Consider the following 56,180-nt stretch of genomic DNA (forward strand, 5'->3'; position numbering starts at 1 on the left):
CTTGTCGATGATCGCGAGATCGCAGTTCAGCTGCTTCGCCAAGGCCCGCGCACGAACCACGCCGCCGACGTCCGGCGACACGACCATCAGGTCTTCGTAGTTCTTCTGGCGCAGATCGCCGAGCAGAACCGGCGTTGCGTAAATGTTGTCGACGGGAATGTCGAAGAAGCCCTGAATCTGGTCGGCGTGCAGATCCATCGTGATCATCCGCTCGACGCCGGCGATTTCCAGCATGTTCGCGATGACCTTCGCCGAGATCGCGACACGCGCGGAACGCGGACGGCGGTCCTGGCGCGCATAGCCGAAGTACGGGATGGCTGCGGTGATCCGGCCGGCGGATGCGCGCTTCAGCGCATCGACCATGATCATCAGTTCCATCAGGTTGTCGTTCGTCGGAGCGCACGTGGACTGGAGGACGAAGACGTCCTTGCCGCGCACGTTTTCCTGGATCTCGACCTGGATTTCACCGTCGGAGAAACGGCTGACCATCGCCTTGCCGAGGGGAATACCGAGGATTTTGACGACTTCCTGTGCAAGCGCGGGATTTGCGTTGCCAGTAAAAACCATCAGGCCGTCATGGCTACTCATCGTGCACCTGCTTCAGGCTGGAGGCGAGGGAAAGCGAGAATGTTTGGCAGGGGAGGAAGGACTCGAACCCTCGCATGCCGGAATCAAAATCCGGTGCCTTAACCAACTTGGCGACTCCCCTACACTTAACTTGAGCTTCGCCGGCCATGTAGGTGCAACCGGCGATGCAAAAACTATGTCGCGAAAGCGAAGAGTGGATGCTGATCCGAACTAGCCGTGACTGCGCTGTTCCAGCCGGCTGGCAGACGGGCTTGCACCGCTTCTGCTTCGCCCCGGTTCTGAAATGCCGCGAATACGCTGGCTCCAGATCCGGTCATCCGCGCTGGTGCGATGCTGGTTGATACGTCATCAAACCACTTCAGCACCTGCGCAACTTCCGCGTATTTTCCCACGACAACCTGCTGCATGTCATTCCGGCCAAAACTGTCAGGCCAACCTGCGCTGCAACTATGTTGTGCAAGAAAGTCCGTAATTGTGAGGGGTTTTGAATCTCTTGTCAACGATTGATCGGAAAAAATCGCTGCAGTTGGAACATGCACCCTCGGCGTCACCACAAGGAAATAACGCGGCGGCAATTGTACAGCCTGAAGTGCTTCGCCAACACCCTCGGCGTAGGCATTTTTTCCGAACACGAAGAACGGCACGTCCGCGCCCAGCCGCAGTGCGAGCGCCTGCAATTCGGCGCGCGGCACGTCGAGTCGCCACAGGCGGTTGAGCGCGAGCAGCGTGGTCGCGGCATCCGAACTGCCGCCGCCCAGACCCGCGCCCATCGGCAGGCGTTTTTCGATGTCGATCTCGACCCCTTCGCGGGTGCCTGTGTGCTCTTTCAGCAGCCGAGCCGCGCGCACGGTGAGGTCGTCGTCGGCGGGCACGCCGGGGATGTCGGTCGTGCGCGTGATGCGGCCGTCGCCGCGCCGCGTGAAGTGCAGCGTGTCGCCCCAGTCGAGCAGCTGGAACACCGTCTGCAGCGAGTGATAGCCGTTCGGCAACCGGCCGGTGATGTGCAGGAAGAGGTTCAGCTTCGCCGGCGCGAGACAGTCGCGCAGCGAATCGGTCGTTTCGTTCATGAGTCGGATGAGGCGAAAGCCGGCACATCGACGCGCGCCGCGCTAAAGCGGCCGCGCGCGACGTGTGGCCGGCAGGTCACTGGTCCAGCACGAGCTTGATATCGAGCGGCGGTTCCGAGCGGCTCAGGTTCAACCGCTTGACGCCAGTTGCGGGCGGATCGGCATAGGCCAGGTAGTCGATCGTCCAGCCGTCCTGCTGGATCTCTTTCAGATGGGTGCTGTTTGCCGGATCGGGCGTGGTTTTCGCGCGCGATGTGGGCGCAACCGAAGGCTGCAGCCAGTAGCGCAGGCCTTCCACCGGCAGCGCGAAACCGAGCGCGTTCTGCATCAGCGTGGACACGTTGTCCGCGGTGAGCGGCTGACGGTTCGGCAGTTCGAGCGTGGCCGACGCCGGCGACGACGTGACGATCGCGAGCGTCTGCCCCAGCGGATTACGCAGCTGGACCGTGACGGTATCGCCGGTTTCCTGCCAGTCGAAGTTGCCGTACGCGTTGCGCTGCTGACCGTTCTGGTCGTTGTACTGCACTGCGAAGCGCCCGTGATAGGCGCGCGACGTTTGCGCGGTGACCGCGGTGGCGGCGTTCGACGTGGTCGGTCCTTGCGGTTTGATGGACGCGCAACCGCTTAGCACAACGACGGCAGCGGCCGCGAACCCGAACGCCGCGCGGCGCAGCGTTCGGCTGAGACTGTGAGAGCTCGGAAAATGCATCAGAGATCGTTCACCTGAAAGCGTTTCAGCGTTTTGATGAGCGTGTCGTTGTCGGGTTCCAGTTTGCGTGCTTCGCGCCATGCGGCGCGCGCCTGCTCCTGGTCGCCGTTTTTCCACAGCACTTCGCCGAGATGCGCGCCGATTTCGGCGTTCGGCTGAAGGTCGTACGCGTGACGCAGGATCTTGATCGCGTCCGTCGTGTCGCCCATCCGATACTTCACCCAGCCGACGCTGTCCATGATGAACGCGTCGTTCGGTGCGAGCGACGAAGCCTTCTCGATCAGCTTGTCCGCTTCCGGCAGACGCTGGTTGCGGTCCGCGAGCGAATAGCCGAGCGCGTTGTACGCCTGCGGATTGTCGGGCTGCGTGCGGATCAGCTTGCGCAGTTGCGTCTCCATCAGATCGTAGTGGCCGTTCTTTTCCGCGGCCATCGCGTAGTCGTACGTGAGATCGGGGTCGTCCGGGAAGTCTTTCACCGCGTCCGCCAGCCGCGATTCCGCTTCCGGATAGCGCTTCGCATCGAACAGGATCGACGCGTCGGTGCGGGCGATCAGCGCCTGGTCGTGTGGATCCGGCGATTGCAGGCCCGCGAGCAGCTTGCGCGCGTCGTCCACCTTGCCCTGCTTCGCGAGCAGTTGCGCGCGCGTGATCTGCGCCGGCAGGTATTGCTGGCTGCCCGGAGGAATCTTGTCGAGCCAGCTGAGCGCACCGTTGGTGTCGTTCTGTTCGACCGAGATCTGCGCGAGATAGAGATACGCCTGGCTCGGATCGGCGCCCGGCGTCTTCTGCGCCTGCGACGCGTACTGCGTCAGAAACGACTGCGCATCGCTGAATTTCCTCTGCTGGATCTTGATCAGCGCGAGCGCCATCAGCGGCGTGAGATCGCTGCTGTTGTTGCTGTGCATGACCTCGAACTGTTTCTGCGCGTCGTCCAGACGATCGCTTGCGAGATAGAGCTGCGCGAGCGCGAGCCGACCGTCACGCGACTTCGGGTTCTGCTGCACGAATTTTTCGACCGACGCAATGCCTTCCGCGCGCGCTTCCGGGCCCATCTGCGACAGCATCAGCGCTGCCGGCAGGTAGTCGGGCTTGAGCTTCAGCGCCTGTTCCAGCGACTTGCGCGCGCCCGCCGCATCGTCTGCCACGAGCTGCTGACGGGCCATCGCAAGCTGCGCTTCCGGGCGGTTCATGTCGTCTTTCAGCAGGTCCTGCAGGACCTTCTGGCCGCCCGCATGGTTCGGCCCGCGCGATAGCAGCACCTGCAGCGCGAGGATCGCGCTGCCGCGGTTGTCCGCCGGCACCTTCGCGAGTTCGCGGCCGAGCAGCGCTTCGGCGTCTTCCGGCTTGCCGGACAGCACGAGCAGCGACGCATCGAGCTGCGAAGCGCGCTCCGACGACGGCGCGTACTGCTGCCACAACTGCGCGGCGGTGAGCGCATCGCTCGGGCTTTGCGCGGCGAGCGCAATTTCGGTGGCGCGCTGGGCCATGCGCGGGTCATGCGTATCGCGCGCGAGCGCGAGATAAGTCTGATACGCTGGCGCCGGCTGATCGCGCTGCAGCGCGACTTCGGCGGCGAGGACCTGGAACACGATCTGGCTCGTCAGGTCGACGTTCGGCAGGTCTTTGGCTTCGTCGGGGCTCATCGGGCCGAAAGCGTCCGGCATTGAAACCGACGTGTCGTCCGTGTCCGGGGACTGGTCCTGCGCGTAGGCTGGAGCGAGCGCGAACGCCCATGCCGCGATGACGGCGGCGCCGAGTGCACGGCGGGCGGAAACGGCGCGCGGAACGACCGACGCCTGGGTTGCGCGCTTGAAAAGCTGCTTCACGAAGGACACGTTCATGGAAATCCGTTGGAGGTTTCGGACGATTGTAACGCGGTCGCTACAATAAGCGCACCAACCGTCCCCGCAAGTAACAGACCAGTTAGACATGCCTGAGTTGCCAGAAGTCGAGGTTACCCGAAGAGGGATCGAGCCGTACGTAGCGGGACGTCGCGTCGAGCGCGTGGACGTGCGCACGGCCGCATTGCGCTGGCCCGTGCCGGCCGATCTGCCGCAGCTTCTGCGCGGCCGCGTGGTGCGCCATGTCGCCAGACGCGGCAAGTATCTATTGTTCGAAGTGGAGGCAGGCTGGTTCATCGTCCACCTCGGCATGACGGGTACGCTTCGCGTACTGCGCAATGTTCCGCACCCGCCGGCGGCCGCGAAGCACGACCACGTCGACTGGATCTTCGACGATTTCATTCTGCGCTTTCGCGATCCGCGCCGCTTCGGCGCGATCCTCTGGCATCCGCGCGAAGCGGGAGACGTGCTCGGTCATCCGCTGCTCGCGAGTCTCGGCATCGAGCCATTCACGCAGGCGTTCTCGGGCCTCCTGATGCACCGCAAGACGCGCGGCCGAAAGGTCTCCGTCAAGCAGGCGCTGCTCGCGGGCGACATCGTTGTGGGCGTGGGCAACATTTACGCATCCGAAAGCCTGTTTCGCGCGGGCATCCGGCCGACCACGCCGGCCGGCCGCGTGTCGCTCGCGCGTTACGAACTGCTCGCGGAGGCCGTGCGCGCCACGCTCGCCGCGGCGATCGACAAAGGCGGCAGCACGCTGCGGGATTTCGTCGGCAGCGACGGCGAGAGCGGCTACTTCCAGCTCGACTATTTCGTCTATGATCGCGCGGGCCTGCCTTGCCGCGTCTGCAACACGCCGATCCGCCAGATCGTGCAGGGGCAGCGCTCCACCTACTATTGCCCGACCTGCCAGCGCTGAATCGCCAACCGCCATGTACGTCACTCCGAAAGCCGCGCGCGCGTTGCGCGAGGCCGCAGTCGAAGCCCCCGTTTCACCCGCGCCGCTGCCGGAGTTTTCCGTGCGCCTGATCGCGTGGCAGCGCCAGCATGGCCGTCATGACCTGCCGTGGCAAAAGACCCGCGACCCGTACCGGATCTGGCTGTCGGAAATCATGCTGCAGCAGACCCAGGTCTCGACGGCGACGCCGTACTACCTGCGTTTTCTCGCGCGTTTTCCGGACGTCGCCGCGCTCGCGGCCGCGCCGCTCGACGACGTGATGGCGCTTTGGGCCGGCCTCGGCTACTACACGCGCGCGCGCAATCTGCATCGCTGCGCGCAGGTGGTCGTCGAGCAGCACGGTGGCGCGTTCCCTTCGACGGTAGATGGGCTCGCCGAACTGCCCGGTATCGGGCGCTCCACCGCGGCGGCGATCGCGTCGTTCGCATTCGGTGCGCGCGCGACGATTCTCGACGGCAATGTAAAGCGCGTGCTGGCGCGCGTGTTCGGCGTCGAAGGTTTTCCCGGCGACAAGAAGATCGAGAACGCGATGTGGACGCTCGCCGAATCGCTGGTGCCGGCCGACGGCAGCGACGACGACGTCAGCGCCTATACGCAGGGCTTGATGGATCTGGGCGCGACGCTCTGCACGCGCGGCCGGCCCGATTGCGCGCATTGTCCGTTCGCGGACGATTGCGTCGCGAATCTCACCGGCCGTCAGCGCGAGTTGCCGGCGGCCCGTCCGAAGAAGGCCGTGCCGACGCGCCGCACCTGGATGCTGGTGCTGCGCGACGGCGAGCGCGTGATGCTGGAAAAGCGTCCGCCGTCGGGCATCTGGGGCGGTCTGTGGAGCTTGCCGGAAGCGGGCGGCGAAGCGGCGCTCGCGGAGCGCGCGCGTAATCTGGGCGCGCGTGACGAACCGTCGCCGCTGGCGCCGTTCAGTCATACGTTCACGCATTTCCGGCTGGATATCGAGCCGCGGCTCGTCGAAGTCGATCGCGCGGTTGCGCCGCGCGAGATCGGCGACGTTGAAACCGCGTGGGTCGAACCGAAGGAACTCGACGCGTACGGTGTGCCGGCGCCGGTGCGCAAGCTGCTTGACGGCTTGCGCGGGTCGCTGCTGTGAGGTGAGCGGCTACAGCAGCTGATGCTGCTGCATGTAGTGATGCACGACGTCGATGCGCGCGCCCGCGTCTTCGAGTTCCATCAGCTTTTGCCGCGCGCGCAACGCGATCGGCAGCACTTCGGCGAGACGGTTCGACACCCATGCCGGATCGTCGAGCCGGAACGGTTCCGCAAACGGCAGGTTGTCTGCATCGCGTTCGCGGATCGTCGAGATGATGCGTTCGAGCACCTCGGCACACGCGCCGAATTTCGCGAGGCGGTCGCTGCCTTCGAGCGGGATGTCGTCGGGAATCGGCTCGGCCATGCCGACCAGCAGCCCGCTCGCCTCGACGCGATGCGACAGCAGCCGGAAGCGCCGCGTGCCACGCGCGCGGATCAGCAGCATGCCGAACGTTTCCACGTCGCACTGATCGATTTCAGCGAGACATCCCACGTTTTCCGGCACCGACGGCTCGTCGGGCGATGCGACCTCGCCGCCGCTTTTCAACATCAGGACCCCGAACGGTACCTCTTCGCGCAGACACTCTCGCACCATGTCGAGATAGCGCGCTTCAAAAATCTTCAGCGGCAGGAGACCATCGGGAAACAGCACCGTATGCAGCGGAAACAGCGGCAGATCGGCAAGCACGGAGGACGTGGGCATGGCGCAACGCTTCGGTTAAAGGCCGCGCGATGCGGCCGGTTAAGCGACGAGCTTCGATGATTCGCCGACGTCGATCGGCGCATCGCGATGCCGCACAATCACGTTCGCCTGACCAGCCAGACGTGCGGCGAGCGTCTGGGCGATGAACACCGAACGGTGTTGTCCACCGGTGCAGCCGATCGCGACGGTCAGATAACTGCGGTTATCGTCGCGGAAGTGCGGCAACCATTTGGTGAGGAATGCTTCGATATCGTCGATCATCTGATGCACGACCGGCAACGCGTCGAGAAAATCGATGACCGGCTGATCGAGACCGGTGAGCGGGCGCAGCTCGCGGTCGTAATACGGATTCGGCAGCGTGCGGACGTCGAACACGAAGTCCGCATCGAGCGGCACGCCGCGCTTGAAGCCGAACGATTCGAACATCAGCGCGAGCCCGCTGTGCTCCTGCTCGATGAAGCGCTTGACCCACGCGCGCAGCACGTTCGCGCGCAGGTTGCTGGTGTCGATCTGATGGCCGAACTCGGCGAGACCGGCAACGAGTTCGCGCTCGCGCTCAATCGCTTCTTCCAGCGAGGTCAGCACGCCGACGTCGGCATCGTGCGCCGGCGTGCCCGACAGCGGATGGCGGCGGCGCGTTTCCGAGAAGCGCTGGATCAGCGACTGCGTGCTCGCGTTGAGGAACAGCACGCGCACGTCGTGCTGCGTGGACAGATCACGGATCATCGCGGGCATTTCGTCGAGCGAGCCGCTCGAACGGGCGTCGATGGCGACGGCAAGGCGCTCCTGGCCACCGTCGGCGAGATAGGCTGCGAGTTGCGGCAGGAACCGCGGCGGCAGGTTGTCGACGCAGTAGTAGCCTGCGTCTTCAATCGCGTTCAACGCGACCGACTTGCCGGAACCGGAGATGCCGGTGATCAGGACAATGCGCATGGAAATCGTCGGAATCCGTTCGTTTCATCATAGCATCCAGACCGCGCGGCTGCGCCCACGCATCGATGCTTATCGACGGATGGTGCGGGCTGGCGGTCTGGTCCGGCGCGCCGTGGACGGGCGCGTGCGGCCACGTTAGCGCCGCGAAGTGACAGCTGGGTGTGCCGGCGGCTAACGCTGCGCAGCGGCGGCGCACTGCTAGATGAGCTTGCCGGGGAACTGGCTGTCCGGGTCCTGCATCGCGAGGCGCTGGCGATCCATGAAATCGCGCAGGGTATCGATGCCGCGCAGCTGCAGGATCGTGTTGCGCACGGCGGCCTCGACCAGCACCGCGAGGTTTCGGCCGGCCGCCACCTGGATCGTGACCTTGCTGATGGGCAGGCCGAGCACGTCGACCGTCTGGCTTTCGAGCGGCAGTCGCTGGAATTCGCCGTCCGGGCGGCGCACGAGCTGGACGATCAGCTTCAGCTTCATTTTCCGGCGCACGGCCGTTTCACCGAAGATCGTCTTGATGTCGAGCAGGCCGAGGCCGCGCACTTCGAGCAGGTTCTGCAGCAGCGGCGGGCAGCGTCCTTCGACGAAATCCGGGCCGAGCCGCACGAAATCCACCGCGTCGTCCGCAACCAGGCCGTGGCCGCGGCTGATCAGTTCGAGGCCGAGTTCGCTCTTGCCGAGACCCGAGTCGCCGGTCAGCAGCACGCCCATGCCGAGGATGTCGAGGAATACGCCGTGCAGCGTCGCGCGCGGCGCGAGAATGCGCGACATGTAGAGCCGCAGGCTGTCGATCACCGCCGCTGGCGACATCGGCGTCGTGAAGAGCGGCGTGGACGAGCGGGTGCAGCGCAGCACCAGTTCCGGCGGCGCGGCGACGCCGCCCGCCACGACGAGGAACGGCGGCTCGAGTGCGATCAGCTCGGCCATGTGACGCGAGCGGTCTTCTTCGCTCTGCCGCTGGTAGTAGTTGGTTTCAGCGTCGCCCAGCACCTGGATCCGGTTCGGGTGGATCAGGTTCAGGTGGCCGACCAGGTCGGCGCTGGATGTTGCCGTGGCGACGGTTTCGGCCGAGAAACCGCGTTCCCAGCCCTCATGACCGGTCAGCCAGCTGAGCTTCAGCGCCGCAGCGTTGTCGTCGAAAATGCTCTGGGCGTTGATGCTGGACGTATCCATGAATCCCTGGCTCCAATGTGGGACGTCGGTCCCGCCGGCTAGATGTGCTTTCGCGTTTCGCCGCGCCGCGTGGCGCTCGCCCGTGCCGCGGCTGGCCGCCGATGCGTCAAGGTTGCCACTGGGTCAGCAGACGATGCAATGCTTCGCGGTCCTCTTCCGTGTGCAGACGCTCGCGGGCGTCGCGGTCGGACAGCAGCTGGGCGATTTCGGACAGGATTTCGAGGTGCTGCTGGGTGGCCTGCTCAGGCACGAGCAGGAAGATCAGGAGCGACACCGGCTGGCCGTCCGGCGCTTCGAACGGGATGGCTTCCGCGAGGCGCACGAACGCGGCGAGCGGCTGCTTCAGGCCCTTGATCCGGCCATGCGGAATGGCGACGCCTTCGCCGAGTCCTGTCGAACCGAGGCGTTCACGCGCGAAGAGATTGTCGGTAACCGTGCTGCGGGCGACGCCGTTCTGGTTTTCGAAAATCAGGCCCGCTTGCTCGAAGACGCGTTTCTTGCTAGTGACGGAAAGCCCGAGAACCACGTTTTCGAGCGGAAGAAATTTGGCTAAACGATTCATGTTGGCAGGCTTAAGCGTGGCCTGAAATTCCTTCGCCGTGGCGGCAGGGCGGCGTTTGATACCCCATTCGATACCTTATCCGGTACTCGCCACGCAGCACACGGTGACTGGCTGCGAAGCCCGCATGCGCGCGACTTCCGCAAAATGACCCCGAAACAGACCGAAACATTATAGAACAGCGCGAAACAGGATGGTGCGGCGCGCCATCGCATTGTTTAGAGCACCTGTTTAGCTGCTGTGCCAGACCGCGCCAGGTGCCTGGGACGCCATAACGAAAAACCGCCCTCGGCGGGCGGTTTCGTCAGGCTGGAACCTGCTCGTGCGTCACTGCGGCGGCACTTCTGCCTGCGGCGCGATCGGCTGGTACTTGATCGCTTCGTGCTGGTGACCCTGGAGACGGTCCTTGTGACGCAGCACCTGTCTGTCCAGCTTGTCGATCATGAGATCGATCGCGGCGTACAGGTCGCTGTCGCAGCTTTCCACGAAGATGTCCTTACCCTTCAGATGCAGGTTGATTTCAACCTTTTGTCTCTTTTCCTTTTCCTTGTGGTTGTCGACCGAGAGGACCACATTGCCATCGATCACCTGATCGAAATGTCTTAGCACCCTGTCCAGTTTGGTGATCACGTATTCTCGCAACGCTGGCGTGACTTCGAGATGGTGTCCACTGATCTTCAAGTTCATAGTGCTTCTCCAGGCTGGTGGCCACGTGCTCCGCGCGCAGCGAAGGCGGTCGAACCACACCTGCCTGAGCCGACCCCCGTTGGGCTGCCTGGCAGATCATGTCGGCCAGCCTGTCCGCTGATTGCGGCGCGGCCGGAACACACCCGCCGCGATCAACGGCGGGCTAAAGAGACTTGCGCAAATTGACTGCCGGGATCTTGAGCGCTTCGCGGTATTTGGCGACGGTGCGCCGCGCGACCACGAAACCCTGTTCCGCCAGCAGTTCGGCAATGCGGCTGTCTGAAAGGGGAGATTTCGGGTTTTCCGCTCCTATCAGTTGCTTGATGAGGGCGCGAATGGCCGTGGAAGAGGCCGCGCCACCCGTGTCGGTCGATACGTGGGAGCCGAAGAAGTACTTGAACTCAAGCGTCCCGAAGGGTGTGAGCATGTACTTGCCGGTTGTCACACGCGAGACAGTCGACTCGTGTAGGCCCAGCGTATCAGCTATTTCCCGCAAAACCAAGGGGCGCATGGCAATTTCGCCGTGCACAAAAAAGCTCTTCTGGCGCTCGACGATGGCCTGCGCGACGCGCAGGATCGTTTCAAACCGCTGCTGGATATTTTTGATCAGCCAGCGCGCTTCCTGCAGCTGCTGGCGCAGCGAGCCGCTGCCCGGATCGCCGCGGTTATTGCGCAGGATGTTCGCGTACAGATGGTTGATGCGCAGCTTCGGGACCACGTCCGGATTCAGCTCGGCCTGCCAGCCCTGGCCGGTTTTTTTGACCATGATGTCGGGCACGACGTAGTCCGCTTCGGCCTTGCCGTACGCAGCGCCGGGGAACGGTTCGAGCGAACGGATCAGCGTGTGGGCATCGCGCAGGTCGTCGTCGTTGGCCTTCAGCTGTTTGCGCAGACGCGTGAAATCGCGGGCGGCGAGCAGTTCCAGATGATGGGCGACGATGTCGAGCGCGAGCGTGCGCGTGGGCGACGAAGGCAGTCGCAGCAACTGCAGCTTCAGGCACTCGGACGCGGAGCGCCCGCCTACGCCAGCGGGATCGAAGCTGTGCAGCAATGCGAGCGCGGCATTGAGTTCGTCGAGATCGACTTCGAGCTCGTCAGGCAGATCGGCAAGGATTTCGTCCAGCGTTGCGGTGAGATAGCCGTCGTCGTCGAGCGATTCGATGAGGAACGTGATGAGCGCCCGGTCGCGCGCGCTTGCCGAGGTTTCACGCAACTGCGCGGTGAGGTGATCGCGAAGACTGGTGGAGGATTCGTGGATCTGCAGCGGCGGCAGATCGTCATCGTCCGATGCGGCGCCGGAGCGGCCGTAATCGTCGAGGTTCCATTGGCTCCCGTCGCCGTTGCTGTCCGCGCCGAGCGAGTTGTATTCGTCGACGCCCGCCGGTTCGCCGGACTCCGCACCGTCGCCGCTCGAGGAGGCGGACGACGTGGACGATGCGCCGCTCATCGGCTCGTGCACGGTGGTGTTCGGTGTCTGCGCGATCACCGAGCCGTCCGCTGCGACACGCAGCGGGCTCGCGATCCAGTCGTCTTCGTTCTCGAGCAGCGGATTCTGCGAGATCGCCATCGCGACTTCCTGCTGCAGTTCGAGCGTAGACAGCTGCAGCAGCCGGATGGACTGTTGTAGTTGGGGTGTCAGCGCAAGATGCTGCGACAGGCGGAGTTGAAGGCTGGCTTTCATGGCGGGTTCAGAAACATTGTAGAGAGTTTGCCATGAGTTCGATACGTTGCAACATTCGCAAAAACGTGCGTACCGCCCGGACAGGCGCGACGGCGCCACGCGCGGACCTCGCCGCGCATGACGCAATCGCCTGTGTAATGGCGCTGTGCGCGACGGTGCGTCGCGCACATTGCCGGCCTGTTACATCCGGAAGTGTTCGCCTAGATAGACGCGCCGGACGTTCTCGTTTTCGATGATTTCCGAGGGCGCGCCCGCGGCGAGCACGGAGCCGTCGCTGATAATGTACGCGTGATCGCAGATGCCGAGCGTCTCGCGAACGTTGTGGTCGGTGATGAGCACACCGATGTTGCGCTGCTTGAGGAACTTGACGATCTTCTGGATTTCCAGCACCGCGATCGGATCGACGCCCGCGAATGGTTCGTCGAGCAGAATGAAGCTCGGGTTCGTGGCGAGCGCGCGGCAGATTTCCACACGCCGCCGTTCGCCGCCCGACAGCGACAGCGCCGGGTTATCACGCAGATGCGCAACCTGCAGTTCGTCGAGCAACGCTTGGGTACGTGACGCAATCGCATCTTTCGACAGGCGCTTGCCGTTATCGTCGACCTGCAGCTCCAGCACCGCGCGGATGTTTTCCTCGACGGTGAGCTTGCGGAACACCGACGCTTCCTGCGGCAGATACGACAGACCGAGCGACGCGCGCTTGTGAATGGGCAGCAGGCTGATCGACTTGCCGTCGAGATCGATCTCGCCGGCATCCAGCGCGACGAGCCCGACGATCATGTAGAACGACGTGGTCTTGCCCGCGCCGTTCGGTCCGAGCAGACCGACGACTTCGCCGCTCTTCACGTCGAGCGACACGTCCTTGACGACGGTGCGCGAGCCGTAGCGTTTCTTCAGGTTGCGCACGACGAGCGAACTGGTGGTACCCGCGGGCTTGCGGTTGGGGAGGACCTGCGTGCTCACGGCGCTTTGCCTCCCGGGAACGACGTGGCCGGCGCGAGCGTGGCGGAGGCGCCGGTCAGCGGCGCCGCGCCGCCGTTCTTCGGCGTGAGCATCGCGCGCACGCGGCCGCTCGGATTGCCCGGACCCGCGACGTCGGGACCTGACTTCGCGGTATAGAAATCGTTCTGACCGTCGTACGTGATCACGCTGCCGTGGACTTCATCCATCAGCGTTGTCAGGCCCTGCAGGCGACGTACGGTGGCGCGCGTGGTGAGCGTGGTCAGGTCCTGCTTGCCGTCGTAGTCGATACGCACGGCCGTGCCTTCGATGTATTCGTTCACGCCTTCGCGCTTCTGGCGGAAGTACGACAGGTTGTCGCCGTTCGACGTGCCGGTTGCGTACTGGTAGCCCTGCGGGTCCTGATGCACCTCGACCCGGTCGGCCTTGATCACGATCGTGCCTTTGGTCGCGACCACGTGGCCGGTGAAGATGTTGACCTGCTTCAGATCGTCGTACGTCATGTTGTCCGCTTCGATGTTGAGCGGCTTGTCCTTGTCGGCGCGCTCGGCGTGCGCGAGCGGCGCGACACCGGCGAGCGGCAGCGCGACCAGGAGCGCCGCGAGCCCCGCGCGCAGCACGGCGAGCGCGCGCACACGATGGGCGACAAAACGGGGGAACGATTCGTTCATGCAGTCACGCCAAGAGTGGATTACCCGGGTTGCCTGAGCGAGCCGCCCGACGAGTCGGCGGGAGTGATGGCGCCGCGGACATTGCCGAAGAGCTGTATGACCCGGGTGACGTTGTTGTAGTTCATGCCGCTGGCCGTCATGACTGACTGGCCGCGTTGCAGTTTAACCGGCTTTTCCGTCCAGATGACGTCGTCGTTCACGAGCACCTGGAAATGTTCTGAATCGGCCTGCATCTGTGGGTCGCCGTCGCCCGGCGCACGCACGATGCGGGCATGATCATACAGGTCGACGATCGATGCGTCCGAATTCACCTTGCCGCGCAGCGCGGTGGCGGTGACGATCGGCTTGCCCGGCTGGAACGCGCGCACGGCCGGGTTCGTGAGGTCGCTGTTCGCGTCGTCCTCGTAGTGAACCATGTGCGTCGCGGTCAGCCGGTATTGCGTGGAGCCAGACTGGTCGAGCTCGGACACCGAGAAATTGTCTGCGAAATAGTCCGGCGTATGCGCGAGCGGACGCTGCACGTTCTCGTTCGCAGGCGGCTTCGTTGCCTGCAGCAGCCACCACGTGACGCCCGCGAGCGCCGCCATCGCGACGACCGGAATCAGCGAAGTCCAGCGAAAGCGGTTCATCCGGTCACGCTCCGCACGCGGCCGCGAGGAGCGCGTCATAGCGATGCTGCGCGCGCAGCAGCGCATCGCAGACTTCGCGCACGGCGCCATGGCCGCCGCGCGCTTCGCTCACCCAGTGGGCGCGCGCGATCACGTCCGGATGCGCGTTCGCGGGCGCGGCCGCGAAGCCCGCCTTCAGCATCACGCCGAGATCCGGCCAGTCGTCGCCCATGTAGCCGCATTCGTCTGCGCTGAGGCCGGTTTCCTTCAGCAGTTCGCCGAACGCGGCGACCTTGTTCTCCACGCCCTGATAAAGATGCGCGATCTTCATTTCCTGCGCCCGCCGCGCGACGATCTCGGACTGGCGGCCCGTGATGATCGCGGTGGAGACGCCCGCTTCGCGCAGCAGCTTGACGCCGTGGCCGTCGAGCGAGTTGAACGACTTCATCGTGTCTCCGGTCGCGGTGAACAGCAGGCCGCCGTCCGTCAGCACGCCGTCGACGTCGAAAATCATCAGCTTCACGCGCGCCGCGCGGTCGGTCGCGGTCAAGGCAGCCGCCATCAGATCACCTTCTTCGAAAACAGGTCGTGCATGTTGAGTGCACCGATCAGCTTGCCCGCGTCATCGACGACGAGCATCTGGTTGATGCGATGGCGCTCCATCAGTTCGACCGCTTCCACGGCGAGCTGGTCGGGCCCGATGGCGCGCGGCCGATGCGTCATGACCGCGGTGATCGGCAGATTGCGGAAATCGCCGTCGCGCTCGAGCACGCGGCGCAGATCGCCATCGGTGAAGATGCCTTCCACGCAGCCCGCGTCGTCGACGATCGCGGTCATGCCCATGCGCTTCGCGGTGATCTGGAACAGCGCCTCGCTCACCGTCGCGTTGCGGGTGACGAACGGCACCTGGTCGCCGGTGCGCATCACGTCGTGCACGTACGTGAGCAGGCGCCGGCCGAGCGCGCCGCCCGGATGCGAGCGCGCGAAATCGTCGGGGCCGAAGCCGCGGGCATCGAGCACCGCGACCGCGAGCGCATCGCCAAGCGCGAGCGCGGCCGTCGTGCTGGCGGTGGGCGCGAGGTTCATCGGACACGCTTCCTTCGACACCGCCGAGTTCAGATGCACATCCGAGAGCTGCGCGAGACTCGATGCGGGACGTCCCGTCATCGCGATCAGTTTCGAGCCGAGCCGCTTGACCGTGGGCAGGATCGCCATCAGTTCGTCGGATTCGCCGGAGTAAGAAATCGCAATGAAAACGTCGTCCGCGGTGACCATGCCGAGGTCGCCGTGGCTCGCTTCGGCCGGATGCACGAAAAACGCCGGCGTGCCCGTGCTGGCCAGCGTGGCGGCCAGTTTGCGGGCGATATGGCCGGATTTGCCGATGCCGGAGACGACCACGCGCCCGCGGCAACCCAGGATGAAATCGATCGCCTCGACGAAGTGGTCGTCGAGCTGATCGCGAAGGGCACGCACGGCGTCCGCTTCGATGTCCAGCACTTCGCGCGCGAGCCCGAGTGCCCGGTCGCCATTGATTTTCGCTATCATTCGCGGAGTATAGCAAAGGCGTGTTGTTCGCCGCGCCTGGCCAGACGGCCGGGTAAGTGCCTTCGCCGGCCCCATTCTTCCGTCGCGCGCGCTGTTGTCCGGCCGCCGCACATATCGGTCTGCTGACGAACGAGGACGTTTTTGCAATGCGGTTCCGCCCATGATTTCCCCCCTCGAAATGACGCTGTTCCTGCTGCTCGCTTCGGTGGCGGGGGTGGTCGTCTTTCGCTATCTGAATCTGCCGCCGATGCTCGGCTATCTGACCGTGGGCATCATCGTCGGGCCGCATGCGCTGCGCATCGTGCCCGATTCGAGCGGCGCGCAGAATCTCGCGGAATTCGGCGTCGTGTTCCTGATGTTCTCGATCGGCCTCGAGTTTTCGCTCGCGAAGCTGCGCTCGATGCGCCGCGCGGTGTTCGGTCTCGGCCTCTTGCAGGTGCTCGGCACGGTGATCGTCGCGGTCGCGCTCGGTCTTGTGCTTGAGCGCTGGGTGCACATCACGTGGCAGGCGAGCGTCGCGCTGGGCGGCGCGCTCGCGATGTCGTCGACGGCAATCGTCAGCAAGATGCTCGCGGAACGGCTTGAGCTCGAAACCGCGCACGGCCGCAACATCCTCGGCGTATTGCTGTTCCAGGACCTCGCGGTGGTGCCGCTGCTGATCGTGATCTCGGCGTTCGGCGGTGATTCCGGCGACCTGATGCGCGCGCTCGGGCTCGCCGCGGTGAAGATCGTCGTTGCGCTGTCGCTGCTCCTGATAGTCGGGCAGAAGTTCATGACGCGCTGGTTCAACGTCGTCGCGCGGCGCCGCTCGCAGGAGCTGTTTGTGCTGAACCTGCTGCTCGTCACGCTGGGCGCGGCGTTCGTCACCGACAAGTTCGGGCTGTCACTCGCGCTCGGTGCGTTCATCGCGGGCATGCTGATTTCGGAAACGCCGTACCGGCATCAGGTGGAAGAGGACATCAAGCCGTTTCGCGACGTGCTGCTCGGGCTCTTCTTCGTGACCACGGGCATGCTGCTCAACCCGCACGTGATCTGGCAGCACCCGTTCATCGTCGCGGGCTTCCTGATCGGGCCGGTGTTGCTGAAGGCGGTGCTGATCACCGCGCTGTCGCGCGTGTTCGGCGCGACGCCCGGCGTGGCGATGCGAACCGGTCTCGGCCTCGCGCAGGCGGGCGAATTCGGGTTCGTGCTGATCAACCTGATTCTCGACAAGCATCTCGTCGACGCGACGCTCCTGCAGGCCATTCTCGCCGCGATGCTGCTGTCGATGCTCGCGGCGCCATTCCTGATCCAGAACGCGGACCGGATCGTGCTGCGGCTGTCCGCATCCGAATGGATGATGCAGTCGTTGCAGATGACGCGCATCGCGACGCAGAGCATCAAGCAGAGCGGTCACGTGATCATCTGCGGATACGGTCGCGCGGGGCAGAATCTCGCGCGCATGCTGGAGCACGAAGGCCTGTCGTACGTCGCGCTCGACCTCGATCCCGATCGCGTGAGCGCCGCGGCGGCCGCGGGCGAATCGGTGGTGTTCGGCGATGCCGCGCGGCGCGAATCGCTGCTCGCGGCTGGTATCCACCGCGCCGCGACGCTCGCGGTCACGTATGCGAACACGCCGTCGGCGTTGCGCGTGCTGCACAACGTGCACGAGCTCGAACCGACCTTACCGGTGATCGTGCGTACCGTCGATGATGCCGATCTCGAGAAGCTGCTCGCCGCTGGCGCGACCGAGGTGATTCCTGAGATCGTCGAGGGCAGCCTGATGCTCGCGTCGCACACGCTCGTCGTGATGGGCGTGCCGATGCGTCGTGTGGTGCGGCGGGTCGAAGAGATGCGTGACGAGCGCTACAGCCTGCTGCGCGGCTACTTCCACGGCGCCGACGACGTCGAGGACGACGATGGCCACGAGCAGGTACGGCTACAATCGGTGCCGGTCGATGCGAGTGCCGACGCCGTCGGCCGCACGCTGGCGGAGCTGGGCCTCTTCGATATCGGCGTCGAGGTGACGGCGATCCGCCGGCACGGCATTCGCGGTGTCGAGCCCGATCCGTCGACGAAGCTGCGCGCGAACGACATCGTCGTGCTGCGCGGCTTGCCGGAAGCGCTGGCCGAAGCCGAAGAGCGGCTCTCGCGCCATCGGCGCCAGGGCGCCGCGGCCGCCTGATTCCCCAGCAACACCTGAGTTTTCACGGGAGACATTCATGTCCAACGCGCCTACAAGTGCGCCTACGCCTGGACCCACTGAGGCACCGGTCAATGCGGCCGCGTTCATTCACAGCCAGATCCGCACCGTGCCCGACTGGCCGCAGCCGGGCGTGCAGTTCCGCGACATCACGCCGCTGCTGCAGCATCCGAAGGCGTTTCGCGTGCTGATCGACCTGTTCGTCGAACGGTACGTGGATGCGAAGCTCGATTTCGTCGCGGGCCTGGATGCACGCGGTTTCATCATCGCGCCGATCGTCGCGTACGAGCTGAACGTCGGCTTCATTCCGATCCGCAAGGTTGGCAAGCTGCCGTACAGGACCGTTTCCGAGTCGTACCAGCTGGAGTACGGCGAAGCGACCGTCGAGATTCACGAAGACGCCTGCAGGCCCGGCGATCGCGTCGTGATCATGGACGACCTGATCGCGACCGGCGGCACGATGATGGCCGGCCGCAATCTGCTGGGCAAACTCGGCGCGGTGGTCGTGGAAGGCGCGGCAATTGTCGACCTGCCCGACCTCGGCGGTTCGGCGCTGCTGCGCAAGGCCGGCCTGCCGCTCTACACGGTCACGGCGTTCGGCGGACATTGAGCGCTTGCGGCGCTGCCGCTACGTTTCAACATCGAAGGCAACAACCACGAGGTTCACGCGATGCCCAATTTCCTGCTGTTTCTCGCGACGTCGCTCGCGATCACGTTCGCGCCCGGCCCCGACAACATGCAGGTGCTCGCGCGCGGCATCTCGCAGGGGCGCGCCGCCGGCTTCGTGTCCGCGCTCGGCTTCGCGGCCGGCATCACGTTCCACACGACGCTTGCCGCGCTCGGCGTCGCGGCCGTGCTGCGCTCGTCGCCGGTCGCGTTCCAGGTCATCAAGCTCGCCGGTGCCGCGTACCTGATCTGGATCGGCATCAAGGCATTGCGCAGCCGCGGGCTTGCCACCGCACACGAACGTCCGCCGCAACCGCTGGCGTCGATCTTCCGCCAGAGCGTGCTCGGCAACATGATGAACCCGAAGGTGACGCTGTTCTTCGTCGTGTTCCTGCCGCAGTTCGTCGATCCACATGGCGCGCAGAGCGTCACGCTGCAGATGCTCGAACTGGGCGTGTTGTTCATGCTGCAGACGGTGGTCGTGTTTTCGCTGTTCGGCGTGTGCGCCGGCATGATCGGCGGCTGGCTGAAGCGCAAGCCGCGCGTTGGCGTGTGGCTCGATCGTCTTGCTGGTGCGACGTTTATTGCTATCGGCATCCGCGTTGCGTTGCGCGACTGAGCGTGCCGCGCGATGCGCCCGTGTCCGTGACACGCGCATCGTCGCTTGCCATGAATAGCTGCTGAAGAGGAATTGCCGATGACGTTGCCCTGTATTTCGCTTGCGCGCCGTTTCGATCCGGCCGCGCATCGTCCGTTCGTGATCGGCGCGGAACAGGTCGGCTGGATTCGCGCGTCGGACGTTGCGCTGCTCGCGCGCTGGCCCGACGTGTTCGCGTGCAACGGCGAGCGCGTCGTGCTGTCGCCGCGCTTCGATACCGTCGATCTGCGCAGTGCGGCGCTCGGCGCCGTGATCGGCGCGCTCGCGGCGGACGGTCGGATTCCCGGCTGGCGCGACGAGACTTACGCGATCCGCAACGCGTTCGATGCATCGCCGCTCGCGTTCATCGAACGTGCGGCGTCGCGTTTCTTCGGCACGATGACGTACGCGGTGCACCTGAACGGCATCGTAGAATACGGGGATCGCGCGCCGCAGCTGTGGATCGCGCGTCGCAGCGACACCAAGGCGACCGATCCGGGCATGCTCGACAACGTCGTCGCGGGCGGTATCGGCTGGGGTTTCGGCGTGGCCGAGACGATCGTCAAGGAGTGCTGGGAAGAAGCGGGCATTCCGGCGGACATCGCCGGGCGCGCTGCACCTGGGCGCACGGTGCACGTGCTGCAGTCGCTGCCCGAAGGCACGCAGGCCGAGCAGATCTTCGTCTACGACCTCGCGCTGCCCGACGATTTCGCGCCGCGCAACCAGGACGGCGAGGTCGGCGAGCACCGGCTTGCGAGCGTCGAAAAAACGGCGCGCTGGATCGAGGAGGGCGCGATGACGGTCGACGCGAGTCTCGCGACGCTGGACTGCCTCTTGCGGCGCAACTGGATCGACCACGACGCGTGCGAAGGCATCGATACACTGTTCGAGCCGCCGTACTGACCCGCGTTTATGCAGCGGCGCGCACCACCCGCATCACGCATTGAAGCATTGAAGAAGGGAGTATTCGAGGTCATGTCGACCGATCACAGCTTTATCCTCAAGCTCGCCTGCGCAGACCGCCCGGGCATCGTCCACGCGGTGTCGGGCTTTCTGTTCGAGCGTGGCAGCAACATTCTGGACTCCGCGCAATTCGGCGACAGCCACACCGGCGAGTTCTTCATGCGCGTGCACTTCCAGCAGGTGGGCGGCGATCCCGGCCTCGACGTGCTGCGCACCGACTTCGCGGCGCTCGCCGAACAGTTCGGCATGCGCTGGGAACTGCACGACGCGTCGGTGAAGCCGCGCGTGGTGATCATGGTGTCGAAGATCGGCCATTGCCTGAACGATCTGCTGTTCCGCTACCGCACCGGCCAGCTCGCGATCGACATTCCGGCGATCATCTCGAACCACAAGGAGTTCTATCAGCTCGCCGCGAGCTACGACATTCCGTTCCATCATTTCCCGCTGACGTCGTCCGCGCCGGACGCGAAGGCCGCACAGGAAGCGCGCGTGCTGGAAGTGATCGACGAACATCAGGCGGATCTCGTGGTGCTCGCGCGCTACATGCAGATCCTGTCGCCGCAGCTGTGCGAACGGCTGACGGGCCGTGCGATCAACATCCATCATTCGTTCCTGCCGAGCTTCAAGGGTGCGAAGCCGTACTACCAGGCGTTCGACCGCGGTGTGAAGCTGATCGGCGCTACCGCGCACTACGTGACGACGGATCTCGACGAAGGTCCGATCATCGAGCAGGAAGTGGAGCGGGTCGATCACAGCATGACGCCGGACCAGCTCACGGCGATCGGCCGCGACGTGGAGTGCGTGACGCTCGCGCGGGCGGTGAAGTGGCACGTCGAGCACCGCATCGTGCTGAACGGCAGCAAGACGGTGGTGTTTCGCTGAGGTTCGTTTACGCCTGGTGCAGGGAAACTCCGCAGGCGCGAATTGCGGACAAAAAAGCCGGCTGCGAGCCGGCCTTTTTGCGCTTTGCTGCCCAGGCACGTGCGCTTGTGCTTTCAGCAGCCTCACACCAGTCTCACACCAGCCGCAGATAAATCAGCTCGCGCTTCACGTACGCATAAAAAATCGGCGCGGCGATCACCCCGGGCACGCCGAACGCGGCCTCCATCACGAGCATCGCGACGAGCAGCTCCCACGCGCGCGCCTCGATCTGCCCGCCGACGATCTTCGCGTTCAGGAAATACTCGAGCTTGTGGATCAGGATCAGGAAGCCGAGCGCCGTGACGGCCGCGGGGAAGCTCACCGACAGCGCAACCGCGACGATCAGCGTGTTCGAGATCAGGTTGCCGATCACCGGCAGCAGGCCGACGATGAACGTGACGAGCACGAGCGTCTTCGAGAGCGGCAGCCTTGCGTGGAACAGCGGCAGGAACACGAGCAGGAACAGGCCCGTGAAGGTGGCGTTGATCGCGGAAATCTTGATCTGCGCGAACACGATGCGGCGGAACGCGTCCGAGAAGCGGCTGACGCGCGCGACGAACGCGGTGGAGAGCGGCAGCCGCTGCGTATGCTTCTGCGCGCCGACCGCGATGATCGCGCCGATGATCATGCCGATCACCACGTGCGTGACGCCGCGCGCGAGATTCTTGCCGCCTTGCTGCAGCATGTTCGCGTGCTCGTGCATCATCGACGCGGCGCGCTGTTTGATCTCGTCGGCATCCACCGGCAGGCTGTTCGCGATCGACTGCGGCACGCGTGTGCGGAACTGGTCGATCAGCGCCATCGCCTGGTCGAGCAGGTTCTGCACGCTCGGCACGTCGTGTTCGAAGTGCTCGATGATGCCGAGCGTGAGGCCCGTCAGCGCGCCGACAATCAGCGTGGCCAGCAGCACGACCGACAGCCAGCGCGCGCGCTTGCCGGACATGTGCCGCTCGATGCGCGGCGCGATCATGTGCACCAGCTGAAACACGAGCATGCCGGCGAGCAGCGCGCCCAGCAGGTCGAGACGCAGCACCGCCCACATCGCGAGGAGCGCGACCACATAGCTGCCGATCTCGACCGCCGACAGCTTCGGCAGGCTCATATCGCTCGTGAGCCTGACCGGGCGTGGGCGCAGATCCTGGACCTGGCCGTCGTCGGATGCCTCGTTTCGCTTAACCATGACTTTAGGATCTCCGGCCCGCCCGTTCTTGTGTGTGGGGGCCTACTTCTGTTCGACTGCCGCGCCGCGCTTGAGGAGCGGCGCCAGGTATCTTCCGGTGAAACTCGATTTCGACTTCGCAATCTGTTCGGGTGTCCCCTGGGCGATGATCTGCCCACCTCCCGCGCCGCCTTCCGGACCGAGGTCGATGACCCAGTCGGCGGTTTTGATCACGTCGAGATTATGCTCGATGATAACGACCGTATTGCCCTGATCCCTTAGCCTGTGAATCACTTCCAGCAGCAGCGCGATGTCGTGGAAGTGCAAACCCGTGGTCGGCTCGTCGAGAATGTATAGCGTGCGACCGGTATCGCGCTTGCTGAGTTCCAGCGAGAGCTTGACCCGCTGGGCTTCCCCGCCCGACAGCGTTGTAGCCGACTGGCCAAGCCGGATATACCCGAGGCCGACGTCGAGCAGCGTCTTCAGCTTGCGCGACACCACCGGCACTGCCTTGAAAAATTCATGCGCGTGTTCGACGGTCATGTCGAGCACTTCGCTGATGTTCTTGCCTTTGTACTGGATGTCGAGCGTTTCGCGGTTGTAGCGCTTGCCGTGGCAGACGTCGCACGGCACGTAGACGTCCGGCAGGAAGTGCATCTCCACCTTGATCACGCCGTCGCCCTGGCAGGCTTCGCAGCGGCCGCCCTTCACGTTGAACGAGAAACGGCCCGGGTCGTAGCCGCGTTCCTTCGCGGACGGCACGCCCGCGAACAGCTCGCGGATCGGCGTGAACACGCCCGTGTAGGTGGCCGGGTTCGAGCGCGGCGTGCGGCCGATCGGCGACTGGTCGACGTTGATCACCTTGTCGAAATGTTCGAGGCCTTCGATGGCCTCGTGCGCTGCGGGTTCCGTGGATGAGCCGTACAGATGCTGCGCGACCGCGTGATACAGCGTGTCGTTGATGAGCGTCGACTTGCCCGAGCCGGAGACGCCCGTCACGCAGGTCAACAGCCCGACGGGCAGGTCGAGCGTCACGTGCTTCAGGTTGTTGCCGTACGCCTCGATGATGCGCAGGCGCCGCTCGTTCGGCTCGATGCGCTCGTCGGGGTATTCGATGGTGCGCGCACCGGCTAGGTACTGGCCGGTCATCGACGCCGGATCGTTTTCCACTTCCTTCGGCGTGCCCTGCGCGATCACCATGCCGCCGTGCTCGCCGGCGCCCGGGCCCATGTCGACCACGTAATCCGCCATGCGGATCATGTCCTCGTCGTGCTCGACGACGACGACCGAATTGCCGAGATCACGCAGGTGCTTGAGCGTGGAGATCAGACGGTCGTTGTCGCGCTGATGCAGGCCGATCGACGGCTCGTCGAGCACGTACATCACGCCGGTCAGGCCGGAGCCGATCTGCGACGCGAGCCGGATACGCTGCGCCTCGCCGCCGGAGAGCGTCTCCGCGCTGCGTTCCAGCGACAGGTAATCGAGCCCGACGTTGTTCAGGAACATCAGCCGCGCGACGATTTCCTTGATGACCTTGTCGGCGATTTCGCGCTTCGAGCCTTCGAGCCGCAGCGTCTGGAAATAGCCGAGCGTGTCGCGCAGCGGCCAGCCGCTCACTTCGTAGATGGCGCGCGCCTGGTCTTCCATGCCGATGCGCACGAAGCGCGCTTCGCGCCGCAGGCGACTGCCGGCGCATGCGGGGCAGGCCTGGTTGTTCTGGTATTTCGCGAGTTCCTCGCGCACGGCGACCGAATCGGTTTCCTTGTAGCGCCGCTCGAGGTTCGGGATGATGCCCTCGAACACGTGCTCGCGCACCGATGCGCGGCCGCGTTCGTTGATGTACGAGAACGGGATTTCCTCCTTGCCCGAACCGTACAGCAGGATCTTGCGCACCTTCTCCGGCAGGTCCTCGAACGGCGTGTCGATGTCGAACTCGTAGTACGCCGCGAGGCTCTGCAGCATCTGGAAGTAGAACTGGTTGCGCCGGTCCCAGCCTTTCACCGCGCCCGCCGCGAGCGACAGCGACGGGTGTGCGACCACCCGCTTCGGATCGAAGAACGTGATCTGGCCGAGGCCGTCACATTCCGGACACGCGCCCATCGGGTTGTTGAACGAGAAGAGACGCGGCTCCAGTTCCTGCAGCGAGTACGAGCAGATCGGGCAGGCGAACTTCGAGCTGAACAGATGCTCGGCGTCGGTGTCCATTTCGAGCGCGATCGCGCGGCCGTCGGCGAGCCGCAGCGCGGTTTCGAACGACTCGGCAAGGCGCTGCTTCATGTCGGCGCGCACCTTCAGCCGGTCGACGACGACGTCGATCGAGTGTTTGTCGTTCTTCTTCAGCTTCGGCAGCGAGTCGACGTCGTAGATTTTCGCGACGCCCTCGTTCGCCGTGCCGCCGCCCGAGCGGATCCGGAAGCGGATGAAGCCCTGCGCCTGCATCTCCTCGAACAGCTCCGCGTGCTCGCCCTTGCGGTTCGACACGACGGGCGCGAGGATCATCAGCTTGGTTTCCTCCGGCAGCGCGAGCGCAGCGTCCACCATCTGCGAGACGCTTTGCGCCTCGAGTGGAATCTCGTGGTCCGGGCAGTACGGCGTGCCGACGCGAGCGTAGAGCAGGCGCAGGTAGTCGTGAATCTCGGTGACGGTGCCGACCGTCGAGCGCGGGTTGTGCGACGTCGCCTTCTGCTCGATCGAAATGGCGGGAGACAGCCCCTCGATCAGGTCGACGTCCGGCTTTTCCATCAGCTGCAGGAACTGGCGCGCATACGCGGACAGGCTCTCGACGTAGCGGCGCTGCCCTTCGGCGTACAAGGTATCGAAGGCGAGCGACGATTTGCCGGAGCCCGACAGGCCCGTAATCACGACGAGCTTGTGCCGCGGCAGGTCGAGATTGACGTTCTTCAGGTTGTGGGTGCGGGCCCCACGGATACGGATTTGTTCCATGAACCTGGCGGGAGGGGAGAAGGGCTAAACCTGCTACTATAACGACTTTTCCAGACCGCCGTTACGGTTGCCTGACAGGCCGCGCAAGCGCCTCGGGCGGCTCGCGACCGGCCGGTCGCAGGCGGGCAGCACGCGCCGCGGGAGCAGCCTCGCAGCGGTTGGGCCACCGCGGTTGCCACGGCGGGCCGCGTCTCGCGAAAGCCCCGTGAATCGCGTTCCGGCGCGACGAAAATATGACGGTAGCCGTGGCGTCCGCGCCGGCAGTTTCGGGTGCCGGCGGTGCGCGTTGGGTTACGATGCGCGTGCCTGGTGCGTCGTCGCGTGTTTCGCGTTCTGCGTGCCGCATTCTCATTCGAAAAATCGCTCCCGATTCCCGATGTCCAATCCGTCCGCCACATCCTCACGCATGAGCGCGTCCGAAATGCGCGCAACCGTGTCGCTCGCCGCGATTTTCGCGCTGCGCATGCTGGGCCTCTTCATGATCATGCCGGTTTTCTCGGTGTACGCGAAAACCATTCCCGGCGGCGACAACGTGCTGCTGGTCGGCATTGCGCTGGGCGCGTACGGCGTCACGCAGTCGCTGCTCTACATCTTCTACGGCTGGATCTCGGACAAGGTCGGGCGCAAGCCCGTCATCGCGACGGGCCTCCTGATCTTCGCGATCGGCAGCTTCGTCGCGGCGGTGGGGCACGACATCGGCTGGATCATCGCCGGCCGCGTGATCCAGGGGATGGGCGCGGTGTCGTCGGCGGTGCTCGCGTTCATCGCAGACCTGACCTCGGAAGAACATCGTACGAAGGCGATGGCGATGGTGGGCGGGAGCATCGGCCTCTCGTTCGCGGTGGCGATCGTCGGCGCGCCGATCGTGTTCCACTGGATCGGTATGAACGGGCTGTTCGCGGTGGTCGGCGTGCTGTCCGTGCTGGCGGTCGGTGTCGTGCTGTGGATCGTGCCGGACGCGCCGAAGCCGGTGCACGTTCGCGCGCCGTTCGCGGAAGTGCTGCACAACGTCGAACTGCTGCGCCTCAACTTCGGCGTGCTGGTGCTGCACGCTACGCAGACGGCGCTCTTCCTGGTCGTGCCGCGCATTCTGGTGGCGGGCGGCCTGCCGGTCGCATCGCACTGGATGGTCTATCTGCCGGTGATGGGCATCAGCTTCGTGCTGATGGTGCCGGCCATCATCGCCGCCGAAAAGCGCGGGCATATGAAATCCGTGCTGGTGAGCGCAGTCGCTCTTATCCTTATTGGCCAGTTACTTCTCGGCGCGGGTCCGCATACCATACTGATGGTGGCGGGCGTCCTCCTGATCTACTTCCTCGGCTTCAATATCCTGGAAGCGTCGCAGCCGTCGCTGGTATCGAAACTCGCGCCGGGCACCCGCAAGGGCGCGGCCGTTGGCGTCTACAACACCACGCAATCGATCGGCCTCGCGCTGGGTGGTATGCTCGGCGGATGGCTTCTGAAGTTCGCCGGTCAGAGCGCGGTGTTCTTCGCGTGTTCGGCACTCGTGTTCTGCTGGCTGATCGTGGCGGCGAACATGAAGGCGCCGCCCGTGCGACACCGGGCCTGACGTCCGGGCACGGCGCGGCTGGCTCGCCGCCACGCCTGAGCGCCGGCGGCATGCGAATCGAAGGGCAAACGGGCGCGCCGGGGTCGCGTCACCCGTAATGGAATCAACTGGAGAAATCATGGCATCAGTGAACAAGGTCATCCTCGTGGGCAATCTGGGCGCCGACCCGGAAGTGCGCTATCTGCCGAGCGGCGACGCCGTCGCGAACATTCGCCTTGCGACCACCGATCGCTACAAGGACAAGAGCTCCGGCGAGATGAAGGAAATGACCGAATGGCACCGTGTGTCGTTCTTTGGACGGCTCGCGGAAATCGTGTCGGAATACCTGAAGAAGGGCTCATCGGTCTATATCGAAGGCCGTATCCGTACGCGCAAGTATCAGGCGCAGGACGGCACGGACCGCTACTCGACCGAAATCGTCGCGGACCAGATGCAGATGCTGGGCGGCCGCGGCTCGATGGGCAGCGGCGGCGGTGATGACGCGGGCTACAGCCGCGAGCCGGCTGAGCGTAGCGGCGGCCGCACGGGCGGCGGTGGCGGTGGTGCACGCAGCGGTGGCGGCGGCGGTGGCGGTGGCGGTGGCGGTGGCGCGAGCCGTCCGCAGGCGCCGGCCGGTGGCGGCTTCGACGAGATGGACGACGACATTCCGTTCTGATTTCCCGGCCTCGGAACATCAGTACCGAAACCCCGCCTTGTGCGGGGTTTTGTTTTTCCGCGACTTGTCCCGCGCGCCGCACGCCGTGCGGCTTCAGGCATCAGGCGAACAGCCGCGTGAGCGCGTCGCGCGCGTTCGATACGAGCTGCGTTTCGCCGAGCCGGCCCGGCAGCAGGTGAAACTCGACCGCGGGTAGCGGTGGCAACTGCACGCTGGGCGCACACGGCACAAGCCCGCCGCCAACCGACGATTCGTTGAGACACGACACGCCCAACCCCGCCTTCAACGCCAGCTGCAACCCCGCCACGCCCGACGCCGAGTGCGAAATCAGATACGGCACCTGACGCTCATCGAGCAGCTTCACGACGAAGCGCTGCAGCTGGCAGCTCGTGGGCAGCAGCACCAGGTGATAGGGCGGCTGCGGGCGCGCTTCGCCGTCGGCGGACGTCACCCAGACGAGCTTTTCCCGCCTGATCACGGTGCCCTTCGTTGCGGTTTCCGCCGCGATCCTGCCGCTGCCTTTCCGGGCCGGCGTCACAATGCGCAGCGACAGACCGATGTCGAACGTGGCGTCATCGCCAGCGCTGCTGTCGATCACCGCGCTTGGCAGGACCGTGACGTGCAGCCGCAGCCGCGGGTGCTGCTCCGAGAACGTCTTCAGGACGCGAGCGACGTCGTGCGGGCGGTAATAGTCCGTGATCGCGATGCGCAGTTCGCCGTCGAGCGAACGCCCTTGCAGATCCTCGAATGCCGCTTCGCTCATCGCGATGATCCGTCGCGCGTGATCGAGCAGACGCGCGCCTGCGGGTGTCGCCGTGACGCCATGCTTGCCGCGCACGAAGAGCGGCTGGCCGGCGCGTTCCTCGAGCTTTTTCAGCTGTTCGCTGACCGACGACTGCGACAGAAAGACACGCTCAGCCGCCGCCGAAACGCTGCCTGCCTCCGCCACCGCGACGAACGTCCTCAGCTGGGTGAAATCGAAACCGCGTGTGCTCATGATGATTCGGAATATCCGATGGATTCCATCAAATAATCCTGCTTTTCCGATGGTGTGTCCAGTCTTACGATGGCCGCAAGACTTCTCTTTCGGAACGGATCGACATGGACAATGCACTGAACACGCGCGATACGCGCACACAGCAATCCGCTTCGCGCGGCAGCAGGCATCGGTGGAAAGTACTCGGTGTCGGGTTCTCGGCGAACGCGAGCTTTGCAGCCGCGTTTTCGGGTATTCCGACTACGGCCGTTTTCATCCGCTCGGGCTATCACGTCGGCAACAGCGGCCTTGGGCTGGTGCTCGGCATGCTCGGTCTCGGCATCGCGCTGAGCGAATTGCCGTGGGGTTTGCTGACCGATCGCTGGGGCGACAGGAAGGTCTTGCTGCTCGGCCTCAGCGCGACGGCCGCGGCGCTCGCCGCTCTCGCGCTATTCGTCGTGCCACGGCAGGCGTACGTGCCCGGGCTCGCGTCGCTCGCGCTCGGTCTGCTGCTGGTCGGCTTGCTGGGTGGCAGCGTGAACGGATCAAGCGGGCGCGCCGTGATGGCGTGGTTCAAGGAAGGCGAGCGTGGTCTTGCGATGAGCATCCGCCAGACGGCAGTGCCCGCTGGTGGCGGCATCGGAGCGCTGATGCTGCCTGCACTCGCGTTGCACTTCGGTTTTTCGGCGGTGTACGGCGTGCTCGCCGTGCTGTGCGCGGTGACGGCTGCGTTCGCGTGGCGCTGGCTCGTCGAACCGCCGGACGAAGTGTCGGACGAAGCGCCGGCCGCGAACGAAGTGGCCATGGCGCGCGGCCAGGCGCGATCCTCGGTGGCCGGCCGCAATCCGCTCGCCGACATCAGCGCGTGGCGCGTCGCGTTCGGCATTGGCGCGTTGTGCGTGCCCCAGCTGGCTGTGATTACGTTCGCGACGGTGTTTCTGCATGACTTCGGCCACGCCGGCGTCGTGACGCTGAGCGCGACGATGGCGGCCGTGCAGACGGGCGCGGCCATCGCGCGGGTCTGGAGCGGACACTGGACCGACCGGCGCGGTAACCGGCGTGCCTACATGCGAGCATGCAGTCTCACGACAGCGGTGCTGTTCGCCGTGCTGGCGCTGATGGTTGCGATCGCGGACGCCGACCACCTCGCGATGACCGCAGTGCTCGTCGCGTTGATCGTGCTGGGCGGCGTGTCGGCTTCGGCATGGCACGGTGTCGCGTTCACCGAACTCGCGACGCTCGCTGGAACCCAGAGAGCCGGAACCGCGCTTGCGATGGGCAACACCTTCGCGTTCGCAACGTTGTTCGTGACGCCGCTGATGATTCCTCCGCTGCTTGCGCTCGGCGCGTGGCCAGCTGTGTGGGTGACGACCAGTGTATGTGCGCTGATCGCGCTGCCCGTGTTTCCACGTGCGGTCGCAAGCGCGGTGACCAGGTCTGCGCGAGCCTGAGACCGCCCCTGAGCCGGGGTTCGGCATCATCGCGGCCGGCATGTCGACGTGCCGGCGCTTTCCTTTTTCGCGATGTCGATGACCGGCCGGGCAGATATCTGTCTGCCCGAGGCGCTTTCCGGTTGTGTGTGCAGACGTTTCTGCGTTGTGATGTCACGAGGCCCTGTCGCCATTCGTGAAATTGATGCGTGGTCCGGATTTGTTGACCAGCGTTCCGGCGGACAATCACCCGTTCCTCATTCTGGGGCTGTCACGCCCGGTGCGCACCGGCACGCCGGTGCGCGTGGCAGGGATGAAACCGCATGGCTTCCCCCTTTGCCGGTTCTTCCCCCGGCGCCACTGACAACCGGACCCGGCATGTCGCGGCACCCACCTGCTGCCGCTTTTCCCATTCGCGCCGCCATCTCAAAATTGATCTAGTATGTGTTTCGACCATACCTATGGCCCTGGCTAGCTTCGTCGAGGCAGACCAGTCGGCCGTGCGAGATCGGGAGACCGACAATGTCTGCGGTGCGGAAGTTCAAGCTTGGGGTGCTGTCGTTGTTATTGATGTCGGGCGTCACGTTTGCCGACACGGTTGCGTTGAAGGCTGATCTTGAGCCGTCCAGCGAAGTACCGCCGCGCGTGAGCCACGGGCACGGGATGCTCGATGCGACGTTCGATACGTCGACGAAAATCCTGCAGTGGTCCATCACGTACGAGGACCTGTCAGGCCCGGCGACCATGGCGCATTTCCATGGCCCCGCGCCGGTGGGCCAGAATGCGAAAGTGCAGGTGCCGATCGAGAGGGGCGCCCTGTCGAGCCCGATCAAGGGTTCGGCCGTACTGAGCGATCCGCAGGTGACGGACCTGATGGCTGGCCAGTGGTACTTCAACATTCATACGGCGCAGAATCCGACCGGCGAGATTCGCGGCCAGATATTACCCGCCAACTAGAACCCGCCGTCCACCGCTCAGGCGCCAAAGCAACGTACCATCGCGCGATATGCGATTGATGGAGTACGTCCGATGAGTTGGCAAGCCGCGCTCGCGTGCTGGTTCCTGCGCCGGCAATTTCGTCCCGAAACCGCGCGCCCACGGATCAGTGTCGAACGCGCTCGCGCAATGACGTCGAAGCGCGCCTATACGCCGCGCGTGCCATCGGGCTGGCGTCTGCACGAATGCTACGGAGTACGGGACTATCCCTTGCGAGGCGAGTGGCTGCAACCGCCATCAGCATCGACCGGCCATCCAGAGCGGCCGAAGCAACAGCAGCACGCAACGCCGACCATCCTCTACCTGCACGGCGGCGGCTACTACTTCTGCTCGCCACGCAGCCACCGCACGCTGACCTTCGGCTTCGCAGCCAGAACGAACGCGCGCCTGTTCTCGCTCGACTACCGGCTCGCGCCTGAACACCGTTTTCCTGCCGCCCTTGACGATGCCGTCGCCGCGTATCGCCGGTTGCTGTCCGATGGAACGCCAGCGCAGTCGATCGTGATCGCGGGCGATTCGGCAGGCGGCGGCCTCGCGCTCGCAACGCTCATTGCATTGCGCGATGCGGGCGACGAACTGCCCGCCAGCGCGGTGCTGTTCTCGCCGTGGACCGATCTCGCCGCGACGGGCGCATCGATTCGCGCTAACGATGGGCTCGATCCGATGTTCGCGGGGCCGTCGGTTGGACGCGCTGCCGCGGTCTATCTCGGCGACACGCCCACCACGCATCCGTACGCTTCGCCGCTTTACGCGGACCTGCGCGGCTTGCCGCCGATGTTGATCCAGGTGTCCAGCACTGAGGTTCTGCTGGACGACTCGACGCGCGTCGCAAAGAAGATCGAAGCGGCCGGCGGTCGTGTGCAGCTCGAAGTCTGGCCGAAGCTGCCGCACGTGTGGCAGATGTTCGTGCCATTCATTCCTGAAGCACGGCGCGCGCTGGATCGCGCCGCGGCCTTCGTGCGCGCGACCGTGTCGATGGACAGCGCTCACTCGTCGAGTGCAATCTCGAGCGCCTGATACGCGCGCTTTACCGCATCTCCACCGTATAGCCGCTCGAGGCGGCGCACGGTGAAGTGCCCGTGCGCAACCTGCTGGAAGTGATCGATGAATACGGTGTTGACCATCGCGCCGAGCACTGCGCCGATCGCGGGAATTGACTTCGCAGCGATCTGTTCGCTGACCTGCACCGAGAAGCGCGCTGCGATCGTGTTCAACAGGCGCAGCAGCGCCGCGGAGCCGTGCGTCGTGAATCCCTTCGACGCAATTTCGGACGACGCCTTCGACACCGCCTGCGCGAGCGTCCCGCGGACGATGAAATAGCCGATATCGGCGTCCTCGTCGGCGCTGGACGTGCCACCCATGCCCAGCACCGTCAGGCACTGAAGCTGGGTTTCGACGTCGGAGAGATCTTCGCCCTCGCTACGCGCGACGTCGCAGATCGAGCGGAACATCAGCGTCGTCGTGACCGGAAGTTCGACCGGCAGCGCCAGCAGCCCGAATGCGCCGCCCGCCGCGCCGGTCGTCGCGACCGCGAACTTGTGCAGCAGATTGTTCGGCCGGTCGGGCAGCGCGCGCGTCGCCGGATCGCTGTGGCCGAGCGTGCGCAGCGCGATCTTCAGGCACTTGCGCAACGCCAGTTGCGTCGCTTCCGAGACTTTCTCGTTCGCCATCGCCGGCATCTTCGCGAGCAGCTTTTCGAGCGGTGCGCCGACCATGCTTGCAAGTTTCATCGCAAGACGCGGATTTTCCAGCTCGTGTTTCGCGCGCCGCAGCGCCTCGATGTCTTCACTCGACAGCGCCGCGGCACCGTAGATCGGAGTGTTGGGCGAAACCTCTTGCATAAGCCTCCCCGGCGAGCATTCCAGTAAAAAGGGCGCCATCGGATCATGCCTGCAATCAGGCGACTGGCAGGCAACAGGCGAACAGACGGCGCAGTAGATGTCCCGTTAGAACACTTAGACATGCTATGATTCCCTTTTGCTTGACGCGTCAACTGTTGCAAGATCAAAAATGGCTGTCCATACCGCCGCCCATCATTCGAGTGGGCAAGTTTTACCGTTCCGCGAGTCGCTGCTCGCCATGCTCGGCATCTCGTTCGTGACGATGCTGGTCGCGCTCGACCAGACCGTCGTCGGTACCGCGTTGCCGACCATCGTTGCCGAGTTGCGAGGCTTCGAACTGTACGCGTGGGTCGCTACGTCCTATCTGCTGACTTCCGTGATCACCGTGCCGATCTTCGGCCGGCTCGGCGACTACTATGGCCGCAAGCCTTTCGTGATCGCGTCGATCGTCGTGTTCACGGGCGCCTCGGTGCTGTGCGGGATGGCGCACGACATGCTGTTTCTCGTGCTCGCGCGTGGCCTGCAGGGCATCGGCGGCGGCATGCTGGTGGGCACCGCGTTCGCGTGCATCCCCGACCTGTTTCCGGACTCCGTGATCCGCCTGCGCTGGCAGGTGCTGATGAGCTCGGCATTCGGCATCGCGAATGCGATCGGGCCGTCGCTCGGTGGCTTTCTCACGCAGTACTACGGCTGGCGTTCGGTGTTCTACGTCAATCTGCCGGTGGGCCTGCTGTCGCTGGTGTTCGTGATGCGCTATCTGCCGCATCTGCGGCACGTCGAGCACACCGGCAAGATGCGGCTCGACTGGCCCGGCGCGGTGTTGATTGCAGCTTCGCTCGGCTGTCTTCAGCTCTTCGTCGAAATGCTGCCGAAGCATGGCCTGTCCGCGTCCGCGATCGCGCTGTTCGTGGTCAGCGTCGCGTCCGCGTACGTGCTGTGGCAGTGGGAAAAGCGCTTCCCGCAGGCCATCCTGCCGATCGACATGTTCCGCAACAAGAGCCTGTCCGCGCTCTTCACGCTGTCGGTGCTCGGCGGCTTTTCGATGTTTTCGCTGCTGTTCTACGCGCCGCTGCTGTTCCAGGGCGGCTTCGGCATGTCGCCGAAGGAAGCGGGTCTCGTGATCACGCCGCTCGTCGTGTTCATCACGATCGGCAGTATCGCGAACGGCCGGATCGTGTCGCGCATCCGCAATCCGAACGCGATGCTGTATGTCGGCTTTACGCTGCTCGCAATCTCATGCGCGGGTATCGTGGTCACGACGCGCTCGATGCCGACGTCGATCCTGATGACGCTGATGGTGCTGGGCGGTCTCGGCCTCGGCTTCGTGATGCCGAACCTGACGGTGTTTGCGCAGCAGACCGCGGGCCGCGAGCACCTCGGCATCGCGACCGCGCTGCTGCAGTCGCTGCGGATGATCGGCGGGATGATCGGCACGGCGCTGACCGGCACGCTCGTCACGGACCTGTACGTGGGCGGTGTGCGCGACACGCTGTCGCGCAACGGCGCGACCGCATGGCTGCACGATCTCGGCGACCCGCAGATCCTGATCAATCACGACGAACAGACCACGGTGCTCGGCCAGCTCGCGCACGCCGGTCACAATGGCGCGCTGTTGCTCGAAGCGGCGCGCGAGTCGCTCGTCAGTGCGATCCATCTGGGTCTGGCGCTGGCCGCGGTGATTGCCGTGGTGTCGATCTGGCAGAGCCGCCGCGTGCCGCCTGTCAAGCTGACGCGCCAGGTCGAACCGGCCATTCTCGCGGACTGACCGCGCTCCTCCCGTCTACTTTCGCAACAGGTTCATCATGGAAGAACAGGATCGCGTCGCCGTTGTCCAGCAGTTCGGCCGGACGTATCGCGCGTTCATGAGCGCGTTCGAAGCGCAGGTTGGACATCCGATGCCGCGCTGGCGGATTCTGCTCGCGCTGCACAACCGCGCGGGCGAATCGTCGCAGAAGCAGCTGGTCGAGCAGTTGCGCGTCGACCCGGGCGCGCTGACGCGTCAGCTGAAAGCACTCGAGGCGCTCGGCTGGATCGTGCGCAGTACCGACACGCGCGACAACCGCATCACCAACGTCAAGCTTACGCCGGATGGGCAGGCCGCAACGGAGGCCAGCATGCCGCGCCGCAACGCGTTCCTGCACGACACGATGGCCTCGTTGCCGGACGACGCGTTGTCCGCATTGTCGGATGCGCTGTCGATGCTCGAGTCGCGCATCGGCGAAGTGACCGCGCAGCAGGGGCGTGTCGCGGTCGAGGGCTGAGCGGCGCGCGCTCAGTCATCACGCGGGCGACGGCACGCACCGTCGCCGCGCCCCGTCGCCGCGCCCCAGATCCAAAATCAGAAAAACGTCTCGATCACCTCGGTCACCCGATACGACGGATCGACGACCAGCAGTTGCCGCCATTTGTCGAACGTGAGGCACGGGTGCGAGATGTCGAACGCGATCATGTCGCCCACCTTCAGATCGGCGCCCGCCGGAATGCGCAGATACGCATGCTGGTCCATCAGCCCGAACACTTCCCAGCCTTCGCTCGTTGCGATCTCGCGTGGCGCGTCAGTGCCCGGACGGTAGTGCTTCGCTGGCTCGGGCAGGCCTGCATCGAACGCCGAATCGCGCTTGCCGAAGCCGACGATCGCGCGGTCCGGCTCCGGGATCGACTGCACGTAGGCCCATAGCTGCAGCGCTGGCAGCAGTCCTTCGCCCATCTTTTTCGCAACCGGGTTGCGCGCGAAGATGTCGGTCTGCGCTTTCCGGTAGATACCGACGTCATGCGTCAGGTAGCAGCCGGGCCGCAGCACCACGTCGATCCGACCTTGCTCCTGCACTTTCGCGAACTCTTCCGCGACCACGTCGTACCACGCGGACCCTGCGCCGGTCAGCAGCGCCGGCGTGCGCGCGAAGCGTCCCGAATCGGCGAGTTGCCGCACGGTTGCCACCGCGCGTTGCAGGAACGCGCGAATTTCCGCTTCCTCTTTCAGCACGCCTTCGTACAGTTCGATGCCCGCGAGTTTCAGCGCATCCGGATAGCGCGCGATCGCGGCGAGCACCGCATCTCGCTGCGCGTCGTCGCGCACGCCGGTGCGTCCGCCCGGCACGCCGAGTTCGATCAGCACCTGCAGCGGCTTCTTCGCCGCGCCGAAGAACTCGCCCAGCTGTTCGACGCCCTCGACCGAATCGACGAGGCAGAGGAACTCGAACTCAGGATCGGACAACAGTTCCGCGATGATCGCCATGTTCCGGCGCCCGACGAGCTGGTTCGCCAGCAGCACGCGCTTGACACCACCGTGCCACGCGGCGCGCGTCTGATGAGCGGTAGCGAGTGTGATGCCCCACGCGCCGGTTTCGAGCTGGCGGCGGAACAGCTGCGGCGCCATCGTGGTCTTGCCGTGCGGCGCGAGCTTCACGCCGTACTCGGCGACGAACGCCTGCATCCATTTCAGGTTGTGCTCGATGCGGTCCGCGTACAGAACGGCGGCGGGCAGACTCACGTCTTCGTCGAGCAGGTTCCATTCGAGCCGCGCCGCGTCGCCCAGCTGGATGCCGCTGCCCGGCACGTTGCCGAGGCCCTTGCTGAACGGATCGATCGTCGCGCTTTGATAGTTTGTAACTTTCATGTTTCTCCGCTCCATCTACCGGATAAATCGTGCGCAGGTTGACTCGCTCATGGTACAGAAAGTACGATGACCGCGTAAATGTTATTTAGTACCAAAGCTGTCCCTCGTGCATCGTCCTCGAGTCGTCCATGAAGGCGGTGCAACGCGGGAAGCCGGAGCCCCATGAACGTCAGTGCCGAACCCGCCGCATTCGATATCGTTGCGCGCATCGCGGAGCGCGCGCCGGAATTGCGCTCGGCCGAGCGCAAGGTCGCGGCGCAGATCCTCGATGACCTGACCGCCGCGTCGCGCGCGAGCATCGGCGCGCTTGCGCAGCAGGCGCAGGTGAGCGTCGCCACTGTCACGCGCTTCGCGAAGGCAGTCGGCTGCCGCGACGTGCGCGAACTGAAGCTGCGGCTCGCGCAGGCGGCCGCGGTCGGACAGCGTTTTCTCGCCAGCGGTGCGGCCCCGCAGAACCCCGAGCTGCTCGCCACGCGCGTGTTCGACGAACTGCAGACCGCGCTCGCGCATAATCACCAGCTGCTGTGCCATGCGCCAATCGCCGAGGCCGCGACGGCGTTACGCGACGCGCGCATGATCTACGTGTTCGGCATGGGCGGCGGTTCCACGGCGCTCGCCGACGAGATGCGCTTTCGCCTCGTGCGCCTGGGCCGCCCGGTGGCGTCGTATCAGGATGGCCTCTTGCAACGCATGGTCGCGAGCACGCTGTCGCGCGATAGCGTGGTGGTGGCGCTTTCCGTCACGGGGCGCGTGCCGGAGATGGTCGAGAACTGCCGCATCGCGCGCAGCTACGGCGCCACCGTGATCGCGCTCACCGCGCCCGCGTCGCCGCTCGCGAAGCTCGCGGATCAGGTGATCCCGATTGTCGCGTTCGAAACCGATTTCATCTACAAGCCGTCGTCGTCGCGGTACGCGATGATGATGGCACTCGATGTGCTCGTCACCGAACTCGCGCTGAGCCAGGGCGACGAGAGCCGTGAACTGCTGCGCCGCATGAAGCATGCGCTCGACGCGCATCGCGGCGGCGGCGACCGTCAACCGATCGGAGACTAGGAGATACCATGCACTCGCATCCGGAAGCGGCCGATACGCTGATCATGGGCGCGCAGCTGTACGACGGTACCGGCGCGCCGCCGCTCGAACGCGACGTCGCGTTGCGCAACGGCAAGATCGCGGCGATCGGCAACCTGTCGAACTGGCTCGCGGAAGAGGTGATCGAGGCGAACGGGCGCGCGCTTGCGCCCGGTTTCATCGACGTGCACACGCACGACGACACGCACGTGATCCGCGCGCCGCAGATGCTGCCGAAGATCTCGCAGGGCGTGACGACCGTGATCGTCGGCAACTGCGGCATCAGTGCTTCTCCGGTTGCGCTGAAGGGCGATCCGCCCGATCCGATGAACCTGCTCGGCGAGCGCGACGCGTTCCAGTACCCAACCTTTGCCGCATACATCGAAGCGGTGAATGCCGCGCGTCCGGCCGTAAACGTCGGCGTGCTGATCGGCCACACGGCGCTGCGCAACAACCACATGGACCGGCTCGACCGTACCGCGACGACCGCGGAAATAGACGGCATGCGCGCGCAGCTCGAAGACGCGCTGTCGCACGGCGCGCTGGGCTTGAGCACGGGCCTCGCATACGGCTCGGCGAACGCGGCATCGACCGAGGAAGTGATGGCGCTCGCAGAACCGCTCGCGCACGCGGGCGCGCTCTACACCACCCACATGCGCACCGAATTCGACGCGATTCTCGACGCGATGGACGAGGCCTATCGCATCGGTCGTCACGCGCGCGTTCCGGTCGTGATCTCGCATCTGAAGTGCGCGGGACCGTCGAACTGGGGGCGCAGCACGGAAGTGCTCGAATCGCTCGAAGGCGCGCGGCGGTTGCAGCCGATCGGCTGCGACTGCTATCCGTACAGCCGCAGTTCGTCGACGCTGGATGTGAGGCAGGTCACCGGCGACATCGACATCACGCTCACATGGTCGACGCCGCATCCGGAAATGGCGGGCAAGCTCGTGAAGGCAATCGCGGCGGAGTGGGGCGTGTCGCAGCAGGAAGCCGCGAAGCGTCTGCAGCCCGCGGGCGCGGTGTATCACAACATGTCGGAAGAGGACGTGCGCCGCATCCTGTCGCATCCGGCGACGATGGTCGGCTCGGACGGCCTGCCGAACGATCCGCTGCCGCATCCGCGGCTGTGGGGCGCGTTTCCGCGCGTGCTCGGCCACTATGCGCGCGACGCGAAGCTGATTCCGCTCGAGGAAGCGATCCGCAAGATGACGAGCCTGTCGGCGCGCCGCTTCGGTCTCGTGCAGCGCGGCGAGGCGCATGTCGGCTATCACGCCGATCTCGTGCTGTTCGATCCGGCGCGCGTGCGCGATGCGGCCACGTTCGATAACCCCCAGCAACCCGCCGACGGCATCGACGCGGTGTGGGTCAATGGCGTGCTGTCGTATCGCGACGGCGCAACGACCGGCGATCGCGCGGGCCATTTCGTCGCGCGCGGCGCGAGGTCTCAGGGCGACGCGCACGGCGCGTTCTGACAAGATTTACCACGACATGCGCACAATCATGTGTGCGCGGTGTCGACCATCAACCAGGGAGCAAATCGATGAAACGTTATGGCGTGGAAGGCGGTAAGGGCACGGGCGGTCAACATATGCCGTTTGCGCGCGCAGTCGAGGCGGACGGCTGGCTGTACGTGTCCGGCCAGACGCCGATGGAAAACGGTGAGGTAATCAACGGGGGCATCGTCGAGCAGTCGCACAAGGCCGTCCAGAATGTGTTCGCGATCCTGAAGGAAGCGGGTTATGGCGCCGAGCACGTGGTGCGCTGCGGTGTGTGGCTCGACGATCCGCGCGACTTCGCTTCGTTCAACAAGGTGTTTCGCGAATACTTCGGGGATAACCCGCCGGCACGCGCGTGTGTCGTGTCGAGCATGGTGATCGACTGCAAGGTCGAAGTGGATTGCGTCGCGTACAAGGCGCCGCAGAAGTAAGCGTGGCGTCCCGCTTGCCGGATTGGCCGAGCGCAGGCCGGATCGTCTTTGACGCGCCGGTCCGCGCCGCGTGACGCGGACCGGCAGATTGCAGGCTACTGACGCGCAAGCCGGTCGTTATCCGGCATCGGCATGTTGAAGCTGGTGCGGAACGGATTGATGTCGAGCCCGCCGCGGCGCGTATAGCGTGCATAGACCGCGAGCTTCAGCGGCTGGCATTCGCGCATGATATCGACGAAGATCCGCTCGACGCACTGCTCGTGAAAGCCAGTGTGATTGCGGTACGACACGATGTAGCGCAGCAGGCCGGCGTGATCGATCTGCGGGCCGACATAGTGAATCTGCACACTGCCCCAGTCCGGCTGACCCGTGACCGGACAGTTCGATTTCAGCAGGTTCGAGCGCAGCGTCTCTTCCACCGGCGCTTCGTCGTGCGCGGCTTTCAGTAGCGACGCATCCGGCGAATACACGTCCGTGTCCAGATCGAGCCGGTCGAGCGACAGCCCGTCGAACTCGTCCATCCTCAGCTTTTCGAATCCGCCCGGCGCCACGAGCTGCACTGACACGCTCGCGCCGCTCGCGGCGGACACATCGCGCCTGATGGTGTCGCGCACGGCGTCGAGCGAGTCGAACTTCGTCTGCGCGAACGAGCCCAGGTAAAGCTTGAACGACTTCGATTCGACGATGTTCGGCGAATCCGCCGGCACGTAGAACGTGGCGAGCGCGATCTGCGGTTTGCCACGCATGTTGAGCCACGACAGCTCGTACGCGTTCCAGATGTCGGTGCCGAAGAACGGCAACTGCTCGCCGATGCCGATCGCTTCGCGCGCGTGGCGCCGGTCGATCGGGAAGAGCAGCGAGGCGTCGTACTGCTCCTTGTAGGTGGACGGTTTGCCGAGGGGCGATTGCTGTTCTGGCGTCATGATGCGTTCACGATGCCACTCACGACATGCCCGATCGCGGTGACGACGCGGGCCGATTCGCAGTGGCGAATTTGATCGTCGAAGAAAAAGTCCGGTTCGAACTCGCGCAGGAACGCGCCCTTGTCGAGTCCGCCGAGGAACATCGCTTCGTCGATTTCGATGTTCCAGGCCATCAGCGTCCGGATTGCTCGCTCGTGCGCGGGCGCCGAGCGCGCCGTCACGAGTGCGGTGCGGATATGCATCGGCGCGGCGCCGTCGGCGAGCTTCTGCAGACGGTGCAACGCTTCGAGCAGCGGCTTGAGCGGGCCTTCCGCGAGCGGCAGATCGCGCTTGCCGACTTCATGCGTGACGAACGCCGTGAGCCCTTGCTGCTGGAACACGCGCTCGCCTTCGTCGGAGAACAGCACCGCGTCGCCGTCGAACGCGATGCGAATCTCGTCCGGATACGTTCCCGCCATTTTCGCCGATTCCGGCAGCACGCGTGCAGCGGGAAAGCCGGCGGCGAGCGCGTCGCGCACGTCGTCCTGATTCGCGGACAGAAACAGCGATGCGTTCAGCGGCTTCAGATAGCCGAACGGCGGACGGCCGCGCGTGAACACGCCGCGTTCGATCGCGAGACCATGCTCGCGGCACGAGCTGAACGCGCGCAGCCCGCTGATCGGATCGCTGCGCGACAGGATCACGACTTCGACGTGCTGCGCGTCCGCGTTCAGCGCGAGCAGTTTGCGGATCAGCGGAAACGCGACGCCCGGCCGCGCCGGCACGTTGAGCCGTTCGCGCTGCAACGTCTCATACGCGTGCAGGTCGCCGGCTTCGTACACGCGGTTCTCTTCCTCGAAGTCGAACAACGCGCGCGAAGAGATCGCAACGACGAGTTTGTCTTCGAGCGAAAAGGTCATGGTGTGCGTTGAAAGCGTGCGCGTTGAGCCGTGCGTTCAGCCGAGGAACAGCCGGTAAACCGGGTTCGCGGACTCTTCCCAGTACGGATAGCCGAGCGTCGCAAGGAAGCGGTCGAACTCGGCGTTCTCGGCAACTGGCACCTGAATGCCGACGAGGATCGAGCTGTAGTCCGCACCCTGGTTACGGTAGTGGAAGAGGCTGATATTCCAGTTCGGCGCCATCGACGACAGGAACTTCATCAGCGCGCCCGGCCGCTCCGGAAACTCGAAGCGGAACAGGCGCTCGTCGTGCGCGAGCGGCGAGCGGCCACCCACCATGTAGCGGATGTGCTGCTTCGAGAGTTCGTCGCCCGTCAGGTCGACGGTGGCGAAGCCATGTGCCTCGAAGTTCTTCGCGATCTCCGCTGACTCGCCGCGATTCCGGATCTGCACGCCGACGAAGATATGCGCGGAGTTCGCATCCGCGATGCGGTAGTTGAACTCGGTCACGCTGCGTGTGCCGACGAGCGCGCAGAAGCGGCGGAAGCTGCCGCGTTCTTCCGGAATCGTCACCGCGAACACGGCTTCGCGCGCTTCGCCGACTTCCGCGCGTTCGGCGACGAAGCGCATCCGGTCGAAGTTCATGTTCGCGCCCGACGTGACCGCGATCAGCGTCTGGTGCTCGACGCCTTCGCGTTCCGCATACTGCTTCGCGCCCGCGACTGCAAGCGAACCCGCCGGCTCCAGCACGCTGCGGGTGTCCTGGAAGACGTCCTTGATCGCGGCGCACAGCGCGTCGGTATTGACCGTCAGCACGCCGTCGAGCAGCGAATGGCACAGCCGGAACGTCTCTTCGCCGACAAGCTTCACCGCGGTGCCGTCCGAGAACAGGCCCACTTCGTTCAGCGTCACGCGTTCGCCGGCTTCGATCGAACGGGCCATCGCGCACGAGTCGTCGGTCTGCACGCCGAACACCTTGATCTCGGGGCGCACCGCCTTGACGTACGCGGCGATACCGGCCGCGAGTCCGCCGCCGCCGATCGGCACAAAGATCGCGTGGATCGGCCCCTGATGCTGGCTCAGCACTTCCATCGCGACGGTGCCCTGGCCGGCGATCACGTAAGGATCGTCGAACGGATGGACGAATGTGAGGCCCAGTTCCTTCTCCAGCTTTACCGCATGCGCGTAGGCGTCGCTATACGATTCGCCGATCTGCACGACCTCGACCGTCGGACCGCCATGCGCGCGCACCGCGTCGACTTTCACCTGCGGCGTCGTGACCGGCACGACGATGATCGCCTTCACGCCGAGCTTCGCCGCCGACAGCGCCACGCCCTGCGCATGATTACCCGCCGACGCGGTGATCACGCCGCGCTTCAGCGCTTCCGCGGAGAGGTGTGCCATCTTGTTGTACGCGCCGCGCAGCTTGAACGAGAACACTGGCTGGTTGTCTTCGCGCTTCAGGTAGACCGTGTTGCCGAGCCGCGCCGACAGGTTGCGCGCGTGTTCGAGCTCGGTCTCCCGTGCCACGTCGTAGACGCGCGCAGTCAGGATCTTCTTCAGGTAGTCGTTGTGATCGTTCGGGGCGTCGGTGTGGTCTGCCTGCATGGCGTGCTCCTGATGGTCTGGCCGGGTGTATCCGCTGTGTGGGTCTGATTCCCCTGGAGACCAAATAAAAAACCCGCCTCCTGGGGCGGGTTTGCGTTCACTGACCGTTCGGATATGCGCTAACCCACCATTCGATGAATGGTGCGAATAATCAGCGCAATGTGGAACGGATAGCGATTCATGGTCGAAGAGCTTCGGGCAAGTGTCGCTTTTTGTCAACCCCTCTGGCGTACCGGCTTCAGGTGTTTAGACCTGCAATGTGCACAACCCGTACCGAAATGCCTTGCATCGGCGACCACGCAACCCGGAAGGTCGGCGGGTAGCGATACCACGATGGTGGTACGCAGCAGCGACAACGTGGTCGGCATCAGCACGAACGACCTGGTCGTCATCCATCCAGACACGGCTGCCGTACGGCAGGTCGCGGCCGGCCTGGCGAAGTCGGTCAGCGCGTATCCGGAAATGGGCGTGACGGTCATCCATGCCGGCGGTCTCGATCAGCTGGCGTCGATCAAGGCGACTCTCGCGACCACGTTCCCGACGGTGAAATTCGATCTGCCGGTCAGATACGGGAACATCCAGCCGAAGTAGCAAAAGCGGTCGTGTTCGGAACGCCCTCCCCATCCGACCGTCCGGTCGGGAAAACTGTCATTCCCGTCGCTTTCCAGACGCCGTTCCGGCCTCAACGTGTGTAGGCATCCTGCGGTAGAATCGTTTTTTGGAACAAGGATCGGATGATGCACAGGCAGCTACGGACAGCCCACTTGATGCCCGGACCGTGCGACGGTCGCCGCAAGGCGAGTCCCGCGGCGGCGCGGCATGTCCGTCACGCACGATCGTGTAGCTGCATCTGAGCGCCGCGAAGCCGCCGACGTGTGCCCACCGTCGGCATGGGCTTTGTCAAGAGAAGACAGTATTTCCAGAACTGCGCCCCACGCGCACCGTCTGCCGATGCCTCGTCGATGAGCGCATCGAGCCGACCTACCGAGTCGTCCGGACATGAACGCACCTCAAGTTTTCGACCCGAACGGCGCCGCCAATACGGTGGCTGCCGATCCCGAAGCGCGCCTGCGCGAAATTCCTTACAACTACACGTCGTTCTCCGATCGCGAGATCGTGATCCGCCTGCTCGGCGACGATGCCTGGGCTGCGCTCGACGAACTGCGCGCCGAACGCCGCACCGGCCGCTCGGCGCGGATGCTGTACGAAGTGCTCGGCGATATCTGGGTCGTGCGCCGCAATCCGTATCTGCAGGACGACCTGCTCGACAACCCGAAGCGCCGCGCACTCCTGATCGAAGCGCTGAACCACCGTCTGACCGAAATCGAGAAGCGCCGCCGCGCCGATCTGATCGAGCACGGCGGCGACGAAGCCGGCGTGGGCCGCGCCGCTCGCGTCGAAACGCTGGTGCTCGCGGCACGGCGCGCCGTCGATGCTTTCGCGGCCGAGTTCGAGCAGATGGCCGACCTGCGTCGCCGTGCGGCCAAAGTACTGGGCCGCCGCACGCAGAAGGACAACATCCGCTTCGACGGTCTCGCGCGAGTGTCGCACGTGACCGATGCGACCGACTGGCGCGTCGAATATCCGTTCGTCGTCCTGACGCCCGACACCGAAGCCGAGATGGCCGGCCTGGTAAAGGCCTGCTTCGAGCTCGGCCTGACGGTGATTCCGCGCGGCGGCGGCACCGGCTATACGGGCGGCGCGGTGCCGCTCACGCCGTTCTCGGCCGTCGTCAACACCGAGAAGCTCGAACAGCTCGGCGCGGTGGAGCTGACCGAAATGCCGGGCGTCGCGCGCAAGGTGCCGACTATCTTCTCCGGCGCGGGCGTCGTCACGCGCCGCGTGACGGAAGCCGCGGAGCAAGCGGGTTATGTGTTCGCCGTAGACCCGACGTCGCTCGATGCGTCGTGTATCGGCGGCAACGTCGCGATGAACGCCGGCGGCAAGAAAGCGGTGCTGTGGGGCACCGCGCTGGACAATCTGGCCTGGTGGCGGATGGTCGACCCCGAGGGCAACTGGCTCGAAGTCACGCGTCTCGAGCACAACCTCGGCAAGATCCACGACATCGAGGTCGCGCACTTCGAACTGAAGTGGTTCGACGGCGAATACGCGCCCGGCGAAAAGCTGCTGCGCACCGAGAAGCTCGACATCGAAGGCCGGCGCTTCCGCAAGGAAGGCCTCGGCAAGGACGTGACGGACAAGTTCCTCGCGGGCCTGCCGGGCGTGCAGAAGGAAGGCTGCGACGGCCTCATCACGTCCGCGCGCTGGGTGCTGCACAAGATGCCCGCGCATACCCGTACCGTGTGCCTCGAATTCTTCGGCCAGGCGCGCGAGGCGATTCCGAGCATCGTCGAGATCAAGGATTACCTGTTCGCGACGTCGAAGGAAGGCGGCGCGATTCTCGCGGGCCTCGAGCACCTCGACGAGCGCTATCTGCGCGCGGTCGGCTATGCGACGAAGAGCAAGCGCAACGCGTTTCCGAAGATGGTGCTGATCGGCGACATCGTCGGCGACGATGCGGATGCCGTTGCCGCCGCAACGTCCGAAGTGATCCGGATGGCGAACGGCAAGAGCGGCGAAGGCTTCGTGGCCGTGTCCGCCGAGGCGCGCAAGCGCTTCTGGCTCGATCGCAGCCGCACCGCCGCGATCGCGAAGCACACCAACGCGTTCAAGATCAACGAAGACGTCGTGATTCCGCTCAACCGGATGGGCGAATACACGGACGGCATTGAGCGCATCAACATCGAGCTGTCGATCAAGAACAAGCTGCAGCTGCTCGACGCGCTCGAAGCGTTCTTCAAGGCGGGCAACCTGCCGCTCGGCAAGGGCGACGACGCGAGCGACATTCCGTCCGCCGAACTGCTCGAAGACCGCGTGCAGCACGCGCTCGAACTGTTCAAGCAGGTGCGCGCGCGCTGGGAATTCCTGCGCGACCGGCTCGACCTGTCGCTGCGCGAAGCGCAGCACTATCTCGTGCGGCTCGGCTATGCGCCGCTCGCTGAGAAGTTCGCGGACCGCGTCGACGATCAGCCTGGCGTCACCGTGTTCGACGTCACCCAGGACCGCACCATCCGCGTGTCGTGGAAGCAGGAGATCCGCGCCGAACTGCGGCAGATCTTCAATGGCGGAGCGTTCAAGCCGATCCTCGACGAAGCGCAGGCCATCCACAAGAAAGTGCTGCGCGGCCGCGTGTTCGTCGCGCTGCACATGCACGCGGGCGACGGCAACGTCCACACGAACATTCCGGTCAACTCCGACAACTACGAGATGCTGCAGGACGCGCACACCGCAGTGGCGCGCATCATGAAGCTCGCGCGTTCGCTGGATGGCGTGATTTCCGGCGAGCACGGCATCGGCATCACAAAGCTCGAGTTCCTCACCGACGACGAGATCAGCGAGTTCCGCGCGTACAAGCAGCGCGTCGACCCGCAAGGCCGCTTCAACGCGGGCAAGCTGCTCGAAGGCGCGGACCTGCGCAACGCCTATACGCCGAGCTTCGGGCTGATGGGCTACGAATCGTTGATCATGCAGCAGTCCGACATCGGCGCGATCGCCGATTCGGTGAAGGACTGCCTGCGTTGCGGCAAGTGCAAGCCGGTCTGCGCGACTCACGTGCCGCGCGCGAACCTGCTGTACAGCCCGCGCAACAAGATTCTCGCGACGTCGCTGCTGGTGGAGGCGTTCCTGTACGAAGAGCAGACCCGCCGCGGCGTGTCGATCAAGCACTGGGATGAGTTCAACGACGTCGCCGATCACTGCACCGTTTGCCACAAGTGCGCGACGCCGTGCCCGGTGAAGATCGACTTCGGCGACGTCACGATGAACATGCGCAACCTGCTGCGCAAGATGGGCAAGAAGAAGTTCAACCCGGGCAACGCCGCGGGCATGTTCTTCCTCAACGCGACCAACCCGCAGACGATCAACCTCGCGCGCACCGCGATGATGGGCATTGGCTACAAGGCGCAGCGCCTCGGCAACGAGGTGCTGAAGAAGGTCGTGAAGAAGCAGACCGCGCATCCGCCGGCCACGACGGGCAAGCCGCCCGTCGTCGAGCAGGTGATCCACTTCATGAACAAGAAGATGCCGGGCAACCTGCCGAAGAAGACGGCGCGCGCGCTGCTCGACATCGAAGACAACAAGATCGTGCCGATCATCCGCAACCCGAAGACGACCACCGTCGATTCGGAGGCGGTGTTCTACTTCCCGGGTTGCGGCTCCGAGCGGCTGTTCTCGCAGGTCGGTCTCGCCACCCAGGCGATGCTGTGGGAAGCGGGCGTGCAGACGGTGCTGCCGCCGGGCTACCTGTGCTGCGGCTATCCGCAGCGCGGCTCGGGTCAGTACGACAAGGCCGAGAAGATCGTCACGGACAACCGCGTGCTGTTCCACCGCGTCGCGAACACGCTGAACTACCTCGACATCAAGACGGTGGTGGTGTCGTGCGGCACCTGCTACGACCAGCTCGCGGGCTACGAATTCGACAAGATCTTCCCGGGCTGCCGGATCATCGACATTCACGAGTTCCTGCTCGAGAAGAACATCAAGCTCGATGGCGTGTCGGGCATGCGCTACATGTACCACGACCCGTGCCACACGCCGATCAAGACGATCGATCCGGTGAAGCTCGTCAACCAGCTGATGGGGGCGGAAAAGGACGGCTACAAGATCGAGAAGAACGATCGCTGCTGTGGCGAATCTGGCACGCTGGCGGTGACGCGTCCGGACGTCTCGACCCAGGTGCGCTTTCGCAAGGAGGAAGAAATCCGCAAGGGCGCGGCGAAGCTTCGCGGCATCCCTGTCGTGGCCGACGCCGGCTCGAACGCGCTCAATCCGGCCAACGCCGCGGCGGGTGCCGCCGGCGCACAGCCGGGCTCGGTGCTGAAGGCGGGCGACGGTCCGCAGCCCAGCGGCGGCACGGACATCAAGATCCTCACGAGCTGTCCGTCCTGCCTGCAGGGGCTCTCGCGCTACAACGAGGATGCGGGCGTGGAAGCGGATTACATCGTCGTCGAAATTGCCCGTCACGTGCTGGGCGAAAACTGGATGGCCGACTACGTCCAGCGCGCGAATAATGGCGGAATCGAGCGCGTGCTGGTCTAATGGCACGGCTTACGTATTTCGTGCGGGGACGATGATGGACTGTGTATTTTGCCGTGAGGACGGCGGCCTCGTGCTGTGGCAGGACGATTCTCTCCGGGTCGTCCTCGCCGACGAACACGACTATCCTGGCTTTTGCCGCGTGATCTGGAACACGCACGTGGCCGAGTTCTCCGACCTCGATGCGCGTTCGCGTGACCGTGTGATGCGCGTCGTCTATGGCGTGGAACGGGCTTTGCGGCGCGTGATGCACCCGGTGAAGGTGAATCTCGCGAGCCTCGGCAACCAGGTGCCGCACGTGCACTGGCACGTGATTCCGCGCTTCTCGAACGACGCGCATTTCCCGTTGCCCGTGTGGGCGCCACGCCAGCGCACCGTCTCCGAAGCGCTGCTGTCGTCGCGGCGCGCGCAGGCCACGCTGCTCGCCGACGCGGTGCGCGGCGAAATCGAACAAGCTCTCGCCTGAGGCCAAACATGAGCGGATTGACTCGCGAAACGCCGGTGCCGACCGGCGTCGTCGTGCACGCGGTTTCGCGCGTGCTGGAACTGCAGTACGCGGATGGCAACAGCTACCGCGTGCCGTTCGAACTGCTGCGCGTATATTCGCCTTCCGCGGAAGTGCGCGGCCACGGTCCCGGCCAGGAGACGCTGCAGACTGGCAAGCGCGACGTGACGATTACGGCGCTCGAAGGCGTCGGCAACTATGCGCTGCAACCGGTTTTTTCGGACGGTCACAATACCGGTATCTACTCGTGGGACCTGCTGTACGACCTCGCCGTGCGGCAGGATGAACTCTGGCGCGAGTATCTCGCCAAACTGGCAGCGGCCGGGGTAGACCGCGACGCGCCGATGAGCGAGCCCGCGCCGCATGGTCACGGGCACGGCCATCACCACTGACCGCCGCAGCCGGCGCCCTGGCAGGGCCGCGGCAACGGGATGATGCGGCGCAACATTCAAGAAAACGCACAAGGACGAGCGCGATGAGCAAAACCCACTTCGGCTTTGAGACCGTAGACGAACAAGACAAGGCGAAGAAGGTAGCGGGCGTGTTCCATTCGGTCGCATCGAACTACGACCTGATGAACGACCTGATGTCAGGCGGCCTGCATCGTGCGTGGAAGGCCTTCACGATCGCGCAGGCCAACGTGCGGCCGGGCTACCGCGTGCTCGACATCGCGGGCGGCACGGGCGATCTGTCGAAGACGTTCGCGAAGCAGGCGGGGCCGACCGGCGAAGTCTGGCATACGGACATCAACGAATCGATGCTGCGCGTGGGCCGCGACCGCCTGATCGACCAGGGCGTGATCACGCCGGCGCTGCTCTGCGACGCGGAGAAAATCCCGTTCCCCGACAACTACTTCGACGTGGTGACGGTGGCGTTCGGATTGCGCAACATGACCCACAAGGACATCGCGCTGGCCGAGATGCGGCGGGTGCTGAGGCCGGCGGGCAAGCTGATGGTGCTGGAGTTCTCGAAGGTGTGGGAGCCGCTGAAGAAAGCGTACGACGTGTACTCGTTCAAGGTGCTGCCATGGCTCGGTGCGCGCTTCGCGAACGACGCCGACAGCTACAAGTACCTCGCCGAATCGATCCGCATGCATCCGGATCAGGAAACTTTGAAAACAATGATGGAACAAGCCGGCCTCGATGCCGTCAAATATTACAACTTGTCAGCTGGCGTGGTCGCACTCCACGTCGGCGTCAAGTACTAGGTGTTCCATATGACTGTTTTCTAAAGGATTCCCGCCATGACCGACGCCCGCTTCAGTTTTTCCGGAAAGCTTTCGAGGTGGGCGCGGCAGGCGGGACGCCTCGCTGTCGTCGGTCTGATCGTGGCCGCGACGGTCGCCTCGCTCGATGCCGACGCACGCCGCATGGGCGGTGGCCGAAGCTTCGGCCGGCAATCTTCGTCGATGATGCAGCGGCAGACCACGCCGCCTTCGTCGCCATCCAATGGCCCGTCGCAGAACGCGGCTTCGCCGAACCCGACCAACCCAGGCCAGGCCGCGCAGGCGCAGCGCATGCAGCCCGCGTCGCCGGTGCCAGCCCGCTCGCGCTGGCTCGGGCCGATCGCCGGTCTCGCGGCCGGTCTCGGCATCGCGGCGCTGCTGTCGCACTTCGGTCTCGGCGACGCGTTCGCCAGCGGCCTCGCGAACCTGATCGTGATCGCGTTGATCGCGGCCGCGGCAATCTGGCTGATCCGCCGCTTCGCGGGACGCCGGCGCGATTCGACCACGCGTGGTTATGCCTCGGGCGCGACCGGGCCGTACGGCTCGCCGCCGCTGAACACGAACCATGGCGGGTATGCCTCCGGCTATCCGCGGGAGCCGAGCTTCAGGTCCACGGGGCCGGCAGCATCAGCACCGTCCGCGCCTGCTTCACCGTATGGCGCCGCCGCGCCGACCAGCGCGGGTTTCGAACACACGCCCGCGGCGCGCCCGGCGTTGCCGTCCGGCTTCGATGCGGACGCGTTCCTGCGCAACGCGAAGGTGTACTTCGTGCGTCTGCAGGCCGCGTGGGACGTCGGCAATCTCGCCGACATCCGCGAGTTCACGACGCCCGAAGTATTCGCCGAAGTGAAGCTCGATCTCGACGCGCGTGGCGGGAAGGAGAACCAGACCGACGTCGTCACGCTGGACGCGGAACTGCTCGGCGTCGAAGACCGCGGCATCGAGTACTTCGCGAGCGTGCGCTTCTCGGGCCTGATCCGCGAGACGTCGGGCGCCGCGGCCGAACCGTTCGCCGAAATCTGGCATCTGACGAAGTCAACCGGGACCGGCGAAGGCTGGCTGCTCGCGGGCATCCAGCAACTGGCCGCGCATTGACCGCTGCGGCGCCCGGCTGTTCCGCCTGCGTTGCGTTGCGTTGCGGCGCGGCGCGGCGCGGCCCGCGCCACGACTACGCGAACGACGTCGCGCCGCGCGCTGCGCGCCACGAACGCTGGCCGTTCGGCATAGTCGGGCGTTGCGCGATCGGACGTTACAATAGGAACCCGCGCCGACCTTCGTCCGCGCGGGTTTTTTCTTGCCGCCTCCAATGACCCTCGCTGCCAAGCCTTTTGCTGCTGCCGTCAATCATCTGCTCGCCCGTGAACCCTGGGCGCTCGATCGCCTCGCTCCGTATGCCGGCAAGACCGCGCGGCTGTCGTGCCCGCCTGTCGAGCTGATGCTGCTGGTGCAGCCGGATGGCTACCTCGTGGCGGTGGAGGAGCGCGATGCCGGCCAGTTCGACGTCACGCTTTCCGTGCCGCCCGATGCAGTGCCTGCGTTTGTGCAAGGCGGTCAGGCGGCGGTGATGAAGCACGTGAAGATCGACGGCGACGCGGAGTTCGCCACCGTGATCGCCAAGCTCGCCGAACATCTGCGCTGGGAGCCCGAAGAAGACCTCGCGCGCCTGATCGGCGATGCGCCTGCCTATCGCGTATCGACGCTTGTGCGTACGGCCGGCGAGCACGCGCGGCGCACCGGGCGCAACCTGCTCGACTCGGTGGCCGAATATCTGCTGGACGAGAACCCGCAGCTCGTGCGGCGCGCAGCGCTCGACGATTTCAACGCGGAACTGGCCCGTACGCGCGATGCGCTCGCACGCATCGAGAAGCGCGTCGAACGCATCGAGCAGAAGGTGGACGCCCGGCGCGGCGCCGAAGGTCCGGCCGACGGTGCCGCCACCTCGCGCGGCGCGCGCTGATCATCGGGCCGGCCATGCGTTTTCTGCGTTTCCTCAAGATCTTTTTCACGGTCATCCGCTTCGGTCTCGACGAGATGATGCTAAGCCGCATCAACGACCGCCGCGTGCGGTTGCTGCTGCGGATCACCACCATCGGCCGCCGCTTCGAGGCGCCGCCCGGCGTGCGGCTGCGCCTCGCGCTGGAGAGCCTGGGGCCCATCTTCGTGAAGTTCGGCCAGGTGCTGTCCACGCGCCGCGATCTGCTGCCGGTGGACATCGCGAACGAACTCGCGAAGCTGCAGGACCAGGTGCCGCCGTTCGACTCGGCGGTGGCGATCGGCATCATCGAGCGGTCGCTCGGCGCGCCCGTCGATGCGATCTTCGACGACTTCGAGCGCGTACCGGTGGCGAGCGCATCGATCGCGCAGGTGCACTTCGCGACGCTGAAGACCGGCCAGCATGCGGGCAAGGCGGTGGCCGTAAAGGTGCTGCGGCCGAACATGTTGCCGGTGATCGACTCCGACCTCGCGCTGTTGCGCGACATCGCCGTATGGGCGGAGCGGCTGTGGGCGGACGGCAAGCGATTGAAGCCGCGCGAGGTGGTCGCGGAGTTCGACAAATATCTGCACGACGAACTCGACCTGATGCGCGAGGCGGCCAACGGCAGCCAGCTGCGCCGCAATTTCGCGGGGCTCGACCTGTTGCTCGTGCCGGAGATGTACTGGGAGTTCTGCACGCCCACCGTGCTCGTGATGGAGCGGATGATCGGCGTGCCGATCAGCCAGGTGGACACGCTGCGCGCGGCGGGCGTCGACATTCCGAAGCTCGCGCGCGAGGGCGTCGAGATCTTCTTCACGCAGGTGTTCCGCGATGGTTTCTTCCATGCGGACATGCACCCGGGCAACATTCAGGTGAGCCTCGCGCCGAATCATTTCGGCCGCTACATCGCGCTCGACTTCGGCATCATCGGCGCGCTGTCGGACTTCGACAAGAACTACCTCGCGCAGAACTTCCTTGCGTTCTTCAAGCGCGACTATCACCGCGTCGCGACGCTGCACCTCGAGTCCGGCTGGGTGCCGCCGAACACGCGCGTCGAAGAACTCGAAAGCGCGATCCGCGCCGTCTGCGAGCCGTACTTCGACCGCGCGCTGAAAGACATTTCACTCGGCCAGGTGCTGATGCGGCTCTTCTCCACGTCGCGCCGCTTCAACGTCGAGATCCAGCCGCAACTCGTGCTGCTGCAGAAGACCATGCTGAATGTGGAGGGACTGGGCCGTTCGCTCGACCCGGACCTCGACCTGTGGAAGACCGCGAAGCCGTACCTCGAACGCTGGATGAACGAGCAGATCGGTCTGCGCGGCTGGTACGAGCGTCTGAAGATCGAGGCGCCGCAGTGGAGCAAGACGCTGCCGCAGTTGCCGCGCCTGATCCACAACGTGCTCGCCGAGCGGCACGGCCACGCGCACGACGGTCAGCCGCGGCCCGGCGACGACGTGATCCGCCAGATCCTGCTGGAACAGAAGCGCACCAACCGTCTGCTGCAGGGTTTGCTGATGTTCGGCTTCGCGGTAGGGGTGGGCGCGTTGCTGGCGCGTGTGTGGCTCACGCTTGCATACGGTGGCTGAAGCGTTTTCGGGAGAAAGGCGATGAGCGGATCGAAGCAGGACGACGAACGGCACGAACCCACCGGCGAATCCACCACGCCCCCGGCATTCTCCACACGCGATCCCGACTCGCCTGCATTCTGGGACGAGCGCTTCGAAAAGCGCTTCACGCCGTGGGATCAGGCTGGCGTGCCGGCCGAATTCGTCGCGTTCGCATCGCAGCGGCTTGCCGAGCCGGTCGTGGTGCCGGGCTGCGGCAATGCGTGGGAAGTGCTGTGGCTCGCCGAGCGCGGCGCCCCCGTGCGCGCGATCGACTTCGCGGCGAATGCGGTCGCGGCGGCGCGCGTGCAGCTAGGGCAATATGCATCGGTCGTCGAACAGGCGGACTTTTTCGCGTGGCAGCCGCCCGTTGCGCCCGCATGGATCTACGAGCGCGCGTTCCTGTGCGCGCTGCCACCTGCACGCCGGGGCGACTACGCGCGCCGCATCGCGGAACTGTTGCCCGAAGGCGCGTTGCTGGCCGGCTTCTTTTTCATCGGCGCAACGCCGAAGGGGCCGCCGTTCGGCATGGACCGTTCCGATCTGGACGCGCTGCTGTCGCCATACTTCGAACTCGTCGACGACCGGCCGGTCGCCGATTCGATCCCGGTATTCGCGGGCCGCGAGCGCTGGCTCGTATGGCGCCGGCGCGGTGCGCCCGCGGCTTGATTTCAAGGCCTTTCGCCCTCATCTGCGGCGTCGGTGGCCGCGCGACGCGTCGCACCCGGAAATCCGCCAGGGCGTGTCGCGGTTTGCGGCTATAATTCAAGGCTTTGCAAGCGTTTACAAGATTTCTGCAGGGAAAAGGATCATGCCGATCTATGCATATCGTTGCGACTCGTGCGGCTTCGGGAAAGACGTGCTCCAGAAGATGAGCGACGCCCCGTTGACGCAGTGCCCCGAGTGCGGAAAAGACACCTTTCGCAAGCAGGTCACGGCCGCCGGCTTCCAGCTGAAGGGCTCGGGCTGGTACGTGACCGACTTCCGCGGCGGCAGCAACAGCGCCAATGGCAATTCGAACGGCTCGAACGGCAAGTCCTCGGGCGATGGCGCGGCAGCCAGCGCGGACAGCGGCAAGTCCGCATCCGGCTCCGGCGACAGCGCAGCGTCGAGCGGCTCGGGTTCCAGTTCCGCGAGTTCGTCTTCGGCGCCCGCGACCCCCGCGGCATCGGGCAGCACAACAACCGGCAGCGCATAGTTCCGCGGCCGCCCCGCGGCGGCCAATCCCTCCCGCGTCCGGCGCAACCGGCAGCGGTCATCCGGCGGTACACATGACGACGAAAAAGACAACGCTCAAATCGGTGTTTCTGACTGGCCTGCTGGTGCTGGTGCCGCTCGCCATCACGCTGTGGGTGCTTGGCCTCATCATCGGCACGATGGACCAGACCCTGCTTCTGCTGCCCAGCTCGTGGCAGCCCGAGAAGGTGCTGGGCTTCCGCCTGCCGGGGCTCGGCGCGGTGCTCACGCTCGCGTTCATCTTCATCGTCGGGCTGTTGACGCAGAACTTCATCGGGCAGAAGCTGGTGAAGTGGTGGGAGCTCGTGGTTCGCCACATTCCGGTTGTCGGCCCGATCTACACCAGCGTCAAGCAGGTGTCCGACACGCTGCTTTCGTCGAGCGGCAACGCATTCCGCAAGGCGCTGCTGATCGAATACCCGCGCCGTGGCTCGTACACGATCGCGTTCCTGACCGGCATCCCCGGCGGCGACGTCGTGAATCACCTGAAGGAAGAGTGCGTGAGCGTCTACGTGCCGACCACGCCGAATCCCACGTCAGGCTTTTTTCTGATGGTGCCGAGGAGCGAAGTCGTCGAACTGGACATGACGGTCGACGCGGCGCTCAAGTACATCGTCTCGATGGGCGTGGTCGCTCCGTCCTCGCCGCCGGCGCAGGTGCGCCGTCCTGTCGAGCCGCCGCTGTAACACCGGCCGCGCGCCCGGTTCGGCGCGCGCCGTTCAATCCATGCAAAACGAAAGACGAACATCATGTCGATGAGATCTGAATACTGCGGTCTGGTGACCGAACACCTGCTGGGCCAAACCGTGTCGCTGTGCGGCTGGGTGCATCGTCGTCGCGATCACGGCGGCGTCATCTTCATCGACCTGCGCGATCGCGAAGGCCTCGTCCAGGTCGTCTGCGACCCGGATCGCGCGGAGATGTTCAAGGCGGCCGAAGGCGTGCGCAACGAGTTCTGCGTGCGGATCCAGGGCGTGGTGCGCAACCGTCCGGAAGGCACGACCAACGCGAACCTGAAGAGTGGCAAGATCGAGGTGCTGTGCCACGAGCTGACCGTGCTGAACGCATCGGTCACGCCGCCGTTCCAGCTCGACGACGACAACCTGTCGGAAACCACGCGCCTCACGCACCGCGTGCTCGATCTGCGCCGTCCGCAGATGCAGCACAACCTGCGTCTGCGCTATCGCGTCGCGATGGAAGTGCGCAAGTACCTCGATTCGCGTGGCTTCATCGACATCGAAACGCCGATGCTCACGAAGAGCACGCCGGAAGGCGCGCGCGATTATCTCGTGCCGTCGCGTGTGAACGCGGGCCAGTTCTTCGCGCTGCCGCAGTCGCCGCAGCTCTTCAAGCAGCTTTTGATGATCGCGAACTTCGATCGCTACTACCAGATCGTCAAGTGCTTCCGCGACGAAGACCTGCGCGCCGACCGTCAGCCGGAATTCACGCAGATCGACTGCGAAACGTCGTTCCTCGGCGAGCAGGAAATCCGCGACCTGTTCGAAGACATGTCGCGTCACGTATTCAAGGAAACGATCGGCGTCGAGCTGGACGCGAAGTTCCCGGTCATGCAGTACTCGGAAGCGATGCGCCGCTTCGGTTCGGACAAGCCGGACCTGCGCGTGAAGCTCGAATTCACCGAGCTCACCGACGTGATGAAGGACGTCGACTTCAAGGTGTTCAGCACGCCGGCCAACAGCAAGGACGGCCGGGTCGCGGCGCTGCGCGTGCCGAAGGGCGGCGAGCTGTCGCGCGGCGACATCGACGGCTACACGGAATTCGTGCGCATCTATGGCGCGAAGGGTCTCGCGTGGATCAAGGTCAACGAAGCGGCGAAGGGCCGTGACGGCCTGCAGAG

At 65.1% G+C, this 56,180-nt stretch carries 52 protein-coding genes and 1 tRNA gene (2 of these 53 only partly in view); 29 read left to right on the forward strand and 24 right to left on the reverse strand.

Translation table 11 applies throughout. The annotated features are described in order from the left end of the window. The 5 genes from DVS29_RS12910 to DVS29_RS12930 all read right to left on the reverse strand — a co-directional run. Positions 1–588 carry the 5' portion of a ribose-phosphate pyrophosphokinase gene (locus tag DVS29_RS12910; protein WP_118180855.1) on the reverse strand. It extends 366 nt beyond the left edge of the window, so 588 of the gene's 954 nt are visible here — the first part of the coding sequence; it begins with the start codon at positions 586–588; the stop codon falls past the left edge of the window. Positions 589–632: 44 nt separating this feature from the next. After that, positions 633–709 (reverse strand) — tRNA-Gln (locus DVS29_RS12915). Between the two features lie 52 nt (positions 710–761). Then, on the reverse strand, positions 762–1,655 hold the full coding sequence (gene ispE / locus DVS29_RS12920) for a 4-(cytidine 5'-diphospho)-2-C-methyl-D-erythritol kinase (protein ID WP_118180856.1): 894 nt from the start codon (positions 1,653–1,655) through the stop codon (positions 762–764). A gap of 76 nt (positions 1,656–1,731) precedes the next feature. Then, on the reverse strand, positions 1,732–2,364 hold the full coding sequence (gene lolB, locus DVS29_RS12925; protein ID WP_118180857.1) for a lipoprotein insertase outer membrane protein LolB: 633 nt from the start codon (positions 2,362–2,364) through the stop codon (positions 1,732–1,734). Further along, positions 2,364–4,205 carry a tetratricopeptide repeat protein gene (locus DVS29_RS12930; RefSeq protein ID WP_118180858.1) on the reverse strand — a complete coding sequence of 614 codons (1,842 nt, stop codon included), beginning with the start codon at positions 4,203–4,205 and terminating at the stop codon, positions 2,364–2,366. Before DVS29_RS12930 ends, lolB begins: the two co-directional genes overlap by 1 nt. Before the next feature lie 88 nt (positions 4,206–4,293). On the opposite strand from DVS29_RS12930, the gene mutM reads away from it, so the two are divergent. Both mutM and mutY read left to right on the forward strand, forming a co-directional pair. Continuing rightward, the gene (mutM, locus tag DVS29_RS12935; RefSeq protein WP_118180859.1) at positions 4,294–5,124 is read left to right on the forward strand and encodes a bifunctional DNA-formamidopyrimidine glycosylase/DNA-(apurinic or apyrimidinic site) lyase; all 831 of its coding nucleotides are present in this window, start codon (positions 4,294–4,296) and stop codon (positions 5,122–5,124) included. 85 nt (positions 5,125–5,209) lie between these two features. Next, positions 5,210–6,268 carry an A/G-specific adenine glycosylase gene (mutY, locus tag DVS29_RS12940; protein WP_118181007.1) on the forward strand — a complete coding sequence of 353 codons (1,059 nt, stop codon included), beginning with the start codon at positions 5,210–5,212 and terminating at the stop codon, positions 6,266–6,268. A gap of 9 nt (positions 6,269–6,277) precedes the next feature. Here the strand turns inward: mutY and DVS29_RS12945 are convergent, their stop codons facing one another. The 11 genes from DVS29_RS12945 to kdsD all read right to left on the reverse strand — a co-directional run bounded on the left by DVS29_RS12945 (position 6,278) and on the right by kdsD (position 15,721). Next, complete coding sequence (locus tag DVS29_RS12945; RefSeq protein WP_118180860.1) at positions 6,278–6,910, reverse strand: LON peptidase substrate-binding domain-containing protein; 633 nt, start codon at positions 6,908–6,910, stop codon at positions 6,278–6,280. Positions 6,911–6,949: 39 nt separating this feature from the next. Then, positions 6,950–7,843 (reverse strand): RNase adapter RapZ, encoded by an 894-nt coding sequence (gene rapZ / locus DVS29_RS12950; protein WP_118180861.1) that lies wholly within the window; start codon positions 7,841–7,843, stop codon positions 6,950–6,952. Between the two features lie 198 nt (positions 7,844–8,041). Then, positions 8,042–9,010: an HPr(Ser) kinase/phosphatase gene (gene hprK / locus DVS29_RS12955; RefSeq protein ID WP_118180862.1), complete on the reverse strand. Its 969-nt coding sequence runs from the start codon at positions 9,008–9,010 to the stop codon at positions 8,042–8,044. Between the two features lie 106 nt (positions 9,011–9,116). Next, positions 9,117–9,572: a PTS sugar transporter subunit IIA gene (locus DVS29_RS12960; RefSeq protein WP_118180863.1), complete on the reverse strand. Its 456-nt coding sequence runs from the start codon at positions 9,570–9,572 to the stop codon at positions 9,117–9,119. A 324-nt stretch (positions 9,573–9,896) separates the two neighbouring features. Beyond that, positions 9,897–10,256 carry a ribosome hibernation-promoting factor, HPF/YfiA family gene (gene hpf / locus DVS29_RS12965; protein ID WP_118180864.1) on the reverse strand — a complete coding sequence of 120 codons (360 nt, stop codon included), beginning with the start codon at positions 10,254–10,256 and terminating at the stop codon, positions 9,897–9,899. A 163-nt stretch (positions 10,257–10,419) separates the two neighbouring features. Continuing rightward, positions 10,420–11,937, reverse strand: a complete 1,518-nt coding sequence (locus DVS29_RS12970) for an RNA polymerase factor sigma-54 (RefSeq protein WP_118180865.1) — start codon at positions 11,935–11,937, stop codon at positions 10,420–10,422. 180 nt (positions 11,938–12,117) lie between these two features. After that, positions 12,118–12,900, reverse strand: a complete 783-nt coding sequence (lptB, locus tag DVS29_RS12975) for an LPS export ABC transporter ATP-binding protein (protein WP_118180866.1) — start codon at positions 12,898–12,900, stop codon at positions 12,118–12,120. Then, complete coding sequence (lptA, locus tag DVS29_RS12980) at positions 12,897–13,568, reverse strand: lipopolysaccharide transport periplasmic protein LptA (protein WP_118180867.1); 672 nt, start codon at positions 13,566–13,568, stop codon at positions 12,897–12,899. The genes lptB and lptA overlap by 4 nt, the downstream gene beginning before the upstream one ends. Before the next feature lie 20 nt (positions 13,569–13,588). Further along, positions 13,589–14,197 (reverse strand): LPS export ABC transporter periplasmic protein LptC, encoded by a 609-nt coding sequence (gene lptC / locus DVS29_RS12985; protein WP_118180868.1) that lies wholly within the window; start codon positions 14,195–14,197, stop codon positions 13,589–13,591. 4 nt (positions 14,198–14,201) lie between these two features. After that, positions 14,202–14,738, reverse strand: coding sequence for a KdsC family phosphatase (locus DVS29_RS12990; RefSeq protein WP_118180869.1), 537 nt, complete (start codon positions 14,736–14,738; stop codon positions 14,202–14,204). Next, positions 14,738–15,721 carry an arabinose 5-phosphate isomerase KdsD gene (gene kdsD, locus DVS29_RS12995; protein WP_118180870.1) on the reverse strand — a complete coding sequence of 328 codons (984 nt, stop codon included), beginning with the start codon at positions 15,719–15,721 and terminating at the stop codon, positions 14,738–14,740. The genes DVS29_RS12990 and kdsD overlap by 1 nt, the downstream gene beginning before the upstream one ends. A gap of 160 nt (positions 15,722–15,881) precedes the next feature. Between kdsD and DVS29_RS13000 the strand changes: the two genes are divergently transcribed. From DVS29_RS13000 to purU, 5 genes are all read left to right on the forward strand, one after another. Further along, on the forward strand, positions 15,882–17,885 hold the full coding sequence (locus DVS29_RS13000; protein ID WP_118180871.1) for a monovalent cation:proton antiporter family protein: 2,004 nt from the start codon (positions 15,882–15,884) through the stop codon (positions 17,883–17,885). Positions 17,886–17,922: 37 nt separating this feature from the next. Continuing rightward, positions 17,923–18,513, forward strand: a complete 591-nt coding sequence (locus tag DVS29_RS13005; RefSeq protein ID WP_118180872.1) for an adenine phosphoribosyltransferase — start codon at positions 17,923–17,925, stop codon at positions 18,511–18,513. 60 nt (positions 18,514–18,573) lie between these two features. After that, complete coding sequence (locus DVS29_RS13010) at positions 18,574–19,188, forward strand: LysE family translocator (protein ID WP_118180873.1); 615 nt, start codon at positions 18,574–18,576, stop codon at positions 19,186–19,188. 78 nt (positions 19,189–19,266) lie between these two features. Then, positions 19,267–20,109: an NUDIX hydrolase gene (locus tag DVS29_RS13015; RefSeq protein ID WP_118180874.1), complete on the forward strand. Its 843-nt coding sequence runs from the start codon at positions 19,267–19,269 to the stop codon at positions 20,107–20,109. Between the two features lie 72 nt (positions 20,110–20,181). Next, a complete protein-coding gene (purU, locus tag DVS29_RS13020) occupies positions 20,182–21,051 on the forward strand; it encodes a formyltetrahydrofolate deformylase (protein ID WP_118180875.1) in 870 nt (289 codons plus the stop codon). 133 nt (positions 21,052–21,184) lie between these two features. Here the strand turns inward: purU and DVS29_RS13025 are convergent, their stop codons facing one another. Continuing rightward, positions 21,185–22,270, reverse strand: coding sequence for an AI-2E family transporter (locus tag DVS29_RS13025; protein WP_118180876.1), 1,086 nt, complete (start codon positions 22,268–22,270; stop codon positions 21,185–21,187). Between the two features lie 42 nt (positions 22,271–22,312). After that, positions 22,313–25,192: an excinuclease ABC subunit UvrA gene (gene uvrA, locus DVS29_RS13030; RefSeq protein WP_118180877.1), complete on the reverse strand. Its 2,880-nt coding sequence runs from the start codon at positions 25,190–25,192 to the stop codon at positions 22,313–22,315. A 376-nt stretch (positions 25,193–25,568) separates the two neighbouring features. On the opposite strand from uvrA, the gene DVS29_RS13040 reads away from it, so the two are divergent. Both DVS29_RS13040 and DVS29_RS13045 read left to right on the forward strand, forming a co-directional pair. Then, positions 25,569–26,762, forward strand: coding sequence for an MFS transporter (locus tag DVS29_RS13040; RefSeq protein WP_118181008.1), 1,194 nt, complete (start codon positions 25,569–25,571; stop codon positions 26,760–26,762). A gap of 118 nt (positions 26,763–26,880) precedes the next feature. Beyond that, positions 26,881–27,417: a single-stranded DNA-binding protein gene (locus DVS29_RS13045; RefSeq protein WP_118180878.1), complete on the forward strand. Its 537-nt coding sequence runs from the start codon at positions 26,881–26,883 to the stop codon at positions 27,415–27,417. 100 nt (positions 27,418–27,517) lie between these two features. On the opposite strand, the gene DVS29_RS13050 is transcribed toward DVS29_RS13045, so the two are convergent. After that, positions 27,518–28,414, reverse strand: coding sequence for a LysR family transcriptional regulator (locus DVS29_RS13050; RefSeq protein ID WP_118180879.1), 897 nt, complete (start codon positions 28,412–28,414; stop codon positions 27,518–27,520). Positions 28,415–28,518: 104 nt separating this feature from the next. On the opposite strand from DVS29_RS13050, the gene DVS29_RS13055 reads away from it, so the two are divergent. The 3 genes from DVS29_RS13055 (at position 28,519) to DVS29_RS13065 (ending at position 31,836) form a co-directional block, all read left to right on the forward strand. Next, a complete protein-coding gene (locus DVS29_RS13055; protein ID WP_118180880.1) occupies positions 28,519–29,844 on the forward strand; it encodes an MFS transporter in 1,326 nt (441 codons plus the stop codon). 501 nt (positions 29,845–30,345) lie between these two features. Beyond that, on the forward strand, positions 30,346–30,780 hold the full coding sequence (locus DVS29_RS13060; RefSeq protein WP_118180881.1) for a CHRD domain-containing protein: 435 nt from the start codon (positions 30,346–30,348) through the stop codon (positions 30,778–30,780). Between the two features lie 72 nt (positions 30,781–30,852). Beyond that, entirely contained in the window at positions 30,853–31,836 is a 984-nt protein-coding gene (locus DVS29_RS13065) for an alpha/beta hydrolase (protein ID WP_118180882.1), read from the forward strand. Here the strand turns inward: DVS29_RS13065 and DVS29_RS13070 are convergent. Then, on the reverse strand, positions 31,806–32,660 hold the full coding sequence (locus tag DVS29_RS13070; protein ID WP_118180883.1) for an EcsC family protein: 855 nt from the start codon (positions 32,658–32,660) through the stop codon (positions 31,806–31,808). The genes DVS29_RS13065 and DVS29_RS13070 overlap by 31 nt on opposite strands. A 169-nt stretch (positions 32,661–32,829) precedes the next feature. On the opposite strand from DVS29_RS13070, the gene DVS29_RS13075 reads away from it, so the two are divergent. Beyond that, on the forward strand, positions 32,830–34,425 hold the full coding sequence (locus DVS29_RS13075; RefSeq protein ID WP_118180884.1) for an MFS transporter: 1,596 nt from the start codon (positions 32,830–32,832) through the stop codon (positions 34,423–34,425). 37 nt (positions 34,426–34,462) lie between these two features. Continuing rightward, positions 34,463–34,921: a MarR family winged helix-turn-helix transcriptional regulator gene (locus DVS29_RS13080; RefSeq protein ID WP_118180885.1), complete on the forward strand. Its 459-nt coding sequence runs from the start codon at positions 34,463–34,465 to the stop codon at positions 34,919–34,921. 77 nt (positions 34,922–34,998) lie between these two features. Here the strand turns inward: DVS29_RS13080 and DVS29_RS13085 are convergent, their stop codons facing one another. Continuing rightward, a complete protein-coding gene (locus DVS29_RS13085; RefSeq protein WP_118180886.1) occupies positions 34,999–36,276 on the reverse strand; it encodes an amino acid deaminase in 1,278 nt (425 codons plus the stop codon). Between the two features lie 162 nt (positions 36,277–36,438). Between DVS29_RS13085 and DVS29_RS13090 the strand changes: the two genes are divergently transcribed. The 3 genes from DVS29_RS13090 to DVS29_RS13100 all read left to right on the forward strand — a co-directional run bounded on the left by DVS29_RS13090 (position 36,439) and on the right by DVS29_RS13100 (position 39,274). Beyond that, positions 36,439–37,329, forward strand: a complete 891-nt coding sequence (locus DVS29_RS13090; RefSeq protein ID WP_118180887.1) for a MurR/RpiR family transcriptional regulator — start codon at positions 36,439–36,441, stop codon at positions 37,327–37,329. Positions 37,330–37,337: 8 nt separating this feature from the next. Further along, positions 37,338–38,819, forward strand: a complete 1,482-nt coding sequence (locus DVS29_RS13095) for an N-acyl-D-amino-acid deacylase family protein (RefSeq protein ID WP_118180888.1) — start codon at positions 37,338–37,340, stop codon at positions 38,817–38,819. Positions 38,820–38,887: 68 nt separating this feature from the next. Further along, a complete protein-coding gene (locus DVS29_RS13100) occupies positions 38,888–39,274 on the forward strand; it encodes a RidA family protein (protein WP_118180889.1) in 387 nt (128 codons plus the stop codon). Between the two features lie 95 nt (positions 39,275–39,369). On the opposite strand, the gene queF is transcribed toward DVS29_RS13100, so the two are convergent. The 3 genes from queF to ilvA are packed head-to-tail and all read right to left on the reverse strand — an operon-like array spanning position 39,370 to position 42,683. After that, a complete protein-coding gene (gene queF / locus DVS29_RS13105; RefSeq protein ID WP_118180890.1) occupies positions 39,370–40,197 on the reverse strand; it encodes an NADPH-dependent 7-cyano-7-deazaguanine reductase QueF in 828 nt (275 codons plus the stop codon). Next, complete coding sequence (locus tag DVS29_RS13110) at positions 40,194–41,096, reverse strand: 5'-nucleotidase (RefSeq protein WP_118180891.1); 903 nt, start codon at positions 41,094–41,096, stop codon at positions 40,194–40,196. Before DVS29_RS13110 ends, queF begins: the two co-directional genes overlap by 4 nt. Positions 41,097–41,132: 36 nt before the next feature. Further along, a complete protein-coding gene (gene ilvA / locus DVS29_RS13115; RefSeq protein ID WP_118180892.1) occupies positions 41,133–42,683 on the reverse strand; it encodes a threonine ammonia-lyase, biosynthetic in 1,551 nt (516 codons plus the stop codon). Between the two features lie 333 nt (positions 42,684–43,016). Here ilvA and DVS29_RS13120 point away from each other — a divergent pair, with 333 nt between their 5' ends. From DVS29_RS13120 to aspS, 12 genes are all read left to right on the forward strand, one after another. Beyond that, positions 43,017–43,274, forward strand: a complete 258-nt coding sequence (locus DVS29_RS13120; RefSeq protein ID WP_118180893.1) for a hypothetical protein — start codon at positions 43,017–43,019, stop codon at positions 43,272–43,274. Between the two features lie 408 nt (positions 43,275–43,682). Continuing rightward, positions 43,683–47,780, forward strand: a complete 4,098-nt coding sequence (locus DVS29_RS13130) for a DUF3683 domain-containing protein (protein WP_118180894.1) — start codon at positions 43,683–43,685, stop codon at positions 47,778–47,780. Between the two features lie 34 nt (positions 47,781–47,814). After that, complete coding sequence (locus DVS29_RS13135) at positions 47,815–48,243, forward strand: HIT family protein (protein ID WP_118180895.1); 429 nt, start codon at positions 47,815–47,817, stop codon at positions 48,241–48,243. A gap of 8 nt (positions 48,244–48,251) precedes the next feature. Then, on the forward strand, positions 48,252–48,674 hold the full coding sequence (locus DVS29_RS13140; RefSeq protein ID WP_118180896.1) for a gamma-butyrobetaine hydroxylase family protein: 423 nt from the start codon (positions 48,252–48,254) through the stop codon (positions 48,672–48,674). A gap of 83 nt (positions 48,675–48,757) precedes the next feature. Next, positions 48,758–49,489: a bifunctional demethylmenaquinone methyltransferase/2-methoxy-6-polyprenyl-1,4-benzoquinol methylase UbiE gene (gene ubiE, locus DVS29_RS13145; protein WP_118180897.1), complete on the forward strand. Its 732-nt coding sequence runs from the start codon at positions 48,758–48,760 to the stop codon at positions 49,487–49,489. Between the two features lie 36 nt (positions 49,490–49,525). After that, entirely contained in the window at positions 49,526–50,602 is a 1,077-nt protein-coding gene (locus DVS29_RS13150; RefSeq protein ID WP_118180898.1) for a Tim44 domain-containing protein, read from the forward strand. Between the two features lie 211 nt (positions 50,603–50,813). Next, complete coding sequence (locus DVS29_RS13155) at positions 50,814–51,464, forward strand: ubiquinone biosynthesis accessory factor UbiJ (RefSeq protein ID WP_118180899.1); 651 nt, start codon at positions 50,814–50,816, stop codon at positions 51,462–51,464. A 14-nt stretch (positions 51,465–51,478) separates the two neighbouring features. Further along, positions 51,479–53,068 carry a ubiquinone biosynthesis regulatory protein kinase UbiB gene (gene ubiB / locus DVS29_RS13160; protein WP_118180900.1) on the forward strand — a complete coding sequence of 530 codons (1,590 nt, stop codon included), beginning with the start codon at positions 51,479–51,481 and terminating at the stop codon, positions 53,066–53,068. 21 nt (positions 53,069–53,089) lie between these two features. Further along, entirely contained in the window at positions 53,090–53,755 is a 666-nt protein-coding gene (locus DVS29_RS13165; protein ID WP_118180901.1) for a class I SAM-dependent methyltransferase, read from the forward strand. A gap of 142 nt (positions 53,756–53,897) precedes the next feature. After that, complete coding sequence (locus tag DVS29_RS13170) at positions 53,898–54,284, forward strand: FmdB family zinc ribbon protein (RefSeq protein WP_118180902.1); 387 nt, start codon at positions 53,898–53,900, stop codon at positions 54,282–54,284. 73 nt (positions 54,285–54,357) lie between these two features. Next, positions 54,358–55,008, forward strand: a complete 651-nt coding sequence (locus DVS29_RS13175) for a DUF502 domain-containing protein (RefSeq protein ID WP_118180903.1) — start codon at positions 54,358–54,360, stop codon at positions 55,006–55,008. A 63-nt stretch (positions 55,009–55,071) separates the two neighbouring features. Beyond that, positions 55,072–56,180: the 5' portion of an aspartate--tRNA ligase gene (gene aspS, locus DVS29_RS13180; protein WP_118180904.1), read on the forward strand. It continues 691 nt past the right edge of the window; only the first 1,109 of its 1,800 coding nucleotides appear in the window; it begins with the start codon at positions 55,072–55,074; its stop codon lies off the right edge, out of view.

The organism is Paraburkholderia phosphatilytica (assembly GCF_003443895.1).
Classification (GTDB): Bacteria; Pseudomonadota; Gammaproteobacteria; order Burkholderiales; family Burkholderiaceae; genus Paraburkholderia; species Paraburkholderia phosphatilytica.

Coding starts and splice junctions, on each gene's coding strand:
- ispE (WP_118180856.1), bottom strand. CDS start 1,655: ATGAACGAAACGACCGATTCGCTGCGCGACTGTCTCGCGCCGGCGAAG.
- lolB (WP_118180857.1), bottom strand. CDS start 2,364: ATGCATTTTCCGAGCTCTCACAGTCTCAGCCGAACGCTGCGCCGCGCG.
- DVS29_RS12930 (WP_118180858.1), bottom strand. CDS start 4,205: ATGAACGTGTCCTTCGTGAAGCAGCTTTTCAAGCGCGCAACCCAGGCG.
- mutM (WP_118180859.1), top strand. CDS start 4,294: ATGCCTGAGTTGCCAGAAGTCGAGGTTACCCGAAGAGGGATCGAGCCG.
- DVS29_RS12945 (WP_118180860.1), bottom strand. CDS start 6,910: ATGCCCACGTCCTCCGTGCTTGCCGATCTGCCGCTGTTTCCGCTGCAT.
- rapZ (WP_118180861.1), bottom strand. CDS start 7,843: ATGCGCATTGTCCTGATCACCGGCATCTCCGGTTCCGGCAAGTCGGTC.
- hprK (WP_118180862.1), bottom strand. CDS start 9,010: ATGGATACGTCCAGCATCAACGCCCAGAGCATTTTCGACGACAACGCT.
- DVS29_RS12960 (WP_118180863.1), bottom strand. CDS start 9,572: ATGAATCGTTTAGCCAAATTTCTTCCGCTCGAAAACGTGGTTCTCGGG.
- hpf (WP_118180864.1), bottom strand. CDS start 10,256: ATGAACTTGAAGATCAGTGGACACCATCTCGAAGTCACGCCAGCGTTG.
- DVS29_RS12970 (WP_118180865.1), bottom strand. CDS start 11,937: ATGAAAGCCAGCCTTCAACTCCGCCTGTCGCAGCATCTTGCGCTGACA.
- lptA (WP_118180867.1), bottom strand. CDS start 13,568: ATGAACGAATCGTTCCCCCGTTTTGTCGCCCATCGTGTGCGCGCGCTC.
- lptC (WP_118180868.1), bottom strand. CDS start 14,197: ATGAACCGCTTTCGCTGGACTTCGCTGATTCCGGTCGTCGCGATGGCG.
- DVS29_RS12990 (WP_118180869.1), bottom strand. CDS start 14,738: ATGGCGGCTGCCTTGACCGCGACCGACCGCGCGGCGCGCGTGAAGCTG.
- kdsD (WP_118180870.1), bottom strand. CDS start 15,721: ATGATAGCGAAAATCAATGGCGACCGGGCACTCGGGCTCGCGCGCGAA.
- DVS29_RS13000 (WP_118180871.1), top strand. CDS start 15,882: ATGATTTCCCCCCTCGAAATGACGCTGTTCCTGCTGCTCGCTTCGGTG.
- DVS29_RS13005 (WP_118180872.1), top strand. CDS start 17,923: ATGTCCAACGCGCCTACAAGTGCGCCTACGCCTGGACCCACTGAGGCA.
- DVS29_RS13010 (WP_118180873.1), top strand. CDS start 18,574: ATGCCCAATTTCCTGCTGTTTCTCGCGACGTCGCTCGCGATCACGTTC.
- DVS29_RS13015 (WP_118180874.1), top strand. CDS start 19,267: ATGACGTTGCCCTGTATTTCGCTTGCGCGCCGTTTCGATCCGGCCGCG.
- purU (WP_118180875.1), top strand. CDS start 20,182: ATGTCGACCGATCACAGCTTTATCCTCAAGCTCGCCTGCGCAGACCGC.
- DVS29_RS13025 (WP_118180876.1), bottom strand. CDS start 22,270: ATGGTTAAGCGAAACGAGGCATCCGACGACGGCCAGGTCCAGGATCTG.
- uvrA (WP_118180877.1), bottom strand. CDS start 25,192: ATGGAACAAATCCGTATCCGTGGGGCCCGCACCCACAACCTGAAGAAC.
- DVS29_RS13040 (WP_118181008.1), top strand. CDS start 25,569: ATGTCCAATCCGTCCGCCACATCCTCACGCATGAGCGCGTCCGAAATG.
- DVS29_RS13045 (WP_118180878.1), top strand. CDS start 26,881: ATGGCATCAGTGAACAAGGTCATCCTCGTGGGCAATCTGGGCGCCGAC.
- DVS29_RS13050 (WP_118180879.1), bottom strand. CDS start 28,414: ATGAGCACACGCGGTTTCGATTTCACCCAGCTGAGGACGTTCGTCGCG.
- DVS29_RS13055 (WP_118180880.1), top strand. CDS start 28,519: ATGGACAATGCACTGAACACGCGCGATACGCGCACACAGCAATCCGCT.
- DVS29_RS13060 (WP_118180881.1), top strand. CDS start 30,346: ATGTCTGCGGTGCGGAAGTTCAAGCTTGGGGTGCTGTCGTTGTTATTG.
- DVS29_RS13065 (WP_118180882.1), top strand. CDS start 30,853: ATGAGTTGGCAAGCCGCGCTCGCGTGCTGGTTCCTGCGCCGGCAATTT.
- DVS29_RS13070 (WP_118180883.1), bottom strand. CDS start 32,660: ATGCAAGAGGTTTCGCCCAACACTCCGATCTACGGTGCCGCGGCGCTG.
- DVS29_RS13075 (WP_118180884.1), top strand. CDS start 32,830: ATGGCTGTCCATACCGCCGCCCATCATTCGAGTGGGCAAGTTTTACCG.
- DVS29_RS13080 (WP_118180885.1), top strand. CDS start 34,463: ATGGAAGAACAGGATCGCGTCGCCGTTGTCCAGCAGTTCGGCCGGACG.
- DVS29_RS13085 (WP_118180886.1), bottom strand. CDS start 36,276: ATGAAAGTTACAAACTATCAAAGCGCGACGATCGATCCGTTCAGCAAG.
- DVS29_RS13090 (WP_118180887.1), top strand. CDS start 36,439: ATGAACGTCAGTGCCGAACCCGCCGCATTCGATATCGTTGCGCGCATC.
- DVS29_RS13095 (WP_118180888.1), top strand. CDS start 37,338: ATGCACTCGCATCCGGAAGCGGCCGATACGCTGATCATGGGCGCGCAG.
- DVS29_RS13100 (WP_118180889.1), top strand. CDS start 38,888: ATGAAACGTTATGGCGTGGAAGGCGGTAAGGGCACGGGCGGTCAACAT.
- queF (WP_118180890.1), bottom strand. CDS start 40,197: ATGACGCCAGAACAGCAATCGCCCCTCGGCAAACCGTCCACCTACAAG.
- DVS29_RS13110 (WP_118180891.1), bottom strand. CDS start 41,096: ATGACCTTTTCGCTCGAAGACAAACTCGTCGTTGCGATCTCTTCGCGC.
- ilvA (WP_118180892.1), bottom strand. CDS start 42,683: ATGCAGGCAGACCACACCGACGCCCCGAACGATCACAACGACTACCTG.
- DVS29_RS13120 (WP_118180893.1), top strand. CDS start 43,017: ATGGTGGTACGCAGCAGCGACAACGTGGTCGGCATCAGCACGAACGAC.
- DVS29_RS13130 (WP_118180894.1), top strand. CDS start 43,683: ATGAACGCACCTCAAGTTTTCGACCCGAACGGCGCCGCCAATACGGTG.
- DVS29_RS13135 (WP_118180895.1), top strand. CDS start 47,815: ATGGACTGTGTATTTTGCCGTGAGGACGGCGGCCTCGTGCTGTGGCAG.
- DVS29_RS13140 (WP_118180896.1), top strand. CDS start 48,252: ATGAGCGGATTGACTCGCGAAACGCCGGTGCCGACCGGCGTCGTCGTG.
- ubiE (WP_118180897.1), top strand. CDS start 48,758: ATGAGCAAAACCCACTTCGGCTTTGAGACCGTAGACGAACAAGACAAG.
- DVS29_RS13150 (WP_118180898.1), top strand. CDS start 49,526: ATGACCGACGCCCGCTTCAGTTTTTCCGGAAAGCTTTCGAGGTGGGCG.
- DVS29_RS13155 (WP_118180899.1), top strand. CDS start 50,814: ATGACCCTCGCTGCCAAGCCTTTTGCTGCTGCCGTCAATCATCTGCTC.
- ubiB (WP_118180900.1), top strand. CDS start 51,479: ATGCGTTTTCTGCGTTTCCTCAAGATCTTTTTCACGGTCATCCGCTTC.
- DVS29_RS13165 (WP_118180901.1), top strand. CDS start 53,090: ATGAGCGGATCGAAGCAGGACGACGAACGGCACGAACCCACCGGCGAA.
- DVS29_RS13170 (WP_118180902.1), top strand. CDS start 53,898: ATGCCGATCTATGCATATCGTTGCGACTCGTGCGGCTTCGGGAAAGAC.
- DVS29_RS13175 (WP_118180903.1), top strand. CDS start 54,358: ATGACGACGAAAAAGACAACGCTCAAATCGGTGTTTCTGACTGGCCTG.